General features: G+C 58.6%; 56 protein-coding genes and 1 pseudogene (1 of these 57 running past the window's edge). 34 read left to right on the top strand and 23 right to left on the bottom strand.

The genetic code is table 11. From position 1 onward, the window contains the following. Positions 1-68, top strand: the 3' portion of a protein-coding gene (locus VR71_RS11590; RefSeq protein WP_045684038.1) for an ABC transporter ATP-binding protein. The gene continues 694 nt to the left of window position 1, outside the view; 68 of the gene's 762 nt are visible here — the last part of the coding sequence; its start codon lies beyond the left edge, outside the window; the stop codon is at positions 66-68. Next, positions 68-754 carry an ABC transporter ATP-binding protein gene (locus VR71_RS11585; protein WP_045684036.1) on the top strand — a complete coding sequence of 229 codons (687 nt, stop codon included), beginning with the start codon at positions 68-70 and terminating at the stop codon, positions 752-754. The genes VR71_RS11590 and VR71_RS11585 overlap by 1 nt, the downstream gene beginning before the upstream one ends. A gap of 159 nt (positions 755-913) precedes the next feature. Here the strand turns inward: VR71_RS11585 and VR71_RS11580 are convergent, their stop codons facing one another. The 3 genes from VR71_RS11580 to VR71_RS11570 are packed head-to-tail and all read right to left on the bottom strand — an operon-like array spanning position 914 to position 5,207. Beyond that, positions 914-1,417 (bottom strand): (2Fe-2S)-binding protein, encoded by a 504-nt coding sequence (locus tag VR71_RS11580; protein ID WP_045684034.1) that lies wholly within the window; start codon positions 1,415-1,417, stop codon positions 914-916. After that, positions 1,414-2,232, bottom strand: a complete 819-nt coding sequence (locus VR71_RS11575) for an FAD binding domain-containing protein (protein WP_045684032.1) — start codon at positions 2,230-2,232, stop codon at positions 1,414-1,416. The genes VR71_RS11580 and VR71_RS11575 overlap by 4 nt, the downstream gene beginning before the upstream one ends. Continuing rightward, complete coding sequence (locus VR71_RS11570; RefSeq protein WP_296430266.1) at positions 2,232-5,207, bottom strand: molybdopterin cofactor-binding domain-containing protein; 2,976 nt, start codon at positions 5,205-5,207, stop codon at positions 2,232-2,234. The genes VR71_RS11575 and VR71_RS11570 overlap by 1 nt, the downstream gene beginning before the upstream one ends. 123 nt (positions 5,208-5,330) lie before the next feature. Here VR71_RS11570 and VR71_RS11565 point away from each other — a divergent pair, with 123 nt between their 5' ends. The 4 genes from VR71_RS11565 (at position 5,331) to VR71_RS11550 (ending at position 9,835) form a co-directional block, all read left to right on the top strand. Next, positions 5,331-6,239, top strand: coding sequence for an alpha/beta hydrolase (locus VR71_RS11565; protein ID WP_045684027.1), 909 nt, complete (start codon positions 5,331-5,333; stop codon positions 6,237-6,239). A 50-nt stretch (positions 6,240-6,289) separates the two neighbouring features. Continuing rightward, complete coding sequence (locus tag VR71_RS11560; protein WP_045684025.1) at positions 6,290-7,888, top strand: class I adenylate-forming enzyme family protein; 1,599 nt, start codon at positions 6,290-6,292, stop codon at positions 7,886-7,888. Positions 7,889-7,952: 64 nt separating this feature from the next. Then, complete coding sequence (locus VR71_RS11555; protein WP_296430264.1) at positions 7,953-8,732, top strand: GntR family transcriptional regulator; 780 nt, start codon at positions 7,953-7,955, stop codon at positions 8,730-8,732. Positions 8,733-8,806: 74 nt separating this feature from the next. Further along, positions 8,807-9,835 (top strand): GlxA family transcriptional regulator, encoded by a 1,029-nt coding sequence (locus tag VR71_RS11550; protein WP_045684023.1) that lies wholly within the window; start codon positions 8,807-8,809, stop codon positions 9,833-9,835. A 322-nt stretch (positions 9,836-10,157) separates the two neighbouring features. Here VR71_RS11550 and VR71_RS11545 read toward each other — a convergent pair whose 3' ends face one another. Then, the gene (locus tag VR71_RS11545) at positions 10,158-11,045 is read right to left on the bottom strand and encodes a LysR family transcriptional regulator (RefSeq protein WP_045684021.1); all 888 of its coding nucleotides are present in this window, start codon (positions 11,043-11,045) and stop codon (positions 10,158-10,160) included. Between the two features lie 109 nt (positions 11,046-11,154). Here VR71_RS11545 and VR71_RS11540 point away from each other — a divergent pair, with 109 nt between their 5' ends. From VR71_RS11540 to VR71_RS11525, 4 genes are all read left to right on the top strand, one after another. Further along, the gene (locus VR71_RS11540) at positions 11,155-11,541 is read left to right on the top strand and encodes a cupin domain-containing protein (protein WP_045684257.1); all 387 of its coding nucleotides are present in this window, start codon (positions 11,155-11,157) and stop codon (positions 11,539-11,541) included. A 43-nt stretch (positions 11,542-11,584) separates the two neighbouring features. Continuing rightward, complete coding sequence (locus VR71_RS11535; protein WP_045684019.1) at positions 11,585-12,613, top strand: TRAP transporter substrate-binding protein; 1,029 nt, start codon at positions 11,585-11,587, stop codon at positions 12,611-12,613. A gap of 70 nt (positions 12,614-12,683) precedes the next feature. Beyond that, positions 12,684-13,166: a TRAP transporter small permease subunit gene (locus VR71_RS11530; RefSeq protein WP_296430262.1), complete on the top strand. Its 483-nt coding sequence runs from the start codon at positions 12,684-12,686 to the stop codon at positions 13,164-13,166. A gap of 77 nt (positions 13,167-13,243) precedes the next feature. After that, positions 13,244-14,557, top strand: coding sequence for a TRAP transporter large permease (locus tag VR71_RS11525; RefSeq protein WP_045684015.1), 1,314 nt, complete (start codon positions 13,244-13,246; stop codon positions 14,555-14,557). 85 nt (positions 14,558-14,642) lie between these two features. Here the strand turns inward: VR71_RS11525 and VR71_RS11520 are convergent, their stop codons facing one another. Next, positions 14,643-15,299 carry a GntR family transcriptional regulator gene (locus VR71_RS11520; RefSeq protein WP_296430260.1) on the bottom strand — a complete coding sequence of 219 codons (657 nt, stop codon included), beginning with the start codon at positions 15,297-15,299 and terminating at the stop codon, positions 14,643-14,645. Positions 15,300-15,656: 357 nt separating this feature from the next. Here VR71_RS11520 and VR71_RS11515 point away from each other — a divergent pair, with 357 nt between their 5' ends. The 6 genes from VR71_RS11515 (at position 15,657) to VR71_RS11490 (ending at position 21,504) form a co-directional block, all read left to right on the top strand. Further along, positions 15,657-16,505: a glycine betaine ABC transporter substrate-binding protein gene (locus VR71_RS11515; RefSeq protein WP_045684011.1), complete on the top strand. Its 849-nt coding sequence runs from the start codon at positions 15,657-15,659 to the stop codon at positions 16,503-16,505. A 122-nt stretch (positions 16,506-16,627) separates the two neighbouring features. After that, the gene (locus VR71_RS11510; protein ID WP_045684009.1) at positions 16,628-17,728 is read left to right on the top strand and encodes a glycine betaine/L-proline ABC transporter ATP-binding protein; all 1,101 of its coding nucleotides are present in this window, start codon (positions 16,628-16,630) and stop codon (positions 17,726-17,728) included. Between the two features lie 5 nt (positions 17,729-17,733). Next, on the top strand, positions 17,734-18,564 hold the full coding sequence (locus VR71_RS11505) for a proline/glycine betaine ABC transporter permease (protein ID WP_296430257.1): 831 nt from the start codon (positions 17,734-17,736) through the stop codon (positions 18,562-18,564). Then, entirely contained in the window at positions 18,561-19,448 is an 888-nt protein-coding gene (locus tag VR71_RS11500) for a proline/glycine betaine ABC transporter permease (protein WP_045684005.1), read from the top strand. The genes VR71_RS11505 and VR71_RS11500 overlap by 4 nt, the downstream gene beginning before the upstream one ends. Then, entirely contained in the window at positions 19,445-20,446 is a 1,002-nt protein-coding gene (locus VR71_RS11495; RefSeq protein ID WP_045684003.1) for a 4-hydroxyproline epimerase, read from the top strand. The genes VR71_RS11500 and VR71_RS11495 overlap by 4 nt, the downstream gene beginning before the upstream one ends. A gap of 302 nt (positions 20,447-20,748) precedes the next feature. Next, positions 20,749-21,504 (top strand): SDR family NAD(P)-dependent oxidoreductase, encoded by a 756-nt coding sequence (locus VR71_RS11490; protein WP_045684001.1) that lies wholly within the window; start codon positions 20,749-20,751, stop codon positions 21,502-21,504. A 513-nt stretch (positions 21,505-22,017) separates the two neighbouring features. Here VR71_RS11490 and VR71_RS11485 read toward each other — a convergent pair. After that, positions 22,018-22,656 (bottom strand): autoinducer binding domain-containing protein, encoded by a 639-nt coding sequence (locus VR71_RS11485; protein WP_296430255.1) that lies wholly within the window; start codon positions 22,654-22,656, stop codon positions 22,018-22,020. A 312-nt stretch (positions 22,657-22,968) separates the two neighbouring features. Here VR71_RS11485 and VR71_RS24905 point away from each other — a divergent pair, with 312 nt between their 5' ends. The 3 genes from VR71_RS24905 (at position 22,969) to VR71_RS11470 (ending at position 24,468) form a co-directional block, all read left to right on the top strand. After that, the gene (locus tag VR71_RS24905) at positions 22,969-23,583 is read left to right on the top strand and encodes an acyl-homoserine-lactone synthase (RefSeq protein ID WP_296430252.1); all 615 of its coding nucleotides are present in this window, start codon (positions 22,969-22,971) and stop codon (positions 23,581-23,583) included. Positions 23,584-23,765: 182 nt separating this feature from the next. Then, on the top strand, positions 23,766-24,110 hold the full coding sequence (locus tag VR71_RS24900; protein WP_296430249.1) for a hypothetical protein: 345 nt from the start codon (positions 23,766-23,768) through the stop codon (positions 24,108-24,110). A gap of 184 nt (positions 24,111-24,294) precedes the next feature. Next, positions 24,295-24,468 carry a hypothetical protein gene (locus VR71_RS11470; RefSeq protein WP_296430248.1) on the top strand — a complete coding sequence of 58 codons (174 nt, stop codon included), beginning with the start codon at positions 24,295-24,297 and terminating at the stop codon, positions 24,466-24,468. 17 nt (positions 24,469-24,485) lie between these two features. Here VR71_RS11470 and VR71_RS11465 read toward each other — a convergent pair whose 3' ends face one another. After that, on the bottom strand, positions 24,486-25,064 hold the full coding sequence (locus VR71_RS11465) for a hypothetical protein (RefSeq protein ID WP_045683993.1): 579 nt from the start codon (positions 25,062-25,064) through the stop codon (positions 24,486-24,488). 131 nt (positions 25,065-25,195) lie between these two features. On the opposite strand from VR71_RS11465, the gene VR71_RS11460 reads away from it, so the two are divergent. From VR71_RS11460 to VR71_RS11395, 14 genes are all read left to right on the top strand, one after another. After that, positions 25,196-25,510, top strand: coding sequence for a hypothetical protein (locus tag VR71_RS11460; RefSeq protein ID WP_045683991.1), 315 nt, complete (start codon positions 25,196-25,198; stop codon positions 25,508-25,510). Positions 25,511-25,616: 106 nt separating this feature from the next. Further along, the gene (locus VR71_RS11455; protein ID WP_296430246.1) at positions 25,617-26,147 is read left to right on the top strand and encodes a lytic transglycosylase domain-containing protein; all 531 of its coding nucleotides are present in this window, start codon (positions 25,617-25,619) and stop codon (positions 26,145-26,147) included. Positions 26,148-26,163: 16 nt separating this feature from the next. Then, positions 26,164-26,445 carry a TrbC/VirB2 family protein gene (locus tag VR71_RS11450; RefSeq protein ID WP_045683989.1) on the top strand — a complete coding sequence of 94 codons (282 nt, stop codon included), beginning with the start codon at positions 26,164-26,166 and terminating at the stop codon, positions 26,443-26,445. A 15-nt stretch (positions 26,446-26,460) separates the two neighbouring features. Beyond that, complete coding sequence (locus VR71_RS11445; protein WP_045683987.1) at positions 26,461-26,739, top strand: VirB3 family type IV secretion system protein; 279 nt, start codon at positions 26,461-26,463, stop codon at positions 26,737-26,739. Next, on the top strand, positions 26,729-29,107 hold the full coding sequence (locus VR71_RS11440) for a type IV secretion system protein B4 (RefSeq protein WP_045683985.1): 2,379 nt from the start codon (positions 26,729-26,731) through the stop codon (positions 29,105-29,107). The genes VR71_RS11445 and VR71_RS11440 overlap by 11 nt, the downstream gene beginning before the upstream one ends. Beyond that, positions 29,104-29,313, top strand: a complete 210-nt coding sequence (locus VR71_RS11435; RefSeq protein WP_045683983.1) for a hypothetical protein — start codon at positions 29,104-29,106, stop codon at positions 29,311-29,313. Before VR71_RS11440 ends, VR71_RS11435 begins: the two co-directional genes overlap by 4 nt. Beyond that, positions 29,310-30,422, top strand: coding sequence for a transglycosylase SLT domain-containing protein (locus VR71_RS11430; protein ID WP_045683981.1), 1,113 nt, complete (start codon positions 29,310-29,312; stop codon positions 30,420-30,422). The genes VR71_RS11435 and VR71_RS11430 overlap by 4 nt, the downstream gene beginning before the upstream one ends. Then, positions 30,419-31,186 carry a type IV secretion system protein gene (locus VR71_RS11425; protein WP_045683979.1) on the top strand — a complete coding sequence of 256 codons (768 nt, stop codon included), beginning with the start codon at positions 30,419-30,421 and terminating at the stop codon, positions 31,184-31,186. The genes VR71_RS11430 and VR71_RS11425 overlap by 4 nt, the downstream gene beginning before the upstream one ends. Beyond that, positions 31,183-31,617, top strand: a complete 435-nt coding sequence (locus VR71_RS11420) for a hypothetical protein (RefSeq protein ID WP_296430245.1) — start codon at positions 31,183-31,185, stop codon at positions 31,615-31,617. The genes VR71_RS11425 and VR71_RS11420 overlap by 4 nt, the downstream gene beginning before the upstream one ends. Then, a complete protein-coding gene (locus VR71_RS11415; protein ID WP_045683978.1) occupies positions 31,618-32,631 on the top strand; it encodes a type IV secretion system protein in 1,014 nt (337 codons plus the stop codon). Between the two features lie 17 nt (positions 32,632-32,648). After that, positions 32,649-33,329 (top strand): virB8 family protein, encoded by a 681-nt coding sequence (locus tag VR71_RS11410; RefSeq protein WP_045683975.1) that lies wholly within the window; start codon positions 32,649-32,651, stop codon positions 33,327-33,329. 5 nt (positions 33,330-33,334) lie between these two features. Beyond that, complete coding sequence (locus VR71_RS11405) at positions 33,335-34,069, top strand: TrbG/VirB9 family P-type conjugative transfer protein (protein ID WP_045683973.1); 735 nt, start codon at positions 33,335-33,337, stop codon at positions 34,067-34,069. Positions 34,070-34,071: 2 nt separating this feature from the next. Next, positions 34,072-35,496, top strand: coding sequence for a TrbI/VirB10 family protein (locus tag VR71_RS11400; protein ID WP_045683970.1), 1,425 nt, complete (start codon positions 34,072-34,074; stop codon positions 35,494-35,496). Then, the gene (locus tag VR71_RS11395; protein ID WP_045683968.1) at positions 35,493-36,476 is read left to right on the top strand and encodes an ATPase, T2SS/T4P/T4SS family; all 984 of its coding nucleotides are present in this window, start codon (positions 35,493-35,495) and stop codon (positions 36,474-36,476) included. The genes VR71_RS11400 and VR71_RS11395 overlap by 4 nt, the downstream gene beginning before the upstream one ends. Here VR71_RS11395 and VR71_RS11390 read toward each other — a convergent pair. The 6 genes and pseudogenes from VR71_RS11390 to VR71_RS11365 form a co-directional block, all read right to left on the bottom strand. Next, positions 36,458-37,276 (bottom strand): nucleotidyltransferase, encoded by an 819-nt coding sequence (locus VR71_RS11390; RefSeq protein ID WP_296430244.1) that lies wholly within the window; start codon positions 37,274-37,276, stop codon positions 36,458-36,460. The two genes, VR71_RS11395 and VR71_RS11390, sit on opposite strands and share 19 nt — an antisense overlap. Positions 37,277-37,403: 127 nt before the next feature. Then, on the bottom strand, positions 37,404-38,531 hold the full coding sequence (locus VR71_RS11385; RefSeq protein WP_296430242.1) for an SAVED domain-containing protein: 1,128 nt from the start codon (positions 38,529-38,531) through the stop codon (positions 37,404-37,406). Positions 38,532-38,622: 91 nt separating this feature from the next. Further along, positions 38,623-39,135, bottom strand: coding sequence for a Mov34/MPN/PAD-1 family protein (locus tag VR71_RS11380; protein ID WP_296430240.1), 513 nt, complete (start codon positions 39,133-39,135; stop codon positions 38,623-38,625). Continuing rightward, a complete protein-coding gene (locus VR71_RS11375; protein ID WP_045683966.1) occupies positions 39,125-40,843 on the bottom strand; it encodes a ThiF family adenylyltransferase in 1,719 nt (572 codons plus the stop codon). Before VR71_RS11375 ends, VR71_RS11380 begins: the two co-directional genes overlap by 11 nt. Then, positions 40,843-42,078 carry a nucleotidyltransferase gene (locus VR71_RS11370; RefSeq protein WP_296430239.1) on the bottom strand — a complete coding sequence of 412 codons (1,236 nt, stop codon included), beginning with the start codon at positions 42,076-42,078 and terminating at the stop codon, positions 40,843-40,845. Before VR71_RS11370 ends, VR71_RS11375 begins: the two co-directional genes overlap by 1 nt. 193 nt (positions 42,079-42,271) lie before the next feature. Beyond that, a pseudogene (locus VR71_RS11365) lies at positions 42,272-42,526 on the bottom strand (WGR domain-containing protein); the annotation flags it as partial. 174 nt (positions 42,527-42,700) lie between these two features. On the opposite strand from VR71_RS11365, the gene VR71_RS11360 reads away from it, so the two are divergent. Beyond that, positions 42,701-44,122: a DUF2235 domain-containing protein gene (locus VR71_RS11360; RefSeq protein ID WP_045683962.1), complete on the top strand. Its 1,422-nt coding sequence runs from the start codon at positions 42,701-42,703 to the stop codon at positions 44,120-44,122. Positions 44,123-44,140: 18 nt separating this feature from the next. Here VR71_RS11360 and VR71_RS11355 read toward each other — a convergent pair whose 3' ends face one another. The 10 genes from VR71_RS11355 to VR71_RS11305 form a co-directional block, all read right to left on the bottom strand. After that, positions 44,141-46,054 (bottom strand): type IV secretory system conjugative DNA transfer family protein, encoded by a 1,914-nt coding sequence (locus VR71_RS11355; RefSeq protein ID WP_045684241.1) that lies wholly within the window; start codon positions 46,052-46,054, stop codon positions 44,141-44,143. A 16-nt stretch (positions 46,055-46,070) separates the two neighbouring features. After that, entirely contained in the window at positions 46,071-47,987 is a 1,917-nt protein-coding gene (locus VR71_RS11350; RefSeq protein ID WP_045683959.1) for a relaxase/mobilization nuclease domain-containing protein, read from the bottom strand. Beyond that, entirely contained in the window at positions 47,980-48,600 is a 621-nt protein-coding gene (locus VR71_RS11345; RefSeq protein WP_045683957.1) for a helix-turn-helix domain-containing protein, read from the bottom strand. Before VR71_RS11345 ends, VR71_RS11350 begins: the two co-directional genes overlap by 8 nt. 411 nt (positions 48,601-49,011) lie before the next feature. Continuing rightward, entirely contained in the window at positions 49,012-49,188 is a 177-nt protein-coding gene (locus VR71_RS11340) for a hypothetical protein (protein WP_296430237.1), read from the bottom strand. 631 nt (positions 49,189-49,819) lie between these two features. Beyond that, positions 49,820-50,158, bottom strand: a complete 339-nt coding sequence (locus VR71_RS11335) for a DUF736 family protein (RefSeq protein WP_045683953.1) — start codon at positions 50,156-50,158, stop codon at positions 49,820-49,822. A 1,066-nt stretch (positions 50,159-51,224) separates the two neighbouring features. Next, entirely contained in the window at positions 51,225-51,545 is a 321-nt protein-coding gene (locus VR71_RS11325; protein ID WP_045683950.1) for a hypothetical protein, read from the bottom strand. A 34-nt stretch (positions 51,546-51,579) separates the two neighbouring features. Next, on the bottom strand, positions 51,580-52,605 hold the full coding sequence (locus VR71_RS11320) for a nucleotidyl transferase AbiEii/AbiGii toxin family protein (protein ID WP_045683948.1): 1,026 nt from the start codon (positions 52,603-52,605) through the stop codon (positions 51,580-51,582). Further along, on the bottom strand, positions 52,602-53,198 hold the full coding sequence (locus tag VR71_RS11315) for a DUF6088 family protein (protein ID WP_045683946.1): 597 nt from the start codon (positions 53,196-53,198) through the stop codon (positions 52,602-52,604). The genes VR71_RS11320 and VR71_RS11315 overlap by 4 nt, the downstream gene beginning before the upstream one ends. A 198-nt stretch (positions 53,199-53,396) precedes the next feature. Beyond that, positions 53,397-56,219, bottom strand: a complete 2,823-nt coding sequence (locus VR71_RS11310; RefSeq protein WP_296430236.1) for a DEAD/DEAH box helicase — start codon at positions 56,217-56,219, stop codon at positions 53,397-53,399. 89 nt (positions 56,220-56,308) lie between these two features. After that, entirely contained in the window at positions 56,309-57,001 is a 693-nt protein-coding gene (locus VR71_RS11305; protein ID WP_296430234.1) for a hypothetical protein, read from the bottom strand. Positions 57,002-57,296: the final 295 nt, after the last annotated feature.

The raw sequence follows: 57,296 nt of genomic DNA, 5'->3' as shown, positions 1-57,296 counted from the left end.
CCCCGGAAGAAGTGCGGCGCTCTCCTGAAGTGCAGGCAGCCTACCTTTCTGAAGAGGATGACTTCTGATGCTACGCTTCCGGGATGTTTGCGCAAGTTATGAGCACAGCCAGATACTCTTTGACCTCACCTTCGAGGTCAAAGCTGGCGCGGTCACGACCCTTTTGGGCAAAAATGGAATGGGTAAAACGACAACCATCCGCACGCTTTTTGGCCTTACGGACAATATTGGCGGCGATATCTACCTTGAGGACACGCGCATCAACGGATTGCGCACCCATGAAATCGCACGACGTGGCGTGGCGCTTGTGCCCGAAGGCAGGCAAGTATTTCCGACCCTTACGGTCATGGAAAACCTTCTCGCGACGGCCCGCAGTGGACCGCGCGGATTGGAAGAAGTCTTTGACCTTTTCCCGCGCCTTGCAGAGCGTAAATCCTCTCTCGGAAGTCTTCTGTCCGGTGGCGAGCAACAGATGCTGGCAATCGGCCGCGCGCTTCTGACGCAACCGCGCTTTCTGATCCTCGACGAGGCGACCGAGGGGCTGGCGCCTGCCGTCAGGCGGGAAATCTGGGCGGCGCTCAAGCAGCTCAAAGAGCGTAATTTGACAATTCTCGTGATCGACAAGAGCCTTAAACCGCTTTGCAAGTTGGGCGACTGGCATTACGTCATCCGCAAGGGGCAGATGGCCTGGAGTGGCGCTTCGCAGGTGTTGGCTGATCCTACGTCAGCAGCACGCGAGCATCTCAGCCTGTAAGGCGCGGGGTATAGACCTCAACCCGTCCCTTCAATGCGAATTCGCCAACGAGAAAGGCAGCCATAACGCGGATGGCTGCCTTTATCAGTTTCGGGGGCGGCGAAGTGGTCGCCGCATTCTCTCGAAGATTGAAAGTAGCGGACGCCTAGCGCGTCGAGGTTATTCTGCGACCTTTCCCTCTTTTCCAAGCACCACCATTGCCGCATCGACGATCTCGCGATAGCCCGTGCAACGGCAGATATTGCCGCTTAGCGCATCGCGCACTTCATGCTCTGTATAGCGCTTTCCAGTCTGCAAAAGCTCGGACAATGTCATTAGCATCCCTGGCGTACAATAACCGCACTGAAGCGCAAAATGCTCGTGAAAGGATTGCTGCAACGCTCCGAAATCATGGTTGGGCTTTGCCAGACCTTCAATCGTGCGTATTTCACGTCCTGCGACCTGATGTGCCAGTGTCAGGCATGAGCGCACTGCCTTGCCATCCATCAGGACAGTGCAGGCGCCGCAGACGCCGTGTTCACAGCCCACATGCGTGCCGGTCGCGCCGATTTCATGGCGGAGGAAATCGCTGAGCAACATGCGCGGCTCGGCAAAGCCTTCCACGTTCTCACCGTTGAGAACAAATTCAACCGAATATTTCTGACCTTGTTGCAGTACTTTCATGCCAGGACCTCCTCGATGAGTTTCTTGCCGATGCGGCGGACCAGTTCGCGGCGATAGCGTGCGCTGGCATGGATGTCGTCATAACCGCCCATTTTCCAGGCTAGTCGGTTGAGCAGATCGGGAATGTCACCCGCCATCAGATTGCTCCATTCCTCGACGGTCGGCGCATCCGACACGCCGCTTACACCCAGTCGCACGGTACCTTGGTCGGCGACGCAGGCCATGGCGACAATCGCGAAATCCCCGTCGCGACGCGAGATTTCACGAAATCCCCATTTTGCCGTCTCAGGCAGCGAAGGGAAATGCGCAGATACGCAAAGCTCTTGCTGGGTTCTTGCCGTTTCCAAAAGACCGGTTTGAAACTCTGACGCAGAAAGCTCGCGTGAACCGGAGGTTGACGCGAGTGTTACGCGACCACCGAGCGTGGCCAGCATCAGGGGCATTTCTGCCGATGGGTCCGCATGGCAAAGCGACCCGCAAATTGTGCCGCGGTTGCGGGTCTGTATGTGGCCTACGTGACTTAGTGCCTCTCGTATGATGGGTATATAGCGAGGGAGATCCGGATGGTGGAAAACCTCTGCCTGCGTGACAGCCGCGCCGACAGTCAGGCCATCCGGGCCCAATTCGATACCCTTCAGTTCGCCAAGACGCGAGATATCGACCAGAATGCCTGGCTCGGCCAGGCGCATGTTGAGCATGGCCATCAGGGATTGCCCTCCGGCAATGACGCGCGCATCCTCGCCTTCTTTGGACAGGCAGGCCAATGCTTCTTCAACCGTGTCGGGAATGTGGATGGAAAACGGTGCCGGTTTCATCATTTGCCTCCGAATTTGGAACGAATCTTACCCAGCAGCCCCTTGCGCGGTGACGCTTCGGGAGCAGCGCGCCTGACGAGCGCGCGAAAGAACTGGTTGATCAACAGTTTGGCCGCGCCAGAGAGCAATCGCCCTCCGACCGAAGCGATTGTCCCGCTGAGGTGAATTGCATAACGATAGCGCACAAGGACGCCGCCTTCGGTCTCAACAAGTTCGACCCAGCCGGTGCCGCGCGAAACGCCGAGGGCACCATCAAGAGTACCGACAATCTCCACGCTCTTGGGTTTCTTGATGTTCTTCAATCGGATGTCAGCGTCGAATGCGCCTTTGACGGCGCCGACACCCATCTTGAGGGCCCCGGTGAAATGATCTTCTGCCTGCTTCTCGAGCGATTTGCAGCCGGGGATCAGGCGCGCCATCTCTTCTGGATCGAGCAGCGTTTCCCAGACTTTCTCCGCGCTTGCGGGCACAAAGGTTTCACCTTCACCGCGCAACGCATCACCGGAATAATCGACTGAAATCCGCTCTTCCGCGCCAGTTTGATCGGTCTCGACAGGCGGCGGGCTCTCCTCGGCGCTATTGATCCAGCCAAACACCTTGGAAGGGGTCAGCGGCAGTATCACATCTTCATATCCCAGAGCATCCGCAACAGCATTCGCCAGACAGACCGGCGTTGTATACTGGTTGCCTTCCGCGATGCCTTTGGCACCCAATCGGGTAAAGGGCGAGGGAACCGCAATGGTATCGACCAACACCGGGTCGATAGCCTCGGCCGCGGTCGGGATCAGGTAATCCGCCATTGTGCCTGACAGAAAGGTTCCATCCTCCTTGTACACAAATTCCTCGTAAAGCGCGGCCCCGATGGCATTGGCAAAGGAACCGCGGATCTGCCCCTTGGCCAATCCCGGGTTCAGGATTGTACCGCAGTCATGTGCCGTGACATAATGATCGACTGTTACCACGCCAGTATCAGGGTCGATCTCGACGCCGCAGAAGTCGAAGGCGAAACCATATGCCAGCGAGGTGTTGATTTCGTCATTCGCGGTTGTCGGCGTCAGCTCCGGCGCGTTCCAGTAGGCCACCTCGCGAATGCCAGGATCCATCCCTTCGGGGAGTGAGCTGGGTGACCAGTGCGCAAGGCCGCCGACCCTACGGAATTCCAGTGCATTGTCCGGGTTGCTTCGCGACCGTATCAGACCATTCACAAACTCGATTTCGTCTTCAGGTACGTTCAGAAACCGCCCGGCAATCTTGGTCATCTTCATGCGCACGCGTTCCGCTGCCGTCTTGGCAGCAGAGGTTGACGCCGGAGAGAAGCGGCAAGAGTAATTGCCGGCGGCGATTGACCAGTTGTCCTTCTGCGTATCGGTTTCGAGGTTGACTGTGATGTCGGCGAACTCAAGGCCGAGCTCATCGGCTACGATCTGGGCCAGCACCGTTTGGTGCCCTTGACCTTGAGGTGTCGAGTCGCCCACGACCGTCACAGCACCCAAGGCATCTACGCTGATCGTGCAGGACGCCACTGCGCCATCCTTCGGGCCTGCCTTTTCACGCTCTTCCTTGGTCTTGAGCGTAGAAATATAACCCATGTTGGACTGGCTGGGTTCAACAGCGGCCGCAAAGCCGATACCGTAAAGCTTGCCTTCGGCGCGGGCTTTGGCGCGGCGTTCGCGCAACCAATCCAGCTTGCCCTGTTCGACAGAATCTTTGACGACTTGCTGATAATCCCCCGAGTCGATCAGCGCACCCGCAGGGGCGCGGTAGGGGAAAGACCCTGCCGGAATCAGATTGCGCTCCATCAGGTCGAGTGGATCCATATTCAGGTCCTGTGCGATCTTGTTCATCATGCGCTCAATCGCAAAGTAAAGTTGTGGACCGCCAAAGCCACGCACAGCACCAGTGGGACATTTGTTGGTCAGAACGATATTGTTCGTAACCTTGACATTCGGAATGGTGTAGCAATTCGTCGAAAGCCCGTGCATCCGATAGATAGGAGCAGGCATCGGTGCGCGCAGATGTGCGCCATGGTCGTCATAATGCTCCATCCGCAGCGCATTTACCTTGCCATCATCGTCATAGGCCGCCTCAATCCGCGTCACCCGTCCGGGTGCCACGGATGCCGCAGCGTGATGTTCTAGCCGGTCCTCAATCCACTTCACCGGGCGGCCAGCCAGCCGCGATGCAATGCAGAGAACCACAATATAAGGGAACATTGTGAGCTTTGAGCCAAAGCTACCCCCAGAGTTTGGCGGGCTTTTGTGACGGAGCTTGGCAGAAGGAATCTTGAGTGCGATCGCCATCACGGTGTGGACCGAAAAGGGACCCTGGAAGTTGGACGTGACATCGTACCCGCCGGTATCAGCCTTGTATTCGGCGACAATACCATAAGTCTCCATTGGCGTGACCGAGTTGCGCGGATAGCGAATCGTGATCTCTGTCTGGTTCTTAGTCTTCTCAAAAACTTCATCTGCCTTGCCGTGATTGAAGATACGGTGCGACACCCGGTTTGAACCGGCAGCCTCATGCAGCACTGGCGCGTCCTTGGCGCAGGCCCGCACCGGATCGACGACGGCGTCGAGCACTTCATATTCGACCTTGATATACTTCAGTGCATCCTCGGCGCGGTAACGATCAACCGCACACACAATGGCTACGGGTTCGCCAACGTATCGAACCTTGTCCAGCGCAATGCCGCGGTAATCAAGCGGGTTCTTGAAACCTACGATGAGCGGTTTGGTCAGCGGGCGTACATCTTCGCCCGTGATGACGGCGTGGACACCCTTCATCGCAAGTGCTGCAGATGTATCAATCTTCTTGATTCGCGCATGCGCATGTGGCGAGCGCAGAAACGCCGCATGGAGCGTGCCTTTCGTGATCGGGATATCGTCCATGAAGGTCGCTTTGCCACGCAGCAAAGTTTGATCTTCGGTGCGCAGGATCTTTTGACCTACGAGAAGCTCGCGCGTTTCTGACACTTCGTCCTCCATACCAGATGGGTGCTTGAAATTCTTTAAATACTGACTGTATAATAAATGATTGGCATGTCAACTCGTTTGACAGATCAATCTACCGGTCACGTGCATTTGGGATATCAATGAATGATCGAAGAAACGGATTTTTCTGTAGAAAGAAAACTCGTGCATCTGAGTGATGGCGCGCGGATCACCCTGCGCCGGTGGGGAGGTGCGAAGCCGCTGCGTATAGTGATCTCGCATGGCAACGGGTTGGCTATTGACGGGTTCACGGCGTTCGGGCGCGAGTTGATGAACCATTTCGAAGTGGTGGCCTTTGACATGCGCAACCACGGGCAAAGCGGGCCGGGAGAGGTGCTCGATGATCCATGGCCCAGATACCTGACTGATATCCCGGAAATATTTGATGCAATTCAGAATTCCTTCGGTCAGAAACCCACACATGGCGCGTTTCATTCGCTGAGTTCTGCAAGCACGATCATGGCGCAAGGCTTGGACCCACGCCCTTGGAAAACTCTTACTCTTTACGAACCGCCGGTTCCGCCCGTCAACAATCCCATCCTTCTCGACGCGTTTCAGTCTTTGCATGCGACGCTGTCAGCCCGCACCCGCAGCCGTAGGCGCAGGTTTGCAGATCCCGCACGTCTCATCGCATCGCTGGAGCGGTCGCAGACGTTTGGTGGAATCCCGGCACCGCAGCTGAACCGTCTTGCGGAGGCCATGCTGATTCGCACCGATGCCGACCCAAACGCTCCATGGGATCTGGTTTGCGCCCCGGAGATGGAAGCAAACACATTTGATACACGGCGCGCTTGCGACTTCTATGAAGGGATTGCGCGGGTCCAGACACCGGTTCAGGTCGTTGTGGGCACGACACTCGGGCATGACATGCCGATCCTGATCAAGACGGCGGAACTGCTTGCCGCGACCTTCGGATTTAAGGTGACCTGTGTGGAAGGTGGAGGCCACCTGATGCAATTGCAACGACCAAATCGCAGCGCCGAACATGCCGTTCGGTTTGCGCTCAACAGATAATAAAAAATGCGCTTGCCAGGCAGGCGTCATCTACCAAAAGGGGTGTAAGGATGTCCGCAACGAAATCCGCTGAAGCGTTGGATGAAGCCCGCAAGATGGCGACAATCCTGGATTGTGTGCACTTTTGGGCCAAGGAAACGCCTGATCAACTTGCCGTGGAAACTCTGGATCAGGGAAAGCTAACCTATAGCGAATTGGCGCATAGGGCCAACAATCTGGCTGCTGCGTTTCACGCCATCGGATTGCGTGCAGGCGATCGGGTCGCCATCCAGCTTCCGTCATCACCAGAGTTTGTCACGACCTATCTCGCCTGTGCAATATCCGGCTGTGTCCTGACGACACTTCACATGCCTTATCGGCAAGAAGAGCTGAGCCCGCTTCTGGCATTCGCCGGAGCCCGCGCAGTGGTCACGGCCAAGGTCGGCAGATACGACGGGCCCGCTACGATGCAGGCAATCAAGTCAGAGATTGAAACGCTAGAGTATGTCATCAGCGTGACCGAGCCGAATGGTGACGGGCATCTTCATTTTGACAACCTCATGGCAGATCATGTGAATGCAAAGATTACTGATGGTGCGGGACCCGAGGCCGAAGTTGCACTTTGCTTCACCTCCGGCACGTCTGCCGCGCCTAAAGGCGTGATACGCAAGCAGAAGCTGATGGCGCAAAATGCTGCCAGGTTCACTAAAATGCTGAGCATTGGGCCGGAAGATCGGGTAATGATTGCACCTCCGCTCACGCATGTCTTCGGTCTTTTGTGTGCGGGCAACGCCCTGATGGCTGGTGCTACGACCATACCGATCCCGGTCTTTACGCCCGAGACCTACGGAGCCTATCTGACCAGAATGCGCCCTACCGTAGTCTATTCCGCTCCTGCGCATTTGGCGGCAACGCTCAAGAGCGGCGTGATGGACAAGATGCCGCCGGAATCAGTGCGCGATGTGATCGTCGGTGGCTCGATCTGCCCACCCGAAGTTGCCGCACAGTTCGAGGCCAAGTTACCGAATGGCCGCGTTGGTTGTCTTTTTGGCATGACTGAGGCTCTTCTGGCCACGCAAACCGATCCGAATGATCCTGCCGAAATCCGGCATGGTACGGTCGGTCAATTAGCCGATGACCTGAAGCTGCGCATCATTTCTTCCACAGGCGAGGACGTTACTGACCGGGGCGAGGGAGAATTGCAGCTTTCGGGTTATTCGATTCTTTCCGAATACCTCGATAATCCGGAGGCCAACAAAACGTCCTTCACCCAAGACGGATGGTTTCGTACCGGTGACCTTGCCTCCGTGGATGAAGCAGGCAACATCATGATTACCGGGCGCAGCAAAGACATCATCAATCGAGGCGGTATAAAGATCAATCCGGCAGATATCGAGAAGATCCTCGATGCACACGGGGATATTGTCCAATCGGCATTGGTGCCTATGCCGGATGAAGTCCTAGGCGAGCGGATCTGCGCCTATGTCGTGCTGCGTGAGGGCACCATTCTGACTCTGAACGATGTCTGTGACTACCTGGGCCAGCAGGGTGTCGCCAAGATGCGTTGGCCTGAACGTCTCGAAGTTCTTGGGGAAATGCCAATGACGCCAACCAAGAAGATCATTAAACCTGTTCTTATTGCCGATATACGCGATAAGCTTGCAGGTTAAACTTATGCACGCAATAGTTGGTTCACGTCGACCAATGCGTTTGAAAGATATATAGACGAACGCCATGACACAAAAAGAAAATCAAACTTCCGTTCTGGATAGCAATTCCGTTGGTATCGAGAAGCGGGCCAAGCGGGGACGACCACGTGGCAATGGAACCAAGACAGTCTATGACGCACTCCGCAGGGAGATTTTGACACTAATCGCCAAACCTGGAGATCATCTGGACGAGGCTCAACTTGAAAAGCGCTTTGGAGTGTCCCGCACACCGATCCGCGAAGCGCTCATCCGATTGCAGGCCGATCGTCTGGTGCGTTTTGCTGCCAATCGCGGTCATTTTGTCGAAGTCATCAATCTCAACGAAGTTCCCCGGATATTTGAGGCGTTGGATCTTTATCAGGCGGCCGTATTGCGGCTGGCCGCGAGCAGACGCACTACAGAACAATTGGGGTCACTGCGAAAGATAAATAACGCCTATAAGGCCGCCGCGCACGCCGGGGACTTTCAAGCGATGACCGAAAACAATCACAAGTTCCACAAGCAGATCGGTGAGGCCGCCGGGAACGATTTCATCAGGGAAGGCTATGAAACCGTTTTGAATTTCAGTCTTCGCCTAACCTACTTGATGTTTGAAAATGCCGATCGCATGTCGCGAGAACCGGATTCCTATTACAGACAGATTCACAATGAGCACGACGAGATGATCGACCTGATCGAAAGGGGTGAGGTTGAAGAGCTGGATAAAGTCAGTCGAGCTCACACTCGCCTGTTTTGTAGCCGTGTATCGGCATTCATGGAGCACAGGATCGCCCTGCGAACGGACCTGCAGTTCTTTGAACAATAGACTCATTGAGCTGGCCTCTGTCGATCTGCATCCGGGGAGCACCCAGATCCTGCACTGGGAGTCCGAGAACTTTCATGTCCTGCCCGGAGAATGACACCACCCTGACCCGCCAAGCGATCGTGCCGCAGGGCGCGGCGTTCTTTGCGATAGAGACGACCAGACCGGCCCGTCTTTTCGCCTTTCACCTGCTGCCGGATTTCACGCTGCTGGCGTTCAGCGCGGCACTTGATCCGCTGCGCATTGCCAATCAACTGGCGCAACGCCCGCTTTATCGCTGGACCGTCACCTCTCAGGATGGGGGGCCGGTGGTCAGCTCTTGCGCCATGTCGGTGAATGTCGATCAGTCGTTGGGGGCGTTTGCGCGTGAAACCGATCTTGTGGTTTGTGGCGGCACCGTGCGCACCGGCACGGGCAGCAAGGATTTGCTGGCGCTGCTGCGTCAGCATGCGCGCTTTGGTGGGCGCGTGGGGGGCATTTGCACCGGGGCCATTTCGCTCGCGCAGGCGGGGCTGCTCGAGGGGCGGCGTGCAACGCTGCATTGGGAAAACCAACCTGCGTTTCGCGAGAAATTCCCCGAGGTCGAGGTGACGGGCAATACCTTTGAGGTGGATGGCGGGATTTTCACCTGCGGTGGCGGGGTGGGTGCCACTGATATGATGCTGGAAATGATCGAGGCCGATTATGGCCGGCCCTTTGCCGATGTGGTGGCCGATATGTGCCTCTATAGCCAACGCCGGGCCGAGCGCAGCCCGCAGCGCGCCTCGATCAGCAATGCGCTGGATAGCCGCAATCCGCTGTTGGTGCGGGCGATCAAGGTGATGCAGACCAATATCGAAACCCCGATCAGCATGGACGAGTTGGCCGATGCGGCGGGCTGTTCGCGCCGCCAGATGGAGCGGCTTTTCGTGAAATATCTGCGCAAGACGCCCTATCGCTTTTTCCGCGATCTGCGGCTGGATCATGGCCGCAGCCTGTTGCGCGAGACGGACCTGAGCGTGACCGAGATTGCCATGGCGTCGGGTTTTACATCGCCGATGGTGTTCATCAAGGGATTCCGCGCGCGGTTTGGTCACTCGCCGGGAGCGCGCCGCAATGGCGTGTAGTGACAATGTGCGAGGTGAGCTTCAGGATTTCGTCTTAATTTCCTAAGTCGTAATAGTCATTCCCTTTTGGGCATGCTACCTTTCTCACGTGAGTACCATATCCAACTTACGGATCGAAAGAATGGTCGAATTTGCGCAGGTATGGTGGCATCTTGCTGAACATCGGTGGCTGGCCAAAAGTTGGCGACATAACACAGAAGTCGTCGAAAATCGTTACCCGTCTGCAACAGCTGTCAACTGAACTAGAGGGCCTATTTGCCGAGAAGGATTGCAACACGATCAAATGCCTGACGAACTTCGGTCACTCGCCATGGGAGGCGCTCTAATCTAATGAAAAGTTGCTGGCCTGCTGCGCGACTTTCGCGATTTCCGTGAATAGCGGTGAACTGAATATCTTTCGATAGACTACGAAGAACTTGAGAGCCGGGATCTTCGGCTCGACCGCCAACTCTACGAGAGCGTCTTTTGTAGCTTCCCTGAGCATCTGCGAGGGCAGCAGGCTTACACCGAGCCCCGCAGCCGTCAGAGAGGATACTACGTTGAGGCTGCTGCAATGATTAACCCAGTTCACGCGGTAATTGCTCTCGGCGAACCAGCGTTCGACAAGCTGGTAGATGATTGAGGCCCCAGATAGCGAGATCATCGGATACTGAGCCAGTTGCTGCTTTTTCAAGGGACCCTCGGGCAGTGGGAGTTTGCGGCTCGCTACCCACGTCAATGGAACATTGCCGAGCGGTTCGCAGTGGACATTCGATTCCTTGATGGGTCCCGGCACGAGGATCATGTCGACCATGCCATCGTGAAACTTCGTCCACACGTCGGCCGTCAGCGCGATATCCAGTTCGAGGATGACCTTTGGAAATTTCTCGTTCGCGAGTTGAATGAAATCTGCAAGCCATGTCACCGCGACTGTTTCGACTGCCCCGAGACGAATGCGACCCGCTGGGTCGTGTTCTCCCTCCATATCTTCCTTGATTGAACGGGCCATCGCGAGCAGATCTTGCGCGCGATTCACGAAGTACTCGCCCTTGATCGTAAGGGTAGGACGCCGATTGGAGGTTTCGAATAGTTTTACCCCGAGCTCGCTTTCGAGTTCCCGTATGCGAAGCGAAATCGCAGGTTGCGTCGTGAAGAGAGCTTTGGCTGCCGCACTGAAGGTGCCAAACTCGATTATCGCGCAAAACGTTTCGACGTGACGAAGATTTATCATATGATAACTTCTTATCATTAAGTAGCAATAATTACAATTAGCATTAATGATAAAGGGATGCAAGTATGACCAGGAATTGAATCAAACCATCATCCCGGGAGGATACCTCGTGGCACGCAGAACCCCAGGACGGAAAGTGGTCTCGATCCCGAGTGCCGAGCTAAAACCCTATGATCGCTACGGTCCCGTGCAGGAAAAGATGTATTGGCAACCGCTTAACTACGACTTCGAGTCGGGAGCCGGAAATTATATCCTGCGTCTTGAGCCGGGTGCCAAATCGACACCGCATACGCATACTGATATTGAGCAGATACTGGTGCTCGACGGCTCGTTGAAGGAAGATGACGGTCAGGTCTTCGGGCCCGGTGACCACATCACCTATTTTCCCGGATCGACCCATTCCTCCAGTACCGACGACGGTTGCCTGCTCGTAGCGCAAGTCGTCAAGCACTACGAATTCACTGAACCGTGCGACGAAGAAGCGGGCACTAAATAACAACAATCACAACGTTCCCATCCCAACAGGAAAGGCAGACACGATGAAAATGTCTCACAAACTGCTCACCATCGTTTCGGCAGTGGCCATGAGCTTAACCGTGACCGCCGCTTCGGCGCAGATCACGCTCAACCTAAACAGTCAAATGCCGGAATCGGCTCCGGCTTCGGAGATTGACGGGTGGTTCGCCGACGAAGTTGCTCGCCGCACAGATGGAGCAGTTGAGATCAAGATCTTCTACAGCGGCACCTTGGGACGACCGCTTGAAAGCCTCAGCCTCATGCGGGAAGGTGCGATCGACATGGCGGTCGCCTCGCCCGGCTATTTCTCAAGCGATATACCATTCACCGCCATTCCGAACTCCTTTCCGATGTCGCTTTTTTCGGTCAATCAGGCCCGTGTTGTGATGGAGCGTCTGATGGAGGAAGAACCAGAGCTGGCGGCTGAGCAGGAGCGAAACGGCGTACGGGCATTGTTCTTCCATAACCTCAATCCATATTTTCTTCTGTCAAAGGAGCCCATCCTGACCGCAGAGGATCTGAAAGGGCAGCGTACTCGGTCATGGGGTAGCGATTTTCCCCGGTTCGTGAGCGGTGCGGGGGCGGTGCCCGTCACGCTAGGCCTGTCGGAAGTCTACGAGGCGCTGTCCAACGGTGCGGTCGACGTAGTGCCATTCTCCTACGACTACATCCAGACCTATCGTCTCCACGAAGTGGCCGGGCACGTCACCACGGCACCAGTCCATATCGCAGTCACCGCGCCCATCTGGATAAGCACTGCCGCCTGGGACAGGCTGTCACCGGAACAACAGAAGATCATGCTCGAAGTCGCTGACGAAGCGGCCGAGAAGGACTATGAGCTTACACTCAAGGCCGGCGAAGAAGCGCGGCAGTTTCTGGCAGATAACGGCGTTGAATTCCATGAATTTCCTGAAGAAGAAATGGATAAGCTGCGCGCCGTAGTGCCGGACTATTTCGGCGAGTGGATTGCCAAGATGGAAGAGCAGGGTAAAGGTGACGCCGCGCGCAATGCCATTGCGATTTGGAAAGACGTGGTAGCCAACGTCGAATAATGTTGGAAGCCGTCTACCTGGCCGCAGAGGCCAGGCGGACGGACTAGCCCTCAAGGGGTAGCAAAGCACCATGAGTATTCTCTCACTGCCAAATCGTTCCGTATCTTTCGTAGCTGCGGCCGCAATGTTTATCATGGCGGTCACTGGCGCTGCCGATGTCTTGGCACGTTTGATGAACCGGCCGCTGGCCGGATCCTACGAACTGATAGAAACACTCATGGTCTTCGTGGTGTTTCTCGGCATCGCCAAAGCGGAAGAGCAGAATCGACATGTGTCGGTGACCTTACTGGTGAACGTACTGCCCTCCTCAGGCCGGATCCTGCTGAGCAGCTTTGGTTCAGTGCTTTCGGCAATACTTTTCTGCATGATCGCCTATTTCGGTTGGGCGGAAGGACTGCGCAGCTTTGCCACAGGCGAGGTTCAACCGGGCGAGATCGGCCTGCCGTTGTGGCCAGCACGGTTCATTCTTGCAATAGGTTCAACCATGATGCTGCTGCAATGCCTGGTAAAGATACTCGACGACTTGCGCTGCTTGACTGGACAGTCATCGTGAGCCGCGCTTGGATAAGGAAGGGGTGCCAACGGAGTGCTCATTCTTCCAAACCTGAGATATAAAGGTCAAGCGGCGATATGGATCCCCTTTTTATTGGTTACGCTTGTGTCTTCGCACTCTTCTTGTGTCTCGCCTTGGGTGTGCCGGTTGGGGTGGCCCTAGGCCTGACTGGCGTTGGTGGGATGTATTTCGGCCTTAGCGAAGCATTCGCATTTGGTCAGATCCGAACGCTGCCGTTTTCTGTAGCGCACAATTATGGATTCGCTGTCCTGCCGCTCTTCGTTCTGATGGGCATTGTAGCGCAGCGATCCGGCATGACCGAAAAGCTTTTCCAGGCCACTGACTTATGGCTGCGTTCTGTCAAGGGGGGCATGTATCAGGTGGTAATCGTCGGTTCGGCCATCTTTGCCGCCATCTCCGGTTCGACTGTGGTAAATTCGTTGGTCTTTACCCGGATAGCCTTTCCAGAAATGCTTAAGGCGGGTTACTCGCGCAGTCTTTCGATCGGGGCCATTGCGGCCTCGGGCGGCTTCGCCGCGATGATTCCACCTTCAATTACCATGGTGATCTACGGCATCATGACCGAGCAGTCGATCGGGCGTCTGTTCATCGCAGGTATGATTCCCGGGCTTCTGAGTGCCCTGTCCTACATGGTTGTCATCGCGGTGTTGGTTCGGGTCAAACCGGATCTGTCCCCCAAGATCCGTTCCCTTCCACCCTTATCGCAAAAGCTTCGTTCGCTGGTCTGGGTCTGGCCATTCGCGCTGATCTTCGTGGTGGTGATCGGCGGCCTCTATTCCGGGATGTTTCCACCCTCCGGTGCTGGCGCCGTGGGTGCGGCTGCGGCCTTAGCGGTGGCGTTTGTTTATCGTAAAGGCAAGCTCACAGGCTGGTTTTCAGAATCGCTGCGAGATGCAGCAGCGATCAGTTGTGTGTTGTTTGTCATCCTGATCGGCGGGATGTTCTTTTCGAGAATGCTAATCGTGTTGGGGGTAATTCCTAATATGATAGGCCTCATTAATCAGTTTGATCTCAGCCAGACTCAGTTCTTGATCTGGATAGCACTGGTCATGATCCTGCTTGGGTGCGTGCTTGATACCACCTCAATGCTCGTGGTTACTCTGCCCTTTCTCTACCCGATTGCGCAGCAGGCAGATGTAAACCCGATCTGGTTCGGCATCTTCATCGTCAAACTGATTGAGATTTCGGTAATCACTCCGCCCGTCGGTCTCAACTTGTTCGCGGTGATGAGCGCGGTCGACAAGGACACCAATTTTGGCCACATCGTAAGGGGTGTTCTGCCCTTCCTTTGTATCGACGTCGTCCTGCTGATCATGCTCATCGCGGTTCCTGGTGTCGTGACCTGGTTACCGGACCAAATGCTTAGATGAGGCGCGAGCGCGGCGTGGTCAAAGAGCGTTGGCATGTAACGGATAGCGCCAGCATTATTGACTTCGGCACCTCTCAAGTTTTTACCTACCGCACAAACCTTTCGAGTTGATCACTGGATAAGTCCCAATGCCTCATGGTCAACTCGACCGTTGCTTCTTCATCGCCGCTCTCGATTGCCTCGATCATCTGATCGTGTTGTTCGGCCGCCAAATTGATGCGCCTCTGCATCTCGGGAGACTTCGGGCGCCAGAATGTCTGACCGATGCGGGCCTGGTCGATCAACAACCTTTCGAGGCTTGGCATAAGATATTGATTTGCGGCTATTTCGCCGATTAGGTGGTGGAAGCGCACATTCCAGAAAATCATTTCCTCGGCCGAGTTTCTTTCCAACGCACTGCGAAAATTGCCCTGTGTCTTGGCAAGCTGAGCGACTTGCGCCGGTCGGGCGTTTCTCGCAGCCATGCGTCCGGTCGACGCGTAGACCATCGGTGCTGTCGCAAAGAAATCCCGCATGCTCTGATGGCTCATGGGCGAAACAAAAGTTCCGCGATTGCTGAGAATCTGGATATATCCCTCGCCTGCCAGTTGCCGAAAAATTTCACGCAGCGGCGTTCGGGAGATTCCATACTCTAAACTCAAAGAGGTTTCGTCCAAGGTGGCACTTGGTTCAAGTTCCATTGTTAGGATCTTTCGCCTAAGATCCTCGTATAGCCGTTGCTTGTTGGATCGTGTTGCTGTCACTTTTGCGCTATCCTTTCTGCGCCACCTTTGCCGTCGGCTGTGTATCTGCTGGTGTATTTTCGTCAAGGCCGCTGGTTTCCGTGGGTGGTACCATCATTCGCTCTCGCACAATCTTGCGGCTTGAACCAACCAACTAGAATCGAAAACCAGTATGTTATTTTCGATGTCCAAAGATTGGAGCTTGCTTTATGTGCTCATATTGTACACAATTAGTATGCAATGCAAGCGAAACCGAGTCGAAGTGCATGCGTCGCGAAAGCGGTACCTTGCGTCAACGGCATGTCTTGCTTTGAAAATGGATGGTGTGAGCCGAGATCGAGAACCCTCAAGAACAATCCACAGAGAGGAAGTAAGGAAATGAAAAGAATAGTAAAAATTATTATTTCGGCCATCGCTGCGTTGCAGCTGGCCACGGTCGCCCCCGCGCAGGAACAAACAATCCAGATGGGAACGATGACCTGGGGCGATCTGACCCCAATTACAGGAATTAGCAAGAAAGCACTGGAGAATGCCGGGTATGCAGTTGATGTGACCCAGTTCACCGAATGGGGGATCGCCTACGCGGCGCTCGCCAAGGGTGACATCGAAATTTTGGTATCTCAGGTGAACTACACGGCACAGGATTATTGGGACAAGAACAAGAACCGGCTGGAGAAGCTATCGCCTGTCTCGCACGGGCTAAATTACGGGATCGTCGTGCCTGATTACGTCACTATCGATACAATCGACGAACTGGCGGCCAATGCAGACAAGTTCAAAGGCCAGATCGTGGGTATCGAACCGGGGGCGGGACTTATGCGCCATACCCGCAACGCGATCGAGGCCTATGGGTTGGACATGCGCCTGATCGAGGGCAGCACTCCGGCGATGACAGCTGCGCTGCAGTCCGCGGTCGAGCGCAATGAATGGATCGCAGCGACTCTGTGGGAGCCGTCCTGGATGAAGCAGAAATACCCTGTGAAATACCTGAAAGACACAAAAGGGGTCTACCCGCCCACGCAGACCTACTACTGGATCGCTACCAAGGGCTGGGCCGCCGAAAATCCAAAAGCTCGCGAGGTACTGGCCAGCGTCTACGTGCCGCTGGAGGACATCAACGCATTGAACGGTGCGGTGAAAGACGGTCAGACCATGGATGAGGCGGTCGCTGACTGGGTGGTCGCACATCAAGAGTTGATGACGATCTGGCTGAACAACGCCGAATAAAAAATCGTTCGGGTGCCGACTTGGGATCGGTACCCGAACGCGATGTCCAAACGGCGTAAGGAAAGGGAGTGACATTCGTGCAAGATGCAAGCCGCGCAAACACCAGTTCAGACGGGTCGCCAATGATCGCCTGTGACGGTGTGTGGAAGGTATTTGGCCAAAACTCGGATGTCGCATTACGTGACATGCGGGACAATGGCCTGACCCGCGCCGAGATACTTGAGAAGCACAACTGCGTGGTGGCCGTGGCCGACGCAACCTTCAAGGTCGCAAGGGGTGAAACCTTTTGCATAATGGGGCTATCGGGCAGCGGTAAATCGACCTTGATCCGACTGATCAACCGACTGATCGACCCGAGCCTCGGCCAGATCGTGGTTGATGGGACCGACTTGGGGCCACTGAGTGAAGTCCGCCTGCGTCGGGTCAGGTCCGATAAGATCGGGATGGTGTTTCAGAATGTGGCCCTTCTGCCGTTCAGGACGGTGACCGAGAATGTGGCGTTCGGCCTGGAGGTCAGAAAGGTCGCAAAGTCGGAGCGCCTGGCGACGGCAGAGCGAGTGCTAAAGACCGTGGGGCTCGCCGAATGGGGTGATCGCTACCCATCGGAGTTGTCAGGTGGCATGCAGCAGCGCGTCGGCATTGCCCGCGCTCTTGCCGCCGAACCTGAGATTATTCTCATGGACGAACCTTTCAGCGCACTCGATCCGCTTATTCGACGCCAGCTGCAGGACGAATTCATCGACCTCGCCACGCGTCTAGGTAAAACCACCGTCTTCATCACCCACGATCCCGATGAGGCGGTCCGGGTCGGTAACCGGATCGCGATCATGCGCGACGGCCGGATCATCCAAATCGGAACGCCCGAAGATATCGTGCTGCGTCCTGTGGACGACTACGTCTCGAATTTCGTGGCGGGCATCTCGCACCTGCACCTGGTCAAGGCGCATTCCGTCATGTTCCCAGCCTCAGAATTTGCGGCGGCCCATCCCCGGATCGACCTGTCGCGGCTCCCTAGTGTTGCGCCCGACGCAGATGTCAGAGAACTCATGAGCCTGTCCGTCGATAGAAACGAGGACTTCATTGCGGTTAAAGAGGGTTCAGTTGTGGGTGTTGTGACCCGCCGCTCTCTCTTGAACGGAATCCTGGGGCGCGAGGTGTCCGACATGACGTCGAATTCCGGCGATCCGATGACTGGAACGGGGGGGCAAGCATGGATAGGGTGAGCTTCGTGGCGAAGCTGGACGACGCGGTCCAGTTCGGGCTTGACTGGCTCTATACCAACGGAGCCTGGTTCTTCGACGCCATCGACGATGGCTTGGGCGAAGTTTATTCGGGCATCGAATGGATGCTCCTGTCGCCGCCCTACTGGGTGATGGTGGTGCTCTTCGGCCTCCTTGGCTGGAAGACGGTGGGCGTGACATTCGCGCTGCTGGCCGGAGCAGGACTGCTCGGTTGCGCTGTTATGGGCCTCTGGGACGAGACCATGAGCACTCTGGCGCTGGTGCTTTCATCGGTTGTGATCGCCTTGATCATCGCGATCCCAATTGGCATCGTCGCCGGGCTAAAGGCGGGCGTGAACCGTTACGTGCAGGTGGCCGTGGACGTGATCCAGACAATCCCTCCCTACATCTATCTCCTGCCGGGCGTTGCGCTGATAGGCTACGGACCTGCCACCGCCATGACGGCGACCATCATCGTAGCTATCTCGCCAGCGCTGCGCCTGACTGCACTCGGTATTCAGCTCACGCCTTTAGAGCTGGTGGAACTGGGTCGAGCCAACGGTGCTTCTTCAATGCAGATGCTCTTCAAGATACGTCTGCCCTTAGCCCGCCCCAGCATTATGACCGGAATAAATCAAAGCCTGATGGTAAGTGTCGGCATGGTTGTCATCGCCGGGATTGTCGGCGCTGAGGGACTGGGCTTTGTGATCTACGAGGCGATCCGAACTCTCGACATCGGCAAGGCGATCGACGGAGGCATTTCCATCGTGATCGTCACGATGGTCCTTGATCGCATTAGTCAAGGACTGGGGGCAGAGGGGGCGATGGCAGCGCAATGACAATCGAGAACAGCTTTTCCCCCGGTCAGGCTATCGCTCCGGTCTTCCGGTGGCTAAATATCAATTTCCATGCAGCTTTCGAGGCGTTTTCCGACGCTATCAATGCTGCACTCGTGTTGGTCGAGACGCCGCTCATCTCCGGCCCTCCGATCATAGTGATCACCATCCTGTCCGTCGCAGCATGCCTGCTCACCTCCTGGAGGACTGCAGTCCTCGTCGCCGTTGGCTTCACGACTTGCTTTCTCGCGGGCCTCTGGAAGGAGACGATGGAGACCACGGCGCTCGTCGCTGTGGCTGTACTCGTGGCGCTGGCCATCGGGATACCGCTGGGAATCCTCGCCTCCCGCCAACGCAGGATCGAGCTGGGGCTCCGTCCGATCCTCGACGTGATGCAGACTCTGCCGCCCTGGGTCTACCTCGTGCCCGCGGTGATCTTGTTCGGCCTCGGTCGTGTACCCGCCGTAATCGCTACGGTGATCTACGGCACCCCACCCATTCTGCGGATCACGACACTCGCCATCAAAGGCGTCCCGAGGGATCGCATAGAACTGGGCCGCGCATTTGGCGCCTCGGACCGAATGATCCTGTGGAAGATCGAGCTGCCGTCGGCATTGCCGACCATCCTCGTCGGGATCAACCAATGCATCATCCTGTCGCTGGCGATGGTGGTGCTGGCGGGGCTGGTGGGCGCGGGCGGACTGGGGGCAGAAGTGACCCGCGGCCTGACGCGGATGGAAATGGGGCTAGGCCTCCGGGCCGGATTGGCCGTGGTGATCCTGGCCCTGATCCTAGACCGCTTCTCACGTGCCACGCTGACCGCCCGCCGAACTCGCCCGTTGACCGGAATTGCCAATGCCCTGCGGGGCCGGAGAAAGAACAAATGAGCGCACATACATTCTTCTGCATCGATGCCCACGCCTGCGGAAATCCGGTCCGCCTGGTGGTCGGCGGCGCACCGCTTTTGCCCAATGTACCGATGAACGAGAAGCGGCATATCTTCATGCAGAGCCATGATTGGGTGCGACAGGCGCTCATGTTCGAGCCACGCGGGCACGACATCATGTCTGGTGCGATGATTTATCCCTCGTCGAGAGAGGACTGCGATTTCGGCGTGCTCTTCATCGAAGTCAGCGGATGCCGTCCAATGTGCGGCGCTGGCACCATGGGTCTGGTCACCGCCGCGCTCGAAGCGGGGATCGTGACGTCGCGTGTGCCGGGGCGTCTGGCGATCGAGACGCCCGCAGGGCGCGTGGATGTTGAATACACGATGAACGGTCGTTACGTGGACGAGGTAAGGCTCTTCAACGTGGCAAGCTATCTTCACGAAGCCGATGTCAAGGTAGAGGTGCCGGGTATCGGACGGCTGACGGTGGATATTTCCTACGGCGGAAATTATTACGCCATCGTGGAACCGCAGGCCGACTGGCGCGGCTTTGGCGATGTCGGCGTCGATGACCTGATCGCCGCCAGCCGTGCGCTCCGCGACGCCTTGGCCCGTGCGATCGAGCCTGTTCATCCCGACGACGAGCGCATTCGCGGGGTGCATCATGTGCTCTGGTGCGACAAGTCCGAAACCAAAGGGGCTCACGGGCGTGCGGCGGTGTTCTACGGCGAGAAGGCGATCGACCGCTCACCCGGTGGTACAGGAACCTCCGCGCGATTGGCGCAACTCTATAGCCTTGGTCAGCTCGAAGTCGGTGGGAGCTACGTGAGTGAAAGCCTGATTGGCACCACATTCAACGGACGGATCGAAGGGCTGGTCGATGTGGGCAAATACGCTGGCATCCTGCCGAGCATTGGTGGCTGGGCTAGGGTGACGGGGCATAACACGATCTTCGTCGACGACCGTGACCCACTCTGCCACGGCTTCCAACTGGCCTAGTATGCACAATAGCATTTGGCACCTCGGGAAAGGATATGCCGAGTTTGGATGCGGCCGTGGTCTTTCTTCAGGCCATGGCTATTACAAGTAAGGCATTCGAAAGGCAGTATGAAACCGCGTGACACATCTAGAAGGTGTATCAGCAGAACAGCCAGTCAATTTTATCACCTATTGAGAAATATCTTGAGGCTGTGACGCTCCAGGCAAGTTCAGTGCATTATTGTACAATGGCATCTGATCGAATGGGGTAGTAATAATAGATTGAAGGGCTGTTAGATACCAAAGCTGAGCGAGGTTGAATTATGGACTTTTCCGGGCGAATTGTTGTGGTGACAGGTGGAGCCGGCGGGATCGGCGAAGCCAGTGCGAAAGCCTTTTTGAAAGCCGGTGCCTCGGTTGAGATAATGGACTGGTCGCAGGAAGCGCTAGACTCAGCGGTGGAGCGCCTTTCTCCTCACGGTGACATTTCTGCCTTCAAGGTGGACGTCACGGACCGTGCTGCTTTGGATGAAGCTTTTGGAAAGATTGATTGGATGGGGGGAACGGACGTTCTCGTGACATCGGCCGCTATCGTGAAGACCGGGCCTATTCTAGATTTCGACCCCGACACCTGGAGCAGGATTCTTGAGGTGAACTTGACCGGAACATTTCACTGTTGCCAACTTGCAGGCCGGCAGATGGTGAAAAAGGGTAGAGGTCGGATTATCACCGTCAGCTCAGTGAATGGGCAAATCGCCAACACCGGACGTGGTGCCTATTCCTGCACAAAGGGAGGGGTTGATATGCTGACCCGTCTGTTGGCTGCCGAGCTTGGCGACAAAGGGATCACAGCCAACGCAGTCGCGCCGGTACCTGTGGACACACCGATGGCGCTTCAGGTCCATGGCCCGAAAGACAGGGCGGCCTGGGAAGCGCAGATTCCAGCCAAGCGCTACGCAAAGCCTGAGGAAGTTGCGGCGGCGATACAATTTCTTGCGTCGGACGATGCAAGCTACATCAATGGCCATATTCTCAACATTGACGGCGGCTTCATGGCTTCAGGCGTTCTAATTCGCTGACGAATGCGGAGGGTGCGCAGTTTCCATTAGGTCTGTCAACCTGCGAAGTCGGCGAGCATGTCAGCAACCTGTGGATCCTGATCGGCCCATGTGGGTAGGGCGGAAATGGCCGCGTAAATTGTGGTGTTGCAACTAAGTAAAATGTCCTGCTACGCGCAAAGGAGAAATGTCTCACCTGGGCGCGAGTATAGCAAAGCCTGACAGGGCGGAGACCTCAGCTATCGCTGCCCTGGCTGGCTTTGCTGTTGGCGACGCGTTTGCGGTCAGCCAGCGAGTTCCAGCCATCATTTCGGCGACCGGTTGGCTTATATAGAGAACGCTGCTTTCCCGCCCGGCGTTTCTTCGGCGGCGCCTTGTCCTGTTCCGCTTTGATGTTGTTAAATAAGTGATAAATACTTACATATGTGTTCGAAGTGCGGGTAGAATTATCCGCGAGCCACGCTTCATTGTGCAACGACGCTCTGGAAACAACAGCACGCACCTGTCGGGCCGCGTTCTTTCGTCTTCACTCGACTAATCTATGAGCTTCGCCCGCAGTGCAGCCGCGACGGCCCAACTGTTTGTCTTTCTGCCGCTCCGATCACGCGCGGCTTTCAATCGGACCTTTGCGGCTGAACTTGATATCCCGATACTCTCGGCCGCCTGATCGATGGTCATATCATTGGCGAGACATTGCAGGACTTCCAGCTCCTTCGGGGAGAACATCTGCTTGGCGTTGCAGGCGTCGATGAACTGGTCAAACCAGGTGGCCAGGCGCACCAGCTCATCATCGGTCAGTTCGCGATCATCTCTGGCGACACTCAGAACCGATTTTCTGGTAGGATATCCGCGGCTGAACATCGCTCCGAAAATCAGACCATGACGTCGCGCTTTTTTGAAGACTCCTGCAAGATCCGGAATCCGCACTTCCGACCAGCGCTTGTTCCCGTTCTTCGCAAGCGCCCAAAGAAAAGCTGGGTCTTTCAGATGATAAGAGTTTCCGTCGTACTCGTCCCTCCAAGCCGCAGGATAGGTACTGTCAATGAACTCCGGGCCTCTCCTGGTATGATTCAGCATAATGAAAAATCCTTCGGTCCCGATGGAGAGGACCGGCTCTGCGTTCTCTTTGAACAGCTGATCTGCCGCAAGAATAGGCAAAAGCTCGTCTGACATAGTTGTTTACCGACACAATTTTAACGTGTGTGGAGAAACAATGTATTCGCCAATAATGTCAATGTCCGCATTCGAGCACCTGACCTGTGGTCAGGTACCAAGACCTGAGGATGCTAAACCTGACCTAAGGCCAATTTTAGGACCGACTTATCGCCAAACCTAACGTCAGGTTTGATCTTCTAGCATGACCGGTAGAATCTTTGGACACTCTACCTAAGATTGTGTTTCCAAGGGGCCAAAGCGAGCAAGAAGCGGGACCCAATGTTGACTTGTCAAACTCCCTCCAGGCCCAAACTTAGAGTAAACACAATCATGCAAGCGGTGCGCGCGCGCGTGAACAAATGTGAAGTCTCAGTCCTGCGCGCAACGGATGACCGAGCTGGGTTAATACCTGCATTTCTCAGATTGCGTAAACAGATTTTTGTCGATCATCTGGGCTGGAACATTCCACATGATGCTATTTTTGAGGCAGAACAGTATGACCGTCCGGACAGTGTCTATGTCGTTGTCCATGACGGTTCAAGCGTCCTCGCAGGGGCACGATTACTGAACACCACCAGCGCCGATCCAGATGGCAGCTTTTCGTACATGATACGGGACGCCTACCTTCAGCGGCTGCCCGGGCTACCCTCAAAGATCTGCGACACTGACCCATCGGTCGACCCAAAGGTCTGGGAGCTGACCCGGCTTGTCACCTACCCGGGCATCCAACTCAGCGAACGCATCCTGCAGGCGACCGATCAGTTTCTGGCAAGCGTCGGTGCAGAGAAATGCCTGTTCCTAGGCTCTCCCGGGTTCATGCGGATGGCAAGCCGCATGGGCTACGCGACACGTCAACTTGGTACGATTCAGCACAATCAAGACGGCAGATTCCTCGCATTCTCAACGAATGTTCTGACCCCTCACTCACAAACAGGACCTCAATGATGCATATATCAAATACTCGCCCGTCTGCGCCTCAATCCATCACCGCATCTGAAGCGCTGCTGGCAACAATCGGACTTGAACCCTGTGATCTGCTGAGAATTGCTTCGGGCGCTGATGCATCAGACCCTGGGCAAGCCAGATTCGGGACTGAGCTTTCACTGGACGTTGAGCACAAGATCATCATGTCCATCAAACTCTGGTCTAAGTTCTGTGGTAACATGGCGCAACGATATGTGGAGGATTTCGCGGACGCGCCGCTCATTCTGATCAGCAACCCGTCCCCCGAGATGTGCCGGAAACATAACATCCCCGATAGCCGCGATTTTTTGTCCAGAACGCTTGGCCGGATCATCGAGAATATTGGGCCTGACTACGTGGTGGATGTCGTGGATTGCCACCATGATCCGTTGACAGACCCGCTTCTCGCGGCGCAAGCCGGACATTGGATCGAATCCTTTTTCAAGCTGTCCCACGAAATCGCCCGCCGCTGTGGCCACCAGATCGCCCTGAATCCTCCGAAGAACTGATGTCTCACCATGCGGTCTGACACCAGTTGCACTCCCAGCTGAGGCAACCACAAGTTCCGACCGGCCATACATGGGGCCGTGTTGTCCCTTTGCGCAAACTCTCAGTCCCTTGCCTCAAGGTGCTCTCGCTACGGTTCGCAACACATCGCAGAAAACAGGGCCTCGCGGGATGCTCGATATGTGCATGAAACGACTATTCGCAGTGCCTGTCCGGGAAGGTCTCGTCGAGATTTCCGGCGACACACATGTTGTCTGGCGCGATTATCGGTGGAACACGGGTCAAGTTGTCAGGTGGTGGTTCATGGAAGCCGAAGAGGTCATCGCCTCTGAGATCCTGATCCGACCGGTCAGGATGTAATTCAAAGGCCGTCAGGATCAGTAAGAGATCCATTCCGAATGCTCGATATCGCCCTCGTAGTTTCCAAATTCGATCATGACGGCGCGATGAGCAAAGTTACCCGGTTTGTGAGGGTCCGGATAGGGCACGACCTGATCATTGTCCGAGAGAAACGCATTCGGCCAAGGTGTCGCTGAGCGGTTCTCGAAGATGATGTTTCGGCAGCCACTGTTTTCTGGGTCACAGGAACGGAATGACCAACTCCAGCGTCGGTCTCCGTTGCGATCCTCGAAAGCGCGGCCCTCAAACCAGTGAATCTGTATCCGGTGGAGCCAGGCATACTCAGGCAAGGAAGTATCCAGTTCCGATTCCAGTCCCGGCGTGCCGGGACTGGTCGGGGCAGCAGCGAAAGTACACACCCCGAACGGCGGCAAGACAGGGATCGGCGTGATGCGCTGGATCATCGTCTGATAGGCATGGGAACAGACCGGACTTGGCGGAAATCCCCCCGCCATACACAGAATGATCGCGCAATCGATGTCATAAGCCAATGCCTGGCCTGAGGAGCCAAATGCCGCCACAGATCCGATTGCCACTGTCATCATGAGTTTCTTCACAGCACGCTCCCTATCCGTTTCGGCGATTATTTCTCAATATGTCATTTTCTGCAATATGTCGTATTGACTCATTGTGTCTTTATGCCATTAATGACTCGCACTAGAAGGGCTTTCACTGGGAGAGTCCAAACATGCCGATAGCGCGCAATCAGATCCTGATCACCATCGACGGTGTCAAAGATCTTCAGGAAAGGGGCATTGCGTTCCGCTGCCGGTACGAACTCGTGGGGTTCACGGACGATGGCAAGCCGCGCTACCAGTGCATCTACCTGCGCAAGGGCGAGCCGGAAGCCATCCTTGTATCGACTCGGATCACCCCACATGGGCCAGAGCCGCGGTATTTCAACATATGGCCGGGGCTCTTCAAACATCATCTCGAATTCGGTGACGGGCGCGATCTGCGCTTTGGTCCTGACTATGAGCTCACCCTCGAGGAGCACAGCTGACGTCATCGTCTTCGGCCGCGACGGAACCGCCCGGACCTCTGGCTGGACGTTTCATGGTGAGCGGCCTGGCTGGGCAGGGCTAGATGATGACGCTGAGGACAATGTTGTGCTGGCCTCGCTGGATGCCACGCCGCCTTCCGATCGCAACGACATTCTCGCGCTGATCCGCGCCACCGCCGAGCGCCATGCAGGCAATCGCGCCCTGGATCGCGTCGGTCTCGACGCGCACCATTGGCAAGTCCTGTTCCGCGCCCTGGTCGAGGCAGAAAGCAGCTACAATCCGACCGCCGTCAGCCCCAAGGGCGCCTATGGCCTGGGCCAACTGATGCCAGGCACAGCCCGCGCCCTCGGAGTCGATCCGCGCGTCCCAGCCCAGAACCTCGATGGCGCGGCGCGTTATCTGCTCGCGCAGCTTGCGACCTTCAAGAACATCGACCTCGCGCTCGCGGCCTACAATGCCGGGCCGCACAGGGTCGTCGAATATTCCGGCATTCCACCCTTCGCCGAGACCCGCGACTACATCGCGCGCATCCACCGGATCCGGTCCCGGCTGGCAGGCACACCCGTTTCCGCGCCGGACACCCGCGTCGCAGACCCGGTTCCAGCCCGCGCGCCCGTCCTGATCAATCTTCAGTAAAACAAGGGAACACCGCATGCTCAGACATGGCCTCAGCCGCCTCTTGCCCATCGCCACAACCCTGACGTATCTTGCAACACCTGCCGTCGCGCAGGACCTGTCTCCTATACAGACCATGTTGGAAACCGTTGAGGCGGCGCTGACCGGTCCCATCGGGATCGCGGTCGCCACGCTTGCCGTCATCGGCACCGGTTTCATGTGCATGATGGGACGGCTCAACTGGGGCTGGTTCGCCTCCGTCATCATTGGGATCGTGCTGATTTTCTCGGCCGGCACCATCGTCGACGGCTTCTCCTGAGAACCGAGTAGATCAGTGGCAGAACGATCCCCCCTTTTTCTGGGCCTCGCCCGTCCGCCCAAGTATCTGGGCTTGCCCGTAGGATACCTCGTGGTTCTGGCGAGTGGGATCGTTCTGCCGTTCATCTGGACGAAATCGATGATCTTCTTCCTGATCGGGATCGTCGCCTATCCGATCCTCTGGTTCGTCGCCGACCGCGAGCCGCATTTCTTCGAGGTGCTGCGCGTCTCCTATGGCACCGTCCGTCCGACAAAAAACCGAGCCCTGCACGGAGGCGACAGCTTTGGCGCGTGATGCAGGCACCCTTTCCACTCACGGAACGGCTCTGCTCCAAGTGGGCGGCGGGGAGTTCGCCCGTGAGAGCTATCTAGCGGAGCACCTGCCGTATTTCGCGCTCGCGGATGATGATGTCATGGTGCTGCGCGAGGGCGATCTGATGGCGACCCTGCGCCTTGATGGTCTGAACCCGATGACCAGCGAAGACGCCCGGCTCGATGCGCTCAAACGCGCGGTCGCCGCCATCGTCGCCCAGACCGGCAACGCTTTCGGCTTCTACATCCACCGCATCTCCGTGCCGCAGGATCTCGGGATGCGCGCCATCGAGGGGGACAGCTTCGCCGCAGCAATCGACGCCCGCTGGCAGGCCCATGTCAAAGACCTGCGCCCCGCCAAACGCCAACTCTATCTCAGCGTCATCCGGCGTCCCGATATCTCGGCGCATATTCCGCTCCTGCGTGCCCTCGCCCGCAAGGCCTGGGTCAAGGACCGCGCCACACGCATGCAGGAGCTGAACGAGGTCATGGGCTTCTTCGAGGTGGCGCTTGCGGCGGCCAACCCCTTGAGGCTCACGAAGTCAAACGGTGAATGGCTGGGCTATCTCAACACGCTGAACGCAGGAACCTTCTCCCCCATCGCCTTTGGCCAAAGCGCTCTGCCCCTCTCGCACACCTTGAACAATTGCCGCGCCACCTTTGACGGCGACGTCGTCACCCTGACCGACGCCGTGACCGGCCAAGTCAAATACGGCGCGCTCTTCTCATTAAAGACCTATCCGGCACTGACGGATGTCACGCTGCTCGACGCGCTCGACATGCCCCTCGACATCGTGCTGACGAACTCCTTCAGCCCGATCCCGAACAACATCATGGCCGAGCGCATCCAGCGGATCATCCGGCAGATGCAGGCCTCCGAGGATGCCGCCGTGTCCTTGCGCGAACAACTCGGCCATGCGGCCGACGATCAGGAGGCAGGACGCATCGCCTTTGGTGATCATCACCTCTCGATCGCGGTTTACGCGTCGGAGCGCGACACGGTTGAGCGCGCTGCGGCGCAAATCAAGCGCGTCGGCCAGGAGATGATGGCCGTGATCGTGCGCGAGAGCATGGCGCTGAAGGCGACGTATTTCGCGCAAAGTCCCGGCAATTTCGGCTACCGCGCCCGCAAGACCCCGATCTCCTCAATCAACTTCGCCGATTTTGCGGCCCTGCATGGTAGCGTCGAAGGACGGGGTCCGGACCAGTCGCCCTGGGGCCAGACCATCGCCGTGCTGCCCACGGTCGGCACCTCGGGCTATCGGTTCAATTTCCACGAGGCGGGAAGCCCCAGCAAGGAACCGACCGTCGGTCACACCCTCGTTCTAGGGCGCACCGGCACAGGCAAGACGCTCACCACCGCCTTCCTTGCGGCGCAATCGCAGCGGGTCGGGGCGCGGCTCGTCTTCTTCGATAAGGACCGTGGCCTCGAGATGGCCGTCCGTGCCCTCGGCGGGCGCTACAATGAAATCCGTGCCGGCTTTCCCACGGGCCTCAACCCGCTCGCCACCGAGACCGACGAGCGCGGCCGCGCTTGGCTTTCGGACTGGCTTGCGACCCTTCTCTCCCGTAGCAGCACGCTCACCGGCGAACAGTCGCGCCACATCCAAAGCGCGGTCACGCAAAATGCCCATGCGGAGGGCTCACTTCGGCGCTTTGCGAGCTTTGAGACGCTGTTTCAGTCGCTTGATGACGATGGCGAGCTGCAGTCCCGTGTCGCCGAATGGGCCCCGGGCGGGCGCTATGGCTGGGTCTTCGACGAGCCGGAATATGGTGCGGGGCTCGAACTGGCCTCCGACATCATCGGATTCGACATGACCGAGATCCTCGACATGACGACCGAGCGCATGGCGGTGCTGTCCTACATCTTCCGCCAGATCGAACGCGTGGTCGAGGATCGCCGTCCGACCATCATCGTGCTCGACGAGGCCTGGAAGCTGCTTGACGATCCTTACTTTGGGGCGCGGTTGGAAAACTGGCTGGTCACGCTGCGCAAGATGAACTGCGTCGTCATCATGATGACGCAGTATCCGAGCCAGCTAAGGGAGTCTCGCGTCGGCAAGACCATCGTCGAAACGGTGCCAACCCAGATCCTTTTCCCCAACGATCGCGCCACCGTCTCAGATTACGACTTCCTGCGCGTCAACGCCAAGGAGGCGGCCCTTCTCGTTCAGCCCACAATCGGCCAGCGTATCGCCCTTGTCCGCTCGGCCGGCGACAGCGTCTTCGTTGATGCGGACCTTTCCCCGCTTGGAGACCTCCTTCCCATCCTAGGCGGCGGCGCCACCGGCGAGGCCCGCCTGCCCGCCGACTGGCGCGCCGATCCCTATTTCTGGAGACATGTGATATGAGCCTGAAACCCCTCCTCGCGCTTTGCGCCGCCGCAGGCCTTCTCACAGCCTGCGAGACATATACCGAGAAAACCTCACCGTGCCTCAAGCGGAGCGGCGAAACACAGGTCAGCCGCGCGGCTCTCTCGTTCTCGACCAATGGCGGCGTGGACCCGTCCGGCACCAAGTCGGATTGCAGTTTCACGCCCCTGCCGCGCCCAAGATGAGACGCGCCACGCTCATATCTGCCGGGCTTTGCATTGGCTTCGGCGCGCTGCCAGCACAGTCTCAAGGCGTGCCGACGCAGGACAATTCCGCGGTCGGCCGCGCCATCGCACGCGTGACGGCGCTCGCCGAAGATTTGGGCGTCCAGCAAGACAAGGACAGGACCGAGACTTCGCTGGCGGACGTGCAGGCCGACCAGCTGCGCGTCCTCAAGAAGATGACCGCTGCGATCACCGGTCCCGGCTTCGATATCCGCGCGCTCGAGGGCAATGCCGATTTCGGGGCAGCGGCGGTCTATCCCAACGCCGATCCGAGTCCGATGAACAGCCGGCTTTTCGGCGAGGGCCGCGAGACGGTCGAGATGATGATCGTCGAGGTCGCGGGCGAGTTCGCAGGTGCCCCCGGCGTGGCTCGCGCCGGGCTGTCGGCCACACAGTGGCGGTGCCTCTTCCAGGCCCTGATCAAGCAGGAGAGCCGCTTCAACCTCACCGCCGAAAGCCCCGTCGGCGCCTATGGGCTCACCCAACTCATGCCCGGCACGGCTACCGACATGGGCGTCGATCGCTTTCAGCCGATGGACAATCTCCGCGGTGGTGCGCGCTACATCACCACCCAGCTCAATCACTTCGGCAACATCCCGCATGCGCTCGCGGCCTACAATGCAGGTCCGGGCCGGGTCATGGACTATGGCGGCGTGCCGCCCTTTGCTGAGACCCAGGGCTATGTCCGCAACATCTCGAAGTTCTACAATGAATACCTCGCCGTGGTGGGCGGAGCCGACGCGCTCGGCACGCTTTCTCCTTCCGACTTTGCGCTGGCCGAGTATGCGAGCATCTCGGAGGCAGGTGTCTATTATGCCGCGAGCAGCCATGCCACCACGGAACAGGTCATCAACCGGCTGCGCGCGATCATCCTGCAGATCGACGCGCAGCAGGGTGCCAAGGCGGCCTGGGAGCTCAACACCTACGCCAAGGCCGAGATCGGCCGCATTCTCAATCTTCGCGTCCTGCTGATGGCGGCAAACCAGCAGCGCGAGGCGGCCTATGCGCAGCACCTCGTCGCCGACCGGCTGGCCGAGCGCGACTTCATGCAGATGGGAGTTCCAGAATGAGACAGCTTCTCCTGACCGTGGCTGCGGTCACAACACTTGGGCTCGCCTCGCCCGCTGCAGCTCAAGGTGTGCCGACCTTCGACGGCACGGCGCTACAGCAGTTCGTGGCGCAGCTCGAGCACATGGCCGAGGACCTGAACGTCCAGATGCAGCAACTCGCCACCATGCGGCTGGAGTTGGAAACTCAGCTGTCGCAGCTGACGAACCTCGAGGCGCAACTGACCTCGTTGATTGAAGGCAGCGGGATCGGTGAACTTTTCGCCACGGTCGAAGAGTTCCGCGCGCTCCGCGGCAAGCTGGTCGCCCCCCTCAATACCGCGCAGTCCTTGGCCAGCGGCGATTTCCTGAGCGGCTTCAATCCCGGGGCGGAACTCTCGGCCTCGGTCGAGCGCGTGCTTTCGGGCAGCGGCTTCACCTCGGAACGACTGGGGACACTCTCAGGCTCCGACCAGCCCGCCGACAATCGCATCGCCGCTTCGGCCGGGGCCAGTGCCATGCTCTCGGTTGCCGCACAGGAAAGCCATGAAGAGGCAGGGCAAAGCCTCGAGCGGCTCGAGACCATGGTCGGGCTCATCGACGATCAGGACGGGCTGAAGGCCGCGGTCGATCTCAACACCCGCGTCACCGCCGAGCTGGGCATCATCCTGACCCAGATCTGGCGGCTGGAAGCTGCCCAGGGCGTCAGCGCTGGCCAGCTTGGCGTTGTCGATGCCGCGACCCTCGCGGATGAGCGCAAGTTCCGCTCGATGGCGGTGGATCCATGAGAATATCCAAGCGTACCCCGAGCCGCTTCACTATGATGGAAGCCGGACTTCTCAGCCTTTCGCTTGCCCTGCCCGTCGGTCTTCTTGTCTTGCCGGACCCGGCATCGGGTCAGGATCGGCCCTTCACCTCTATGGAGATCGAACGGGATGAAGAGGATGCGTGCCGCGTCCCGAAACCGCCCGCCGATCTGGCCGAGACCGCTTACTTGGGCAACGGGTACCGCGCGATCCTGCGCATCCTGATTGCCGAAGAGGCGCTGGCCTCAGAGAACTGCACCTGCCTGCTCGACCAGTTCACCTGGGATCAAGCGCTTGACGCCCTGCCCCGGTTCCAGACCTCGGACAATCCGCGTCTGCCTTTCAAGGTGCTCGATCTCTACGCGCAGGCTGATGCCCTTGAGGCCGAAGTTGTCGCAGGCTGTGCCAAGTAGATGGGGATCATTCGCGACATTCTGAGCGAAGTCGACGCCGCGGTGAACACCGTGGCGCAGGACGGCTTTGTCTCTTCCGCAGCCTCGGTCGGCAATGTCATCTCGGCAGGCGCAACCCTCCTCCTCGTGCTTCTCGGGATCAACGCGGTGATGCAACTCCGTCCCCTGCCCTTCGGCACCGGCTTTGCCTTCGGGATCAAGGTGGCACTGGTCGGGATATTCGCGCAGAGCTGGGACAATTTCAGCGTCATCTATGGCGTGGTCACGGAGGTCCCCGACTCCGTCGGCGCCTCGATCCTCGCGCTCACCGGGTCGGGCGACGAGGCCGGGGTTTACGCAAGCCTCGACAATATGGTCGCCCGCATCACCGCCTATGGCGACACGATCGGCGATCGAGCGGGCTGGGTTTTTGGGGCGGTGCTGGGTGCCATTTTTTTCGTCCTTTCCGCCGTCTTCGCTGCTGTCACCGCCGGGATCATCGCTTTCGCCCGCATTGTTTTCGCACTGATGATCGTGATCGCCCCCTTCATGATCGTGACCTCGCTTTTCAAGCCGACCCAATCGCTCTTCGAGGCCTGGACCCGAGCCACCATCGGCTATGCGCTCATGCCTGTCGCCGCCGCCGGGGCCGCGGGCATCATCGTCGCCATCGCCGAGGCCATTGGCGACGCCTCTGCTGATCCCGGCGATGTCGAGACCGTCAGCCTGATCCTGCCCTTCCTCGTGATCCTCATCCTCAGCGCCGGGATCATGGCCTCGGTCCCCTATATCGCCTCCAACCTCACCGGCGTCGTGGGCATTGCGTCCAATGCCGTGGGCCTGACAGGGCTCGCGCGGCAGGGATTCGTGAACACGCGGGAGTATGGCACTGGCGCGACCTCGCGCCTCGTCACCGGCAAATCCCCGCATGAGCTGAACCAGATGACCAATGCGGGCGTGGTCAAGACCGGCGAGATGATCCGGCAAAGCCCCGGCGCGCTTCTCTCCGCCGCCAAATCCTTCCGCAAACCCTGATGTGAAAGACGACGACTTTGAAAAAGCTTGCGACCAGTTTCTACGTGCCTGACCGCGACGCGTTTGAAGCGGATTTCATCTACGGGCCAAGACGGCGCGAGCGTTTCGCCTGGTTCGTCGCGGCCGCAGGCGTGCTGGTTGGTGTCGCCGGGATGGTCGCGGGCGCCAGCCTCTTTCCGCTCAAGACGACCGAGACCTTCGTGGTCGTGGTCGACAAGGAAACCGGCGAGATGGACCGGGTTACCGCCGTGCAAGCCCTGACGCTCTCGGAAAGTGACGCCATTATCCAGGCCAATCTTGTGGCCTATGTCGATGACCGTGAAACCTATGACCTGACCGATGGCGAGCAACGGATCAACTCGGTGCTCGAGCGATCCGACGGCGATGCCGCCCGCACGCTGCGCGATCTCTGGTCCTCCACCAACGAGGATTACCCGATCACCGTCTATGGCCGAGACGCCAAGATCGAGGTGGTGATCAAGTCGGTGAACCAGATCGAGCGCGGCGTAGCCCAAGTGCGCTTCACCCGCACGCTGCGCCGTCCCCGCGACACCCGCACCGTGACCCGGTCTTACGTCGCGACCGTCGGCTACGACTTCCAACCCGAAACCCGCCAGCGCCTTCAGGACGTCTGGGCCAACCCCTTGGGCTTCGTGGTGACCTCCTACCGCGTCGACGCCGAGACCCTGGAGAACTGATCAAGATGAAACCCTTCCCCGCGCTCCTCACCAAGATTCTTGTAGCGCTTGCCCTGCCTGTTGCCGCCAATGCCGAAGCCACGCCGCAAGGCGGCCCGCTCGACATCCGCATCCGCACCGCCGTCTATAATGAAAACCAAGTCTACCGGATCGAGACGGATCTTCGGCATTCGACGACGATCCATTTTGGGGCGGGGGAACGACTCATAGCGGTAATCGTCGGGGATACCGAAAGCTTCCAGGTCGATCCGATCCCCGAGCTTGGCAACGTGCTGACGATCAAGCCGCATGTGGCGCAGGCCTCGACCAACATGACCGTCATCACCAACCGCCGCACCTATTCGTTCCATTTGCGCGAAGGCTCGATCCCGAACCGGTCGGCCAAGTTCTTCGAGGTCCGCTTCCGATACCCCGACGAGGAGCGCCGCGGGGCAGGTGCCACTCAGCCAAAGGGCGTCATAGCTCCACGCAATTACAACTACCGCGTTTCGGGGATCGGCGATTTCCGCCCCAGCCATATCTATGACGACGGGCGCTATACGTATTTCGTCTTTCCGGAAAACGCCCGCCAGCCCGCCCTCTTCAAGGCCGACGATCAGGGCCGTGAGCGCACCGTGAACTGGACGCAGGCAGGCAATACCGTCCGCGTGCTCGGGGTGAACACCTACTGGACGCTGCGCATCGGCGACGAGGCGATCTGTGCGGCGCGCGACGAGAGCGCGATCTACGTGAGCAACTGACCATGGCCGATCAAACCCCTCCTGACCTTCAAAACCGCCTCGATCAATTCAGCCAGCGCGGCAAATCCAAACGCCGGGGCAACAGCCTCGGGGTCGGCGCGTTCGCCGCCGCCCTCGCCCTTGGCGGGGCCGGCGTGGCGTATTTTCTGGCGACCGGCCTTCAGACAAGTGACAGCGCGCTCGAGACCTCCGATGTCGAAACCTTCCAGGACCGTCGCCCCGGCACCGGCGAGCGGTTGGAGTTTCCACCCGACGAGACCTACAACCAAGTCAATGACGCGCTGATCGCTGTCGAGGAGGCGCTTGACGTGCCTGCCGCCCCTGCTCCGGAGGCAAGCGCCGAAGTGCTGGCCGAGATCGCCAAGCTTCGCGAGGCGCTGGCCGCCAGCCAGGCCGCGCGCAACTCGGAGATCCAGTCCGCCGTCGCGGACCTGCGCGACGCCTTCGACGAGCAGAAGGCAGCACTCGAGGCGACGCTCGCGGCAAAGGAGGTCGAGCTGGCCAACCTGCAGCGCCAGACCGAGACCCGCATCCAGGGTCTGCAGGCCATGCTCGACGCCGAACGGGCGCAGCGCGAGGGTCTCGAGGCCGAACTGGACCGCGAAGGGCTGATCGCCGATCAACGCCTGCTCGAAGAGCGCCGCCGCCAGGAAGAGGAACAGCGCCAGCGCGAGGCCGAGCGCATCGCTGAGGAGCTTCTGACCGCGCAGATCAAATCCCCCGCAGTGGTCTATGCCGATGGTCCACGTGGTGGCCAAAGTGGCGCGGCGGTGGCCGATCCTGCTGCCGCCGGCGCAAGTGGACCGGTCCTCTCGGGCAATGAGCAGTTCTTGCAAAGCGCGCGACCGCTCGAAGTGCAGGAGGCCGCTCGTCTCGCTTACCCCGAGCGCACACTGACCCAAGGCTCGGTTATCCAGGCTGCGCTGCAGACCGCCATCAACAGCGACCTGCCCGGGTCGGTGGTTGCCGTGGTCTCCGAGCCGGTCCCGGCCTTCTCCGGGGACCGAATCCTGATCCCCCGGGGCTCCCGCCTTTTTGGCCAATACCGCTCCGGCATCGACATGCACCAGAAACGCATCCTGATCCTCTGGACCCGCGTCCTGACCCCGGACGGCACCTCCATGGAAATCGCCGCCGTAGGCGGGGATCACCTCGGCCGCTCGGGCCTTACCGGCCTCGTCAACACCAGGTTCGCAGAGCGCTTCGGCGGAGCGGCGTTGATTTCCGTGATCGGAGCAGCGCCCACGGTCGCGGCCGAGAGCACCAACAACGAGACGACCAGCATCGTCCTGGGCGATGTCGGCAACGATCTTCAGGACGCCGTCGGCTCGGTCATCGCCGATCAGGTCTCGATCGCGCCGACGATCTATGTCGATCAGGGGGCCTCGGTCACCGTGCTCGTGGACCGGGACGTGGTGATCTATTGACCCGCACTGAAAGCCCCGCGTCCTACCTCGAGCGTTATCTCGATCCGTTTCGTGACCTCCTTAGGCGCGACGATGTGGTCGAGATCGCAATCAATCCGGACGGCAAGGTCTGGCTCGAGGTCGCGGGCGGCGCCACCATGCGCCACGAAGGCCAGACCGTGGACCGGACAACCGCCCTCAACATGGCCCAGTCCATCGTCGGCGATGCCCAAGCTCGTGTCTCTGAAAAGAACCCGCTTGTCTCCGGCAAGGTGGAATATGCAGGCCGCCCCCTTCGGGTCCAGGTCGCCGTGCCGCCCGCCATCGATCGTGGGGCCTCGATCACCATTCGCCTCTTCGCCTCGGGCAATGTCCGTGACTACGCCCCAGCTTATCTCTTCGGCAAGGCCGTCTCGCTAGATGCACTTCGCGCCGAGAAGATGAAAAACATTGCCAGCCTCGCCGAAGAGAACCTAGAGGCCGCGCTGCAGACCCTGGTTGAGGCGCGACTCAACGTTCTGATCAGCGGCGGCACCTCGACCGGCAAGACCACCTTCGCCCGCCACCTTCTGACCAATGTGGGCGAGCACGAACGGCTGATCACCATCGAAGACGCCTTCGAGCTCTTCCCCGGCCAGCCGAACACCGTCGCCCTCCTGGCCGACCGCGGTGCTGGCTCACAACGCAGCGCCAACGCTCTCCTGCAGGCCTCCCTCCGCATGCGCCCCGACCGGATCATCGTTGGCGAGCTGCGCGCGGCCGAGGCACTGACCTATCTCGAAGCGATCAACACCGGGCACGGCGGGTCGGTCTCCACGATCCACGCCGAAACCGCAGAACTCGCCATCGACCGGTTGGCAATCATGGTGCTGCAGGCGGGGACTCCGCTGACCTTCGCCGAGGTGCGGGAATACATCCGGAAGTCCATCGATGTGATCGTCCAGCTCGGGCGGGCCGAGGGGAAGCGGGGGATCACGGAATTTTATCTGCCGGGATCTTGAAAGCCCCAGCACGGAGGCGCGGAGCCGGTTTGCGACAGCGCGACGCTGGCCTTGCCTTGCAATACCCGAAGCGGACTTCTTGGACGGTGAGCTAAGTAGAGAAGTTTCCCGTCCCTACGCACCCGCCATGCCGGAACATCCTCAACGCTGGCCTGCATCCTGCGTGCCTCGTCGAGAGCACGACTTCTGAACGCCTGGCCCATCCGATCGCGAAACCAGAGCGCATAGCCTTTGGGATTGCTGCGCGGCCAGCGGCCGCCAGCCTGCCGGAAGCCGTCGTGTTCCTTGTCTGTGATCGCGAGCGCCGTTGCCCCCAGTCGGGCAAGCGCGGGGCCCGCTTCACTCAGATAGCGCCGCTTCTCAAAATCGGGCACCGCAGGCAGGATATCCATATGAAACTGTGCACCGTCAGCGTAGACTAGGGTCCAGCAGCGGCGCCCGTCTTCGGGTTTGCTCATGCCATAACGCCGGGCATAGGCTTTGACTTCGACGCCAACGCAACGTTTCAGCTCTGCCTGGGTCAGTGCCGACTTCTCGTAATCGAGGCGGCAGACCATATCGATGTCATAGTCTTCTTCGTCTGACGCGGGCCGTATTGCAGTCCCCAACCGAAATGAACCCTGCACATACACGTCGGGACTGTCATCCCGAACAGTCGAGTCCGGCCGGTGCAACCACTCGCCGAGCGACTTGTAACTGCGCTCAGCCTGTTCATACCGACCGGGCGGGACCTGAAGCTCCTCAACTAGGTCTTCCAATAATTGATCAACAGGCCTGGCATTCGCCAAAGGGAATTCCATTGTATGAAACCTCCATAGGGTGCTGGTGCCCGTCGTCTACTGATCTGGCGAAGGTAGGGCTGGGTAGAAGAGAGGCGGCCAATCCCGCGAAGGTATGACAAGTTTGCGCTCGGTGATTTACAATGGCCTAAGCGCTAATCTTGATCGTTGGCTCGAATCCTTTCCCCGGTTTTTGATCGTAGATCACCAAAGGCAGATCGGCTTTGGGCATTCGTGAGCGACCCGTTTCGACAGCCGCGGAAGACGGAAGAACAGGAAATACGTTGATAGTCGCATCCTCGCCGTGGTGGGCCTTGATCCGATCAAAGAGCCTGCGAAGGTGAGTCTTATAGATTGCAAGATCGTCCTGTCTTCGCATGATGTCGTTATGAGGATCATCTGCCGTGATCGACCAGATTGCCACGTTATCGCCCAGAACCGAGCGAATTCTCTGATCATCGACGGTCGCGCTGAGCGCCAGCTTAAGGGCGACTGGTACGTTCATTGGCCCAGAGTACTCGCCAATTTTGAAATTTATCGACGGCTGATGGAGTTGCCATTTCCACGTAGATGGCTCGCGATATTTTTGGTGAACAGATACAGGCATAATATCACCTAGCAATGTACCGAGCTCGATGAGAAGAGGCTGCGGAGCAAGCGCAAACACACTCAGCTGACGGATTTCCTTCTGCTCTATCCTCTCCTTCACCTTGCGTTGAAACTGACGATGCAGATGCGCGCTTTGTATGCCCCAAAACTCCGGTTCATCATCCTTGATTTCGGAATTCAGCTCGATATCGATGGTTCGTCGCTCTGCCGGATGTCTGTCGGGTGGCATGGCGGCAAAGATGGCTTTGGTGGAAACCAGCGAGTCCATCTGGCCGATAGTTGCCGCGAAACGGAGCACATGAGCTGCGCGGTCAGCGTCCATATCTGTAACAGTCTCGATCCGCTCTTCGTGCTCGCGCTTCATTGCCACGAGCGTTTCTTCCGGATAGTCGTCCACGTGATCTACGTCGATTTCCTTGTGATGGATGGGACACATCAGCATCAGGTTGCTGATATCACGGGCGAGAAGTGGCGAGCGGACTTTATCACCCCTCGGGCCATTCTCGCTATCTGCTACAATATGCGCGATGAAACCGAACTTTCCGTCTTCCTTGCCAGCGATCAGGTCGCCGACAAGGAGCTTGTTGCATCCTGCAAACTCACATCGGCCCGCCGCCAAAGCCCATAACTGGGTCTGTATCTTTGCTGGGATATATGAACTAGACAATTTTCTGCTCCATTTTGAATAGTGCCGCCACAGCGAGTTTCGATTGGCTGGTCAGACAAGGAGCCGACCGATTTCAGGCTATCGAATGACGCTAATGCTCCGGCAATTGCCAACCCTCGCCAAATCCAGCTGCCGAAACTTCATCCGCAATTACCAACTGGCCGGCCTCGGGCAATTGGCCACGTTGAAATGTGGTGATAGTAGCCTGAATCGAGGCCTTGGCCATTAGACGGACGATGACCAACGCCGCAAACGAAGGTCCGCTGTTCTCGACCATATCCGTCATCGACGCCACGTCGATCTCGCTAGGTATTGGTGGGAATGTCGGGTGCGAGTGCCACTCGCCAAGATAGTCAACCCGTCCAGCACGACCACTATTCTCCAGCAAGATCCGATCCATCTGTTGTGAGTGCGGCTCAGGTACACTATCGAAACGATCTCGTGTCCCCGCCTCAAGATCGACTGTCAAACCGACGAGTTCAAATTTTCCCGGAGCTGTCTGTTCTGCAACCAACCACCCGCCGATCTCGCGGTTGCCGCCTTGCTTAAGGTGGATCTGCAGTTTCGCAAGCTGCGAGCGCGGGACTGTGAGGCTAAGCGTCATCTTGTACTCCCAGGTGAGTCATGACGCGCTCAACGCCCTCTTCTGCACAACTTTTGCTGCCCTTTTCCCATCCTTCGTGAGGAGCGAAAATGACTGGGTGGGTGTCGAAGGGATGATCAAATATCCAACCTTTGCGCAGCCCGATAAAATAGGCAGGTTCCGGATGAACTCTCATCTCTGTGGTTGCGAGAGCGTCCAGGGCGTGACGTGCCAGCCTGTTGGCAATGACACCCACATCGCCGTCAGAAGCTAAAAGAGGCTCATCGTCGTCATCACCTTGCACCCCGTAATTGTGCTCGCGGCCCTCTGGCGGTGCCATGCCTTTCTCGTCGCACCATGCTCGTAATTGAGTTGCAGCGGTCAGTGGCGGCGAATCTTCAGATGGGATACTTCGTGCTATCAGTCCTCCGAGTCCTCCCGCGTAGACTCGTCCCCAAACGAGAGGTTTACGCTTCTGCGTGCAAATGGCCGCTGCCATTCGAAACACTCCGCTATCAGCCGTCGTATCTATGACGAGATCACAAGTGCTGATGATCTCGCTCAACTGAGCAATATGCTGGACAGCGGATTGAGACGTCAGACTCATACCCAAGGCACCGACTTTCACTACCGGATTTATTCTCAACAATCTGTGCCTTAGAGAAACTGCCTTGTGATGCCCCACATCCATTTCATCGAGTTCGTTCCGAACTAAGTTGTCAGACCAAAGGACATCATTATCCAGCAACATGAAATGACCGACGCCTTCGCGCGCAAGACTGGCGGCCACTTTTGATCCCAGCGAACCTGCGCCAATGATGCAGATGCTAGATTCTCGAAACATCTTCCCGTGGAGTCGGCGTTCTCTAACCTTCGGCGGTTCAAAGGTATGAAACAGGTCAATCTTTCGTTTCGCTCCGTTGTGCCGAACGCGCAGCAATACCTCTCGCCTACCATTTGACATGACAACCAGCATGTCGCCGGCGTCTTCTACCCATTTACGGAGCCAAGAAGGCAGGTACTGGTACAAGAGCCCCTTGAGCTCTTCGGGATGCAGATCTGGAAATTGTCGAATATCGGGCAATCGATATAGGACCCCTGGGACCACCCTTCCCCCAAATCCCGCACCATCAATCGGCACCCGTAAGCCAGAATCCAGCCCGATGCTCGCGATGCGAGCAACAAGAACTTCGGAACCCCCAACCCGGCGCTCCAAAGTCATATGAATATCGGTTGCGTGTCCGGCAAGGCGCAACCTTAAAAGGCGTGCGGTGTCAGGCGGTAGCATGAAGCGCCGGGAGCACCCCGAGAGCAGCGAAGGTAAGTCGGCTGGATGAGCGCTTTCCACGTCTGAGAAAGCATCGTCCTTTGGGGTTGCCTCAAGAAGTGCTTTGGCACTCCTTACTACATCCACACTCTTGCAGTCGGGATGCCAGTTATCCGGTCTATACTGAAGGCATAGTTCGCCTCCCTCGCCATACTGGTGCTGGGATAGCCGGACCGAGCTGTCGGCTGGAAGTACAAATGGTGGCAGATCTGGAAAAAGTGCTGGGAAAACCAGCCGCAATGGAATGCGACGCTCCCCGGCGAGCAGAACAAACGACCAGGTCAGCAGGCCATCGGCGTTTTTGCCGAATTGGTGTTCTTCCAGCCAATCTGATGCCGCTGCTATGACAGCGAGCTCTTCACACTCACGGATTAGCCGCGCTTCGCCGGCTGTGAAGTCCATCAACCAAAACCTTTTGGCTCCGTCGGCCTCCGATCCTCACCACCAAAAACGAGACCGGGCGCAGAAGCCCCGGCTGCAGCGGCAGGAGCAACGGATGCCGCACGTGACCCCGCAGATGCCGCTACCCTCGAGCGCGCACCTTCAACGAGGGTGCTTCCAAGATTTCGTGAGAGCTCGTTTAGAACCATATTTGTGTCGCTGAACCTTTGAACGGCACCAAAATCCGTTCGAGCAGCCTCCAGCCACTTGAAGAATGATTCCCGGCGCTTGGGAAATTTTTCCCACCTATCCGCAAAATTCTCTGAAGGGTCAGTCGGGTTGGCGATCCATGACACCCCATTCCGTTCTTTGATCGCGAGATGCATGTCCCTCAGAATCTTGGCAATTGCATCCGATACCCTTGCTTCGCCTGCATAAGCATGGGTTGAGAGCGTCGTAAGGATCACACTAATAACCTTCAGGTCCGAATCCTGCTCCGCGAACCACTCATCCCTGTGACGCTTCAAGATCATGATGGATGACTGAAGAGGCGTTCGCACCCGAAATACCGGAACGTCTTCCACACTCGCTGTCACTTTGCCTTGGGCGTCGAGGAATGCCCTGCGACGTTCATTCAGTTGTTCGATCTGCCTCGACTTGAACCATGCGGCAAAGCCTCTGGGATTGCTCGTGCGCCACTCATCCGTGATCACATGGTAAGTTTCAGCCTTGTCGCTGTCGGTGATGGCGATCGCACCTTCCGCGAGCGATTGATCCGCGAGGTAGGTAGAAAGGACTGCACGCATTTTTGCCTCGTCTGGAACTGCCGGCAATACGTCCATGTGGAATTGCGCACCATCGGCGTAAATCAAGGTACAGCACCTTCTAGACTCACCGACCTCGTTCTTGATCCCTCGTGCATCGCGATACGCCTGGAGCTCTGCCAGCAGAAGAGCGCGAAGATCTGCTTGGGAAATTTGTGCTTTCGTCAGCGACCGGAACGAGACAACGATGTCGAGATCGTAATCTTCGTCCTTGGATGTCGGCTTGATCGGTGTGCCGAGCGCGAAAGAGCCTTGGATATAGACATCGGGATCATAAGCACGAACCTTGGACTCATCGCGATGCAAAAACTCGCCAAGGTCCTTGTAGCGTCTTTCGGCTTGATCAAAGCGATCTTGTGGCACTGCCAATTCTTCAGCAAGTTTTTCAATCGCTACGTTATAGCCAAAACCTATGTTCGAACTCGTGTTCATCATCAAATTCCTAACTCAAATGACTTCAGCTTAAAGATGTTCTTTTGGGCGCGACTTTTCAACCTTTTTGCGGAACCGTATTTGCAGATTTTCTATAACCCCTCAGTCCATATGTTCTTGATTTTACGTTCGTCTTGTTTAGCGGCAATGGCGGCACACCCGAGACCAACTGCTCACGTTGATCCACAGCAGCTCGATACCCTCGCCGCGTCTTGGTCGCCATAAGCTTCATGAGCGCGGAGACAGCTCTACCCTCGTCCGCGTGCTGTTCGATCAGCATCTGCCCTCGAAACCCGATACGGCCCCACTCCCGCACGAGGCATGCTCCGCCAAACAGGTCTGGCTGAACGCTCATTCGATAGAAGCGCCGCATGTTGAGAGACGGGTCGATCCGCTTGAGATCGACTGTCGTCGGGAACACTTCCATTTGCTGCACAGCATCCAACATATTGGGCTCTTCTTTCTTAAGTTCCACAATATCAGGTGGACATCTGTGTTTCCACTATGTTCTAATTTTTCCAGACTCAGATGAAACCTCTTCACTGAACTCTCCCCCAACTTGGCAGAACTGCTGCGGGTTCGGGACTTTGACTGTGCTTCGTGTTCTTCGATAGGGCGACAAATGGTAAAAAGCATCTGCATCTTCTCGGACGGAACCGGCCAGATGGGCGGCGCCAGGCCGGACCAACGGCTCTCAAACATTTACAAGATGTATCGAGCCATGCGTCCCGGCCCAGATTCGCCAATTAGCCCGAAGGACCAAGTGGCCTTTTACGACCCTGGCTTGGGAACGGGAGAAAGTGGCGGTTTTTTCGGTCGGATCAAGCCGATCCTTGAAAGCGCCGTCGGCACCGGCATCGACCACAACATCATCGATTGCTACGAGCAGATCATCGCCCATTACGAGCCCGGCGATCGCGTGCTGCTGTTTGGGTTTTCTCGCGGAGCCTATACGGTCAGAGCACTCGCCAATGTCATGAACCTTTGCGGTGTCCCAACGCAGATGCCCGATGGTTCTCCGGTGCCGCGTCACGGGCCCGGCCTGCGCAAGATCGCCAAGGACGCTGTGAAGTTCGTCTATAACCACGGGGCCGGGAAACCACGGACACAGAACCCATATTTTGTGAACCGCGAAGAGCTCGGCAAACGATTCCGCAAGAAGTATTCGAGCTCTCCCCTTGAAGGTGACGACAACCAAGGCAATGTTCAGCCTACCTTCATCGGGGTCTTCGACACGGTGGCATCACTGCGAACGGCAGTTGTCCGCACCTTGGTCTGGGGCGTCACTTTCGGGGTCGGAGCGGCTTTTGCCGCAAGCGTTGCTTTCGGGTGGTCTTGGCTTTTGGCTGTTCCACTCGGCGTCCTACTAGTTGCGCTTCTTTGGCAGCTTGGTTCCCTGTTGCTCGACAACTTCAAATATTTCTCGGACGATCCCGAGCGCAAACTGAAGCTCTGGCGCCCAACGGATTGGCCGCAGATCCTCAAAACGGGTCACTTCGCGGCGTGGAACAAGCGCAACTACGACAAGTGGTTGGATCCCGATGTCCAACACGCCCGTCACGCCATGGCGATCGACGAGGACCGTACTGACTTTCCAAGGGTCGGATGGGCATCCAAGGCGGCCGCGATTGAGACCAAAGATCGAGAGCCGAAGTGGCTGAAGCAGGTCTGGTTCCCGGGCTGCCATAGCGACATTGGCGGAAGCTATCCCGAGGCAGAGTCCCGCCTAAGCGATATCGCCCTCGATTGGATGGTCGACGAATTGAAAGACTGCGTGCCGTCAATCCAGATCAACGAGAACGTCTTGAACCGCGCCCCTGACCCTCTGGGTTTGCAGCACCGCGAAGACGCGATGGTAGCATTTGGACCCCTCCGCATCCGCTGGAAGAAGGGAATTCGAGCAGTTGGCGACGACTTCCCACTCCATCTTTCAGTCGAAGAGCGCATGCGAGCCAAGGCCGTCGCCCAGTGTGGCGAGGTCAAGCCCTACCGACCTGCCCAGTTGAAAGAGCGACGCGACTTGAAATTCTACTACGACGAATAGGGGACTAATCGACGGCGCTCACCCGCCCAACAACTCCTCGATGAAATCCTCCTGCCGGTCGAGCGCCACCTCCCATTCCTTCGGCACCGCTGCCTCCCGCTCGAGCGTCTCTGGTTCAGGTTGCCCGCGCCCAGCCTCCATCGCCATGACGCTCATCGCGCGTGCTTCCCGGCGTTGCGAACGATCCCGGACAGGCGCGCGTTCGGCTGGATTCGCCGGCTCCTCTGCGCCGATCTCGTTACCAGCATCGCCACCCCAAGGCCCTACACCCTGCACGCTCGGCGGATAGGGGAACGGCTTGCCCTCCTGGCGGGCCAACATGTCCTTGAAAAAGGGATCATCATAATACTTGATCCGGCTCGCCTTGATCGGGTGCTGGGGCGAGGCGAGGATAATCACCTCGTCGGGATCCATCAGACGCGCTTCGGTCTCGGAAAGCAGCGGGCGCTCTTCCAGACGCGCCGAAGTCGAGGTAGCGCCAAGGAAGCCCTTGTTGCGGCCATACATCCGGGTCACCGCCTCGCGGGTAGTACTGCCGACGGCGGCGGAGACCTCCTTCACCGTGCGCTGGTCCCGTGGGGTGATGTAGAGCTTGAGCCCTGCCCCGTTCTCGAGGCTCTCCCGGCCTTCGGGCCCGTAGATCCGGTCGAGCGAAGCCAGCGACTGCGCGATCATCGCGACGCGGCCGCCATAGCTTGCCAGCGAGTGGATCGCGCGTTCGAGATAGGGCATCGCCCCCATCTGCTGGAATTCGTCGATCATCATCATGACCGGCCAGGGCTCATCCGGGCCAGGTTCGTTCAGGCGGATTGAGGCGATGAGATCGGCGAACATCAGGCGCAGGAGCGGCGCCAGGGTCGCGATGTGATCCTCGGAGACCGCGATGTAGAGCGACTGCGGGGTTTTCCGGAAGGTCGAGAAATCGAAGTCGCTGTCTTTCGTGGCCGAGCGCACTGCGGGGTTGTCCCATTGCTTGAGACCGGCCGTCATCAGCGCCTGAATATTCGAGGTCAGGAGCCGCGACGAGGCTGAGGCCGCGTTGGTCCAGAGCTCGCGCAGGATGTCTTCCTCGGCCTCGTCGGCATAGGTCTTGTATTGAGCATTCTTGTACTCACCCCCGGCGACGATCTGGTTGACCGCGCCAAGGTTCGGGGTGCCGCGCTGGATCGCCAGCAGACAGGCCGCGACGAAAATCGACTTGCCGGCCTCGGAGAAGGTGTCGAGCGTCTTGTTGTCCTTGTCGAGAAAGAGGTCGGCAAGGATCGAGACCTCGGTGAAGCGCTGCGCGAAGCTCGGGGCCTTGGCGATCCGGGCAAGCGGGTTGTAGCGATGCGTGGCATTGGCCCAGTCAAAGGGACTGAAGCGATAGACCTCGTCACCGTTGAGCGCTCGGAGCCGCGCGGTCTTCTCGAAGTTCTCGCCTTTCACGTCGAGCACCACGACCGAGCCCGCGAAGCTCAGGAGGTTCGGGATGACGAAGCCAACGCCTTTCCCGGCGCGGGTGGGTGCCACCATCATCACATGCGGGATGGTGGTCGAGGATATAAACTCGGCTTTCGTCTGCGGCGCGCCAAGCTTGCCGCAGACGAAACCCTTGCCGGGGGCCTGCAGCATGTCGTTCTTTTTCAGCTCCACCTTGGTCTGCCAGTGGGCTGAGCCGTAATCATCGCGCTCCTTCTTCCAGGTCCAGGCCAGAGCCAGAGCGCCGAGGCCGATCGCCCCGAAGCCGGCAGCGCCAAACCCGACCTTGAAGGCCTCGGGGTGCGCTGCGCGTGTCGCCGCACTCGCCTTCCAGAGCGCGAGCATATCGAAACTGCCAAAGCCGGTTTTCAAGGCCAGGGTCAGGTAGAAGGCGGCAACGATGGTGCCGATGACGGAACCGCAGATCACACCGAAGAGAAGTGCGGCCCAGAGGGGAAGTGTCTTGGTCATGGTGGTCATCTCCCCTTTAGAATTCCATCTCGTCATCGAGACCGCGGTCGCGACCCAGCTCCTGCGCCTCTTGCTGACCGCGCAGCCGCGCCACCTCGGTCGCCTTGTCCTGCTGCAACCCGGCGGCGCGATCTGTGAACACCTGGTCGCCCGTTTCCTCAAACGTCATTTCGAGGAACTCCTGCGTGACGGTGATCTGGTCGAGCTTGCTCGGCAGTGCCGCGTCCAGCACCTCGTAGTTGCCGCGCCGGAGTTCAGCCAAGCCCTCCTCACCCAATTCCTTGAAGAGCTCGGAGTGCAGGGTCCGCTCGACCGTCTCTTCCTGTTCCTCGGTGAGCTTGCCATCGCGCAACATGTCGGCGAGGTCCTGCAGGTAGGGATTGGGCGTCCGGTCATCCTCGTCGATGAGCGGCAATGTCGCCTCCTCCTCATCCGCGAGGGTCCGGCCGATCTCGACGCCCAGTTCCTTGGCCCGTTCCATCAGCGCGTCCATCACGCCGTCGACCTTTTCCAGCGCGGCATCGAGCTGCTCGTCATTGGCGGTCCCGATGCTCAGGCCATCCTTCGCCAGTACCGCGTTCATGTCCCGCTCAACCCAGTCCTGCGCCATACCGTAGTTCCGCGTGCCACCCGACGCGATCCGGGCCACCAGTTCCTCCCTGTCCATGCCGGCTTCCTCGGCGCTTTCGAGGACGTCGCGCAACCCCTCGTCATTGCCGGACTGCAGCGCAGCGATCAGAACCTCGCTGCCCGCCCCCGGCGGATAAGGTTTCTCGAGCTGCTTGCTAAAGCGCGCGCGCAGGTCCGGGTCCGGCACCATCTGCGAGAGGTCCGCGATGATCGGCGCGGCCTTGGCTTCAAAAGCGGCGCGCTCGGCCGGGTCCAGTTCCTCAGCCTTGATCCTGAGCGCCTCAATCGTACGCTCGGAATAGTCGATCGCGTCACCGACGGTCTTGATGTCCTTCATGTCTATCGTCCTTTCGGTGAAATTCCACGGTGTGCCCGAGCCAAGGCCATCCGCCATGCCGCGCACGGCACGAGCCAGGTGCCGCTGGTCCATCCGGTCCAGCAGGTCGGCGAGGTTCTTGTAGTCCTTGGCGAAGCCCACCACCTGGGCCTGCGCGATGGCCGATTCCTGGGCCGTCATGACGATCTCGCGCGGCAGGCGGGCCTCTTCCTTGGCGCGGTAGATCTCCTCGATCCCGGCGGGCTTTTCGAAGATGCCACGCTCGAGCCGGGTCGTGGCGTCAAGCATCACGCCGTAGCCTTCCGCGATCTCGGCCTGCTTCTCGCGCATGAGCTGCGGCGACATCACGCCCTTGGCCCAGCAGGAGAACCAGGTGCCGTTTTCCATGCCTCGGTTGTTCAGGATGATGTGGGCGTGCTTGTGTGCGCGGTCGTCATGGACGGCGAGCACATAGTCCCACTGATCGCCGTATTCGCCGCTCTCGAAGAAATGCTCCGTCCAGTCCATGGCGATGTCGCGCACCTGGTCGACCGTCACATCGGTTGGGAACGAGAGCAGCATGTGCGAGGTGAAACCGAGCTTGGTCGAGCCGCGCCAGGTCCCGGCCCAGTCCTCGATGATGTTTTCTTTCTGCTCCTCAGAGAGCACCGCCGCATCGGTCAGCGTATTGGTCATCGTCGAGTAGGTGTAGACCGCCTTGTCGTTGATGTAAGAGATCTGCGCCCCGAGCGAGGCACGCGTCTTGCAGCCACCTGCTCGGATCCGTTTGAACACCGCCGCGCGGCTCTGGCCCGAGGCCGCCTTCAGCGCGTTGCGCGCCGACATGGATCCGACGCGCGCGAAACTCCGCCCCTGTCGACGCCCCGCCAGCCGCGCGTCGATCCGCGCCGCGGCCTGGCCGCGGATGCGCTCATCCTCCCAGAGCCGCCCCATGACGGAAGCGTAGAGGGCGAGCGGATCAGCCATTGCGCACCAGCCTCAGGCCGACCGCAATCGCGCGCGGGTCATCCTCCAGAACCGCGCCATCCGCCCCCTGCCCTTCTTCCTTTTTCGGCCACTCCTGAGCGCGCAAGACCTTCGCCGCATCCTTCATCCGGCCCATCTCACGGCTCATGGACTGGGCCAGATCGAGCAGTTTGATAAGCACCGCGCGGTCCGCTTCCGAGACCTCCAACCGACCGCGATGCACCGCCTTGGCAAGCACCAGTCCGGCGTCGCTCACATCCTTCGCCTGACGCCATGCGGCGCAGAATTCAGCCACCAAATCGCGGGGCACATCAAGGAACCCACACCGTCCGCGCAGCACCGCATTGAGTGCCTGGGATCGGTTGGCATAGCCCCGCGCGCGCCACTCCGCATCGAAGGCTTCCAGCTCCGATCGGCTGGCTCGAAAGGCCACCGTCTCGCTTGGATCGCGCACCGCGATGCCCTCGCCCGCCTCTTCTTTCGCGAGCCGGTTCACGTGGCGCGAGGATATGCCGAACGCCGCCGAAAGCTCCTTTGCGCTTTCACCCGCCGCAAATCGCCGCGCCACTTCGATGCGCTCTTCAAGCTTCAGGTTTTTTGCTGGCCTCGGCACGGGTCAGACCCCTCGGACAAAATGTGCAAACATTGGCTATATCCTGCCAACATCTTCCTTCTCTCCTTCGCTTATACTTCAATACATCACATTGCGCAATATTACGTTTTGCATGATGTGTGTTTTTGCGAGTCCTGGCAGCGCTATGAAAGCCCCTTCGCAGCCCGGCGTGGAACAGCTCAGTCCGCATCGATGCGCGACAACTAGGTAGATAAAGCTGCCTAAACTTGCACCCAGGCAGCACGTGATGACAGGCAAATCGAGCGCCCGAGCCGGCCACGGATCGGGCGCCAGGAACACGAAAACGGCCCGCGCGGGATGGCGCGGGCCACACCCGTTTAGGGCGTCACGAAGCTTCTGAGAGACGGTGTCAGACCCCTGCGGATCCGAAGACCCGCAGGGGTGTCTGGGTCAGTGACCCAGTCCCTGATTGCGCAGGTCGTCGTAGCGGCTGCGGGCGATCAGCGCCTCAGTCTCGAGGCTGTCGAGGGTCTCTGGATGGGCGTCTTCATCGAAGGCGGCGAGGTAGGCATCGAAGGCCATGTCGGCTTGCAGTTCAGCGAGGTCGATGGATTGTTCGAGTATCATGATGTGATCCGGCCCAACAATCGTCGTTGGACGGATCGTGGAAAAGACCGGGGGCATGAGAGCGGGCTGCACTCGGCACGGGGCGGAATGGAGCACGCCGGGGGCAGGTTTGTTGTGAGCGATGCCCCGCAGCGCTCAAGGCGCCAGCCGTCCAGAAACCTGCCCCCGGCGTTGCCGACCGCTCGACCCCGGGCTAGCGATCTGAGAGGCCAACAGGTCGACGGAAAGGCGCGAGACGGTGACACGGGCGCGAGACAGTGCCCTCCAGACGCATGACGTTCATCTGCGACTTCGACCCTCGCGGCGCAGGGTGAGTTCGGTGCCCTGGTAGCTTCGCCAACACGACCCAGGCGCGTGTTGCTCGACTGAGAAAAGGGATGCGCTTGGCCTCGGTCGGCGGACTGCCATTTCTCCCTGCGGACAGTCGGTTCCCACTCGGGTTCGCGCGATGCACGTTGTCACTGAACAGAAAGATCAGAGCCGCACCTGCGACAATATCCCGTCTGACAACCCGCCTCTGCGTCCGCGTCCGAACTATGCCGCATGCTTCGGACACGGGTTTCGGACCCGAACCTCTGTCGCTTCTCGAAACGAGAAAAAGCCAGACCGCCGGAGCGGTCTGGCCTTTGGTTTAGGCGGCGTCTTTCGGACCCCAGGGGATAACGGCCTGCAGGGACAGATCGTCCTGGTTCGCGGCCTTGCCAAGGTTGGCGTTGAAGCTGTGATCGCGGATGGTCAGTGTGTAGTAGTCGGCGCCGGTCTCCTTGTTCTGCTTCTTCCAGATGCCGCCGCACTCGACCAGCTTGCCGCGCGGGGAGCGGCCGAGGACGCGGTGCGTGGGGGCCATCGGGTTGGTGCTCGCGACGGGTTCGACCGTGATGTCGAGGTCGAAGGTCAGGGTCGAGATGGAGCCGACGCCCTTGGCAGTTTCGATGTCGGCGCTGGTGAATTTGATGCAGTTCGTGGTCATTGCTCTTCTCCTTGTTTGCGTTGCAATGATGGTCACCTTGCAGCTGGCCAAGGCCCGGCCACACCGAAGGCGAAGCGGAGCGGAGAGGGGCAGGCGCCGGTCTTTTTGGCGCGCGAGGAATGACCCGCAGGGTCAGGGGAAAAAGATCGGCGACAACCTTTGTGGACGGGACGACAGCTGCGACCAGCATGTCATGCAAAGCAACACATCGGGAGAAGTGCGATGGCCGCAACTGGGAACTGGGTGAACTGCCGATGGAACGACCGGGGGCGATGTCTTTTCAGCCCTCTCACCCCAAGCCGCAGCCGGACGGGTTCGCGCTTTGCCGAGCCTTGCCTAACGTTTCGCGACCTCTCTCATACGTAGCAAGCTGGTTGAGTGCGGTGCCATCTGGCAGAGCGATTTCAAGCAGACCACCGGGGCATCTGCACCGGGCGCGGGTCATCCCGATTTCGAACGACCGCTCTTCGGCAGCCGAATCCTTTGCGATTTCTTGCATCGCGTCGATCACCGGCCCTCTGCCGGCTTTGGCCAGAGCGATCCGGCGGTCGTCGAAACTCCTTTGCGGTCAATGATGGCAGAACAGCATGTCCGGCAAAGCGAGGACTAACACCGGCTGAGGCGCGGTGGACGAGACCATTGAGGCCACCCGCCCGTCCCAGCGACCGTTACCGAATGGCCGAGATGCAGCGTTGCCACGACCATGCGGCGGCTGGTCGGGATGGCTCCGGAGGAGACTGCCCGGCCAGCAGCACGTCGCAGGGAGAGGCAGCGTTTCAACTCGGGGAGGTCGGCTGCGCGCAGCCGACCGAGTAGGGCGCGGTCCTGACCAAAGGGCAGGAGGGGCCATGATCATCAAAACCTAACCATCGCCTGAAACGCTCGGTTTGCCGCGAAGAAAACTGAGTGAACTGATGATGGAGATTCAGCCGACCTCCGTGCTTCGAGGTAGGCCTTTGCCGTTGTATGTCCGACATGCGGCAAAAGACTGAGCCGGTCCTATCCGCAGTTGCGCAACCTCTTCCACTCTAAGGACAACGCAAGTGCATAAGGCATCAAAGACGGATCAGTAGGGGCAGTCTGGCCCCGGCCGCAGCACGCCCTCCGCAGTAGCGCGACCCAACGCAACATCTTGGCCGCGCTCAGTCAGCTCGAGCACCCGGTTTTTGTCGTGTTGCTCCAGCCGCACCAAGCCGGAGGCCTCCAGCAAGCAGGCGGTCGAAGTGAGTTCGTCACGTGTGGCAGCAAGTGCGATTACTCGGAGCCAATCCAGAAGGACGAGTTCATGCATTCGGTAGCACGGTGCCCGTTCGAGCGCCCGCAAAACAGCCAAAGCTCGATGCGCCTCTTTGATGACTTCAATCGGCGCGACATTGTTAGTCGTCATGAAGGATTCCCGCCCATCACCAAACCCGCCTCGTTCATTCAGATCGCGTGTTGGCCTGAACTTGAAGATCCCCCAGACGAGCCATTAGGGCATCAAATGCGATGGCGTCTGACTGAAGCAGCCCCGCTTCCTGCATTTTCCGGTAGTCTTGGGCCAGCGCCTCCAAGGCCTCACCTTCTGGGATCAGACAAAGCGATCCTGAGATGGCGTCGGCATAGTTTATCGTCGCGCCCGCACGGTCGGTTTCGCGAAAAAAGTGCTGTTTGTGCTTCGCAACATCTTGCGCAAGCGTCTTATCCTCCAGCGCCCGTGCAGCAATACCCACTGCCTGCAGTCGATCAAGATCGTACCAATGACGCGCATAGCGGTCGCCGCCTCGAAACTCGCCTCGCAAGCAATAGGCATGGATAGCCGTCGCTTTCTCCCAAAACGTCCGTTCGGCCATCATCACACGAGGCGTAGCGACGGGCGTAAACACTTCAGGTAGCGCCCCTGAGAGGTCACAAACCACTTCGTGACGCTGCGCCGGTTCGCCTGTCGACCTAGCACCAAATTCCAACAAGACCGAGGATCGAACATATCCGCTGCCGCTGCGCACCGCGTCGTAGTCCAGATAGATCTTGTCACCTTCCACACGGATTTCTGCGGGGAGCGCCACTGCCTTGACCTTGTCCGAAAACATGGGGGCAACTTTTGACCCCACCCATTCGCCCAAGCGACCTCGAACAGCTTCGGTCCATTTCTGAGCTTGTGAGCGGCTTGGCGGATACGGATCGTCCGGATCCTTGATAAGATCGGGAATGATCTGCCGGATGTCATATGTCAGGTCGACATCTTCCGAGAACCGGTCGATAGCCTTGTAGACCTTCGAAAGCGAGGTTCCGCCCTTGAAAACCAGGTGTTCGCCGAGATCACTGTCGAACAAGGCGTTAAGAGCCCAGACGACCCAGACGTCCTTTTCCAACAGGTCTGCAGGCCGCCCCAATTTCGAGGCGGCCACTTCCAGCGCGTCGATCTTGTCTTCACGCGACAGCGAAAAGTAAGTTTGGCTTCCTGTCATTGTGATGGCGCAAGCGCGCTAAGTTCCTTGGCCATCCAAGTAGGCGCAGAGGCTCGAAGGCTCAGAAGCTCGCGCTTCTCCTCTTCGTTCAACGTCGCCTTGATACGCCTCAAAGCCCGGGCAGCTTCAGACTTGCCGAAATAGGCGAGCGCCCGAAAGGCGTGCCCGGCACGGCTGTTGGGCGCACGAAGCTGCCAGCTCGGCACATGTTTAAGCTCGACGCTTTGCGCGCCGAGCTTCAGATGACGGCTCGGCCCGGAAGTCCAAAAAACTTGACGGGATGGGTTCTGCGTCGAGATGCCGAGCAAGTTCGCTGCCGACGCTCCGCTTTGCGACACGCGCTCACCGGTTGATTTCGCAATGTGCTCAACCACGGCCTCAACCGAGGGCGCCCGGCTCCCGAAGCGGGTTTTCATGGGCAAGGCGAACAATCCTCTCCTCACACGCAGAAGCTCCCCACGCCGCACCAACCGAGACAGCGCCTGATCGACCGCAGCACGCTCTCCGAGGTGCAACAACTCCCGCGCCGACAGGGTCGCACCCTCCGGCAGCGCTTCAGCATAGGCCTTGATCGCTTGAGATATGGTTCGCATGTTCGCCTCCAAGTGTCAGATATGTAGCTTAGTTTCTGACAGTTTTCAAGCTGAAGCTTCCTTGGGTCAGATCGAACCATTAGGACACATTCTCCGAAGCTCTGAGGCAAAACGAGGAGATCAATGGCGAGGGGAAATCATGACCAATTGGGTTCTCGCGGCACGGCCGAAACTGGCATTTTTGACATATAATTTCACTTAATAAGTTCGAACGATCCGGACGCCGGAGCCATCGTTTACCAGTTCATAGTCCCGTCTCGACAAGTCTATGTCAGATTCGCCAGGCACCGAGGCGCTCCGAGCGATCTGAAAGCCTGCGGGATCCAGCCAGATAATGCCATCAGGAGTAGGCAATGGTCGAACCGCATACCGACTTAGTTTCCCTTCCACTTCGGTAAAGCTTGCACCCACTGTCCTAGGCGCTACCACGACTCGATCCGGCTTAGGCAATGACCTGTACCATTCGAGAAAGAGCTGCGGGTCGATCAAGTCCTCATCGGATATCGGCTTACCTCGTTGAACTAGCCATAAGTCATAATCCACACGTCGTGCTGCACCTTCGTCCCGTGTTCCGACAATCCCCTGGGCGAGCGAAAAGGCGACAAACGGATCCAATGTTCCCCAACGCAAAAGTTCGCGGAACCAGAAACCGATCCACGGCAAACCGCTAGTCGCCCGCCAAGTGTCTAGACTCGGCACCTCAAGTTCGTCCGCACCCGCATTCCACGCTTCTGCGACGGCAGCACCCACCGCCACACCGAGACGAAATTCCAGATTGTTCGCGACGAACCCCTGCCATCGTCTCAACTCCACCGGCGGTGGCGGCGGAGCACCTTCGCGTTGCAACCACCAGCCAGCGATTTCGTGCCATCGTGCGATTAGCGCGGCTTCAGTCGCGCCACGTGAAGTAAACCCGAACCCTCGACCGGTTCGCACCAACTCCCCGATCTGCCAGAAAATCGCAAAGCGCGCCTCCGGAGTTCGCCGACCATAATCGGCTGCTTCCTTGAGGACAGCGTTGATCTGAGGCGACACCTGCTGGAACTGGCGACCGACATAGGGTGTGAAGCCGATTTGATAGAGGGTTCGCCGCTGAAACGGGTCCGGATAAAGACGTTCGACCACCGCCTGACCGCGCTTGATGAAGGCTGCCTCCATCCAACCCTCCACGGCACTTGAGTATCGTGTGAAGGTCCGCTTCCACACACGGCTCAAGGCGGCTTCAAGCAAAGCTGGGGGCAAGCCTTCCAGCTTCTCGATTTCGTCGACGGCAGCGATGATCACGCCATCGAGTTCGTCAAGACTGTCACCTAACATGTCGAGCAGTGCTGGCGAACCGACGCCAAGATCAGTCCCGACCTCCTCCGGCATCGTCTGCTCAAGGAAGTTGTGTAGGTCGGCCACGGTTCGCAGTCCGAGGTGATCCCGCAATTTTGTCCAAATAGACGCCAGCAATGTCTGCAGCGGTGCATAGACCACGAGATCGGCCGACTCCTCGAGCGCCAGTAGATGGAGCATCCGGTTGAGGTTTGCGACATAAGCGTCACGTTGCCTACGCTGTTCGTCTTGTTTACTGGCCGCCGTCGCGCTGTTCGCCATTCGCACGCAGACCAGAGTAAGGCCTTCCATCGCTTCCGCCGCCCCGGGCCGTCCTGCGCGCCCAGCGAGGTTGCGGAATTCGGAGGTAGGAATGATGTCGGTTACTGGCGCGCCATTAGTGCCGAATTCAACGATACGCTCTAGGCTCGGAAGAATGATAAGATCGAAAGGTAGGTTGACCCCTTCGGTCAATGTCGCGGTGGCGACCGTGATCGGACACACCTGCTTATCAATCAGTTCAACCATTAAGCGCCGAAGCCGTTGCGGCATTTGACCATGGCTAGAGGCGATGCCGCGATCAAGTAGGCGGACTTCGCTTGACCCCTCGCCACAATAGTCGACACAGGCCGCGCGCGCCTCATCGAAGAGCCGCCGCGCGTTTTCAGTTTTCGGCGTAAAGGGGGCGATTGCAGACCAACCTGGCAGATCAAATGCCTCGGCATAGCGACGCATTATGCGATCTGGACCCTGAGTAACTGACACCAGTATGCGCCGGCCGCTCGGGGCGAGATGCAGCGCCGTCCACAGCGTGTGGATCTGCACATAATGATGCAGGCTGTTCTTAACGCCCGCTGGCGGGTCAGGCATCGGCGGCATGCCGAGCGCAAGGAACACGGGCGCATCGCGACCTCGAACATAGAGTGGCTGCCCGTTATTCAGTTCCAAAGTGATGAAAGGGGACTGTTTGGGGCGGCATTCCAGCACCCCGACCAGCTGACGACTGCTTCGATAGCCGAGACCAACTGGTACAGCGGCATCATCGCCCTCAATCCATCGCGATACTGGCGGTGCCGCGCCGCCGGCAACCGCAGTCAGCGCGATCCGCGCAATGTTTGGCTTGAGCACTAGGATACGAGATACCAAGCTTTCAAGTCGAATGGATCGATCGCCGTGTGCCGCCAGGTCGCGCATTGTCTTGGGCGTCCCCGCCACGACCACCTGATGCGCCTCGTCAATGATGAGCAAAGCTAGACGATCAATTAGCAGCCTGCCAACATAGCGCATCAGCGCCTCGGCTTTTTCGACGGTGGCGATGAGAACCGTGGGCGTTTCCGTCGTTAGCCAGTTATCGGTGATACCCCAGTCCGTCCCTCCGTAGAGACCAGTGATCACGACGTTCTCGCCTCGGAATTCGGAGCTGAGTTTCGCTTCGACCTCGCCTGCCAAGGCGCGCGACGGTACGAGGTAGAGGGCGAGCCGACCTGGCGCTCCGGGTTCGGGAGGCGCAAGTAGCAGCTCTTTGACGAGTGCGAGATTGGCAACCATGGTCTTACCTGAGCCCGTTGGGGTGCAGAGAGCGAAGGCATTTCCATCCGTTAGTCGCTCCAGCCCCTTGATCTGCGAGGCCCACAAGACGCCGCGCCCACGTCCAAATTGCTCGCGCGCAAAGCGGCGTAGATGATTGGTCGCCGCGGGTGTCACTGTGCCCTAATTAATCAGATTCTGCGGATTCAGGGCATTTGGGGACACTTTTGTACCCTTAATTACAATATATCCACAGGCACCACGCCTCAGGATTTGACGCTACTTGAGAGCCTCCAGATTGCATCGGCGCGCATCAGCAGCGCTTGGCGATTTGCGTCCGGTCCGAGTTCGGAAATGGCCTGACGAGCTGCCTGCAGAGCGCGCTCGGATCCGCCTTGGCGGCTCGTTTCACGTGTTTCCTGCTTAGGCACATGAACTGCTTCAGGTTGGTCCGGAAGCCGTCGATCAAGGTTCTCCGACAATCTACGGATCCGCTCGATCACCCGCCGATGCCGAGGAAAGGCGCGGCGCAATTCCCGGACCGCCCGATCGTTTCCTCGCAGGATGATGGCCGCCCCCAACAAGGGACGGGCCATGCCGACACCGACTGCGGCGAGCGCCATCAACCTTTCGCGCTCGTTGGCGGAGATGACGGACGCTGAGCGGCCAAAGTCCTGCATCGATACGACATGCAGGGTCAAATCCATCCGGCGCAGCCGCCTGAGATCGTTCGTCGCGACAGCCGTTTTCAAAGCTTGCGCGCCGCGAGCAGCGCGCGCAAGAAGCCGGTCTGATACGGCTTCGGTTAGCCGCTTCGTTGCGAGGGTCTGTCCACAGACCTCGCAGGTCATCGACCACGCAAAGCGCCAATGCCGAAGTACCAAATCGGGCGTTTTCTCCACGCAGGCCGAACAATACTGGAAGTCATGCGGCGACACGCATCGGGCGGATTGATGCATCTTGGCCATAAGGGTCATGGCGGTGATCTCATCCCGGGTCCGCTGAAGCACAGCTGTCACTGTGCCCTAATTAATCAGATTCTGCGGATTCAGGGCATTTGGGGACACTTTTGTACCCTTAATTACAATATATCCACAGGCACCACGCCTCAGGATTTGACGCTACTTGAGAGCCTCCAGATTGCATCGGCGCGCATCAGCAGCGCTTGGCGATTTGCGTCCGGTCCGAGTTCGGAAATGGCCTGACGAGCTGCCTGCAGAGCGCGCTCGGATCCGCCTTGGCGGCTCGTTTCAC

Origin of the sequence: Roseovarius sp. BRH_c41, from assembly GCF_000961715.1 — a bacterium.
Classification (GTDB): Bacteria; Pseudomonadota; Alphaproteobacteria; order Rhodobacterales; family Rhodobacteraceae; genus Roseovarius.
This window is presented reverse-complemented; position numbering and strand designations above follow the sequence as displayed.

Bases quoted from the DNA above. Each gene is read 5' to 3' on its own strand.
- VR71_RS11370 (WP_296430239.1), bottom strand. From the start codon at position 42,078: ATGAACACGAGTTCGAACATAGGTTTTGGCTATAACGTAGCGATTGAA.
- VR71_RS11530 (WP_296430262.1), top strand. From the start codon at position 12,684: ATGAGTATTCTCTCACTGCCAAATCGTTCCGTATCTTTCGTAGCTGCG.
- VR71_RS11450 (WP_045683989.1), top strand. From the start codon at position 26,164: ATGCTCAGACATGGCCTCAGCCGCCTCTTGCCCATCGCCACAACCCTG.
- VR71_RS11355 (WP_045684241.1), bottom strand. From the start codon at position 46,054: ATGACCAAGACACTTCCCCTCTGGGCCGCACTTCTCTTCGGTGTGATC.
- VR71_RS11430 (WP_045683981.1), top strand. From the start codon at position 29,310: ATGAGACGCGCCACGCTCATATCTGCCGGGCTTTGCATTGGCTTCGGC.
- VR71_RS11580 (WP_045684034.1), bottom strand. From the start codon at position 1,417: ATGAAAGTACTGCAACAAGGTCAGAAATATTCGGTTGAATTTGTTCTC.
- VR71_RS11400 (WP_045683970.1), top strand. From the start codon at position 34,072: ATGGCCGATCAAACCCCTCCTGACCTTCAAAACCGCCTCGATCAATTC.
- VR71_RS11495 (WP_045684003.1), top strand. From the start codon at position 19,445: ATGAGCGCACATACATTCTTCTGCATCGATGCCCACGCCTGCGGAAAT.
- VR71_RS11325 (WP_045683950.1), bottom strand. From the start codon at position 51,545: ATGACGACTAACAATGTCGCGCCGATTGAAGTCATCAAAGAGGCGCAT.
- VR71_RS11305 (WP_296430234.1), bottom strand. From the start codon at position 57,001: ATGCATCAATCCGCCCGATGCGTGTCGCCGCATGACTTCCAGTATTGT.
- VR71_RS11515 (WP_045684011.1), top strand. From the start codon at position 15,657: ATGAAAAGAATAGTAAAAATTATTATTTCGGCCATCGCTGCGTTGCAG.
- VR71_RS11415 (WP_045683978.1), top strand. From the start codon at position 31,618: ATGGGGATCATTCGCGACATTCTGAGCGAAGTCGACGCCGCGGTGAAC.
- VR71_RS11585 (WP_045684036.1), top strand. From the start codon at position 68: ATGCTACGCTTCCGGGATGTTTGCGCAAGTTATGAGCACAGCCAGATA.
- VR71_RS11490 (WP_045684001.1), top strand. From the start codon at position 20,749: ATGGACTTTTCCGGGCGAATTGTTGTGGTGACAGGTGGAGCCGGCGGG.
- VR71_RS11565 (WP_045684027.1), top strand. From the start codon at position 5,331: ATGATCGAAGAAACGGATTTTTCTGTAGAAAGAAAACTCGTGCATCTG.
- VR71_RS11320 (WP_045683948.1), bottom strand. From the start codon at position 52,605: ATGACAGGAAGCCAAACTTACTTTTCGCTGTCGCGTGAAGACAAGATC.
- VR71_RS11535 (WP_045684019.1), top strand. From the start codon at position 11,585: ATGAAAATGTCTCACAAACTGCTCACCATCGTTTCGGCAGTGGCCATG.
- VR71_RS11575 (WP_045684032.1), bottom strand. From the start codon at position 2,232: ATGAAACCGGCACCGTTTTCCATCCACATTCCCGACACGGTTGAAGAA.
- VR71_RS11360 (WP_045683962.1), top strand. From the start codon at position 42,701: ATGGTAAAAAGCATCTGCATCTTCTCGGACGGAACCGGCCAGATGGGC.
- VR71_RS11550 (WP_045684023.1), top strand. From the start codon at position 8,807: ATGTCCTGCCCGGAGAATGACACCACCCTGACCCGCCAAGCGATCGTG.
- VR71_RS11460 (WP_045683991.1), top strand. From the start codon at position 25,196: ATGCCGATAGCGCGCAATCAGATCCTGATCACCATCGACGGTGTCAAA.
- VR71_RS11510 (WP_045684009.1), top strand. From the start codon at position 16,628: ATGATCGCCTGTGACGGTGTGTGGAAGGTATTTGGCCAAAACTCGGAT.
- VR71_RS24900 (WP_296430249.1), top strand. From the start codon at position 23,766: ATGTCCATCAAACTCTGGTCTAAGTTCTGTGGTAACATGGCGCAACGA.
- VR71_RS11335 (WP_045683953.1), bottom strand. From the start codon at position 50,158: ATGACCACGAACTGCATCAAATTCACCAGCGCCGACATCGAAACTGCC.
- VR71_RS11470 (WP_296430248.1), top strand. From the start codon at position 24,295: ATGAAACGACTATTCGCAGTGCCTGTCCGGGAAGGTCTCGTCGAGATT.
- VR71_RS24905 (WP_296430252.1), top strand. From the start codon at position 22,969: ATGCAAGCGGTGCGCGCGCGCGTGAACAAATGTGAAGTCTCAGTCCTG.
- VR71_RS11545 (WP_045684021.1), bottom strand. From the start codon at position 11,045: ATGATAAATCTTCGTCACGTCGAAACGTTTTGCGCGATAATCGAGTTT.
- VR71_RS11525 (WP_045684015.1), top strand. From the start codon at position 13,244: ATGGATCCCCTTTTTATTGGTTACGCTTGTGTCTTCGCACTCTTCTTG.
- VR71_RS11315 (WP_045683946.1), bottom strand. From the start codon at position 53,198: ATGCGAACCATATCTCAAGCGATCAAGGCCTATGCTGAAGCGCTGCCG.
- VR71_RS11340 (WP_296430237.1), bottom strand. From the start codon at position 49,188: ATGATACTCGAACAATCCATCGACCTCGCTGAACTGCAAGCCGACATG.
- VR71_RS11485 (WP_296430255.1), bottom strand. From the start codon at position 22,656: ATGTCAGACGAGCTTTTGCCTATTCTTGCGGCAGATCAGCTGTTCAAA.
- VR71_RS11425 (WP_045683979.1), top strand. From the start codon at position 30,419: ATGAGACAGCTTCTCCTGACCGTGGCTGCGGTCACAACACTTGGGCTC.
- VR71_RS11390 (WP_296430244.1), bottom strand. From the start codon at position 37,276: ATGGAATTCCCTTTGGCGAATGCCAGGCCTGTTGATCAATTATTGGAA.
- VR71_RS11500 (WP_045684005.1), top strand. From the start codon at position 18,561: ATGACAATCGAGAACAGCTTTTCCCCCGGTCAGGCTATCGCTCCGGTC.
- VR71_RS11405 (WP_045683973.1), top strand. From the start codon at position 33,335: ATGAAACCCTTCCCCGCGCTCCTCACCAAGATTCTTGTAGCGCTTGCC.
- VR71_RS11375 (WP_045683966.1), bottom strand. From the start codon at position 40,843: ATGGACTTCACAGCCGGCGAAGCGCGGCTAATCCGTGAGTGTGAAGAG.
- VR71_RS11555 (WP_296430264.1), top strand. From the start codon at position 7,953: ATGACACAAAAAGAAAATCAAACTTCCGTTCTGGATAGCAATTCCGTT.
- VR71_RS11420 (WP_296430245.1), top strand. From the start codon at position 31,183: ATGAGAATATCCAAGCGTACCCCGAGCCGCTTCACTATGATGGAAGCC.
- VR71_RS11380 (WP_296430240.1), bottom strand. From the start codon at position 39,135: ATGACGCTTAGCCTCACAGTCCCGCGCTCGCAGCTTGCGAAACTGCAG.
- VR71_RS11435 (WP_045683983.1), top strand. From the start codon at position 29,104: ATGAGCCTGAAACCCCTCCTCGCGCTTTGCGCCGCCGCAGGCCTTCTC.
- VR71_RS11560 (WP_045684025.1), top strand. From the start codon at position 6,290: ATGTCCGCAACGAAATCCGCTGAAGCGTTGGATGAAGCCCGCAAGATG.
- VR71_RS11350 (WP_045683959.1), bottom strand. From the start codon at position 47,987: ATGGCTGATCCGCTCGCCCTCTACGCTTCCGTCATGGGGCGGCTCTGG.